A 56,926-nucleotide genomic window follows, 5' to 3' on the forward strand; every position below is an offset into this window, starting at 1 on the left:
CAGCGCCGCCGCTCAATCCGCGGCAACGCCGTCCGTCGATGGCCGCTGTATAGAAGAGCCCAACCGCCGGTGTCAACAGCCAAAACATCACTTTTTTGCAGAACCGTCATGCAAGCTTTGCGGCCCCGTAAAGCTTGACTCGAATCGTGTTTCCAAGCTCGCGCGGGCACGGATATTCACTCCCGGAACGACCGCGCTTTGCCGATATCAGGTTCATCCAATTTCCAGGGCATCGCGGTGTTCGGCATAGGTCGCCAAGCCATTGGCCCCGGCGCCTCGGCATCGCATCGCCTTGATGCTGCGGATGCGGTTATCGGCCCATCCCATCCGCCTCCAGCCTTGTTCCGGAGCCGGCATCGATGCGGCCAGCGTCCGATCGAGCACGATCACGACATTCGGCGTCTGAGGGAACCGGTGGTAGCGACAATCGCAAGCACCCCACGCCGACAGGTCCGGCAGTTTGCTTCACGCGCGGCTCCGCGCGGTGGCCATGTGTTTTTCGCTGCAACGGATCAGCAGGGCTGGTGCAAGCCGGCGCGAGCCAAGAGGCCGCGTCCTAACGTTACCGTGCGCGCTGCTGAAGCGCCTGGCGCAGCATTACAGCGGCGGCCCCGAGCGTTTCTCCGGGGTGGGCCTTGCAATATTCGCTGATCCAGCGGCGAATCGAGGTGCCGTCCTCGTCGATCAGCCAGTCCTCCGCCCGCTCGGCCAGGTTCGCTCCGCTCAGGAAGCCGGCGACCCAGGCCGCATAGGCCGTGCCCTGAGTCGAATTGGCGCTCGCCGTCCACCTGTCGCAGGTCACGTCCATATAACCGACGGCCGAGCGCCTCACTTCCTGGGCCAGAGCCAGGCTGAAATGCGCGGTGCCGGCATGGACCGCGGCAGACAACAGGATCGCTCCGATGACACCCCGCATGCCGTCAGCCCGGGAGATTGGTGTTGGCGGACATGGTGCGATCCTTTTCCAGCCGGGCCTGGAGGAAGGCGGTCAAATGCTGGCGCCCGTCCGCCTGTCTTGCCACCGCGAACCGAGACTTTCGCAAAACGGCAAGTTTCATTCGCTGTTGTCGGCGAACAGCCCTCGCACTGTCAACCATCCGGAGCGGCCGCTCCCGTTCCTGATCTCGAGGGGGCTGGAAAGCACTCCCCTGCCGGCACATCCAACCGAAGGTCTGCCCGTCAAACCGAGACCGCACCTTGACGGACGGACTGTCCCCCTCCGCCGGGTTGCCATTCGCCTGCTCGCCTTGTGCACCGGGCGCCCATCCATCCTTCATCCACCACCTTACCCGCCCCACTTCACGAAGCGGCCCCTGTTCCTTCTGCAACGGATGCGTCGTCCCTCGGTCATGATCGGACCAACGCTTATCGACAATCGGATCTATGCGCTAAAGGGCCTTTTCGGCTTTCCGATGACCAAGCAAGTCTCGGGCCTGTACTGAGTTATGCTCTCGATCATCAGGAAATGCTCCGCAGGTTCCCGCCACGCTGCCGACCCATGATGTTAAGCCGGATTTAGGCAAAAACATGGGTTCGGCGGCCAGGCAGGCCGGGCAAGGCCGTCATCTTCGGTCTGTTCGGGGAGTGCCGAAGGCGCGAAATCGAACCGGCGGGACGTCGTTGGCACCGCCGAAATCCCTGCCCCGCGGCAGATCTCATCGCGTGAAGGAGCTCGCATGAGCCGGACCGGGTGGCGAGCCGGCCATGAGGCCGGCCGCTGTTCTTCGGATGGGAATGTCTATCCCGCTCGCAAGCTTTCTCAGTAATAGGCCGTGCAGACGCGGTTGCCGTAGGAATCGTAGCCGACCTGGGCGCATTGGCGCGGACCGCCACCATAGCCATCATAACCCGGCTCGGGTTCGCGGCTCGGCGTGGTGGCCGCACCGACGGCGGCACCGCCGGCCGCACCGATGGCACCGCCGATGAGGGCACCGCGTCCCTTGTTCTTCGAAACACCGGCACCAATGGCGGCGCCGGCCACGCCGCCGAGCACACCGCCACCGACCGCCCGGTCCCCGGGATTGTCCGACGCACACCCCGCTACCGACATAGCGACGGCGCCCGCTAAAACCGTGATCAGAATTTTTTTCATAGATCGGTCTCCGTTTGCCAGATTACCGCTAAGTAATGATTCGGTCACAATCGTGGCGAACGTATTTCATCGGTCTATTTTAACCATGCTCGGCGATTGTCATCGGCTTCTTTCAATCTGATTTGAGCCAATTCGGTTGAGACGAATTAGATGGACTATCCGATAACCCAGATCGACTTTTAAGGGCATCATCTATTTGATAGAAAGACATTATCCGAGCCGCTCCCCCATCTCGGGAAGGGCCAAGGTCGCCGCAAGATCGCGCGTGAATTGACGCGCCACTTCGGTCGGCTCGGGCTGCACGCGCAAGGCGATGTAAAATTGCGACCGCCACACCAGGCCGGGTCCGTCAAGGGTACGCATCTCGCCCCGCTCGACCCATTTGCTCGCGAAATGAACGGGCAGGAAACCAAGGAAACAACCGCTGCGGATCAGCACCGCCTGCGCTTCCATGTTCGAGACCGAGGCCGTGATCAGGGGATCCTGCAATGCGGCGAGTTCGGCGCGATGCAGATAGGGACGAACGGTCATGGGGTGGCGGGCGATCAGCGCCGGCGTGATCAGCGCCGGGTCGGCGTCAAAGAGCGGATGACTCCGCCCGCAATAGAGAGCATGTTCCTCCACATAGACAGGCGCATAGTCGATATTGGCTTGCCGGTTCGGAAACGGACCGATGGCGACGTGGATGTCTCCATTCTGCAACCCCTTGCCCAGCGCCTCGGGCGTGCCGACTTCCAGGCTGAGGCGAACCTGCTGTTCGCGCGCAAAGAAGCGCCGCACCGCCCGATGCACCGGCAAATCGGGATTGTCGGCCTCGCTGTCGACGATGCCCACCCGCAGATGACCGGTTAGGATTTTGCGCAGGACGCCGAGATTGGCCTCGCAGGTCTCGAGCGAGCCCAGCATGCGCTTGGCTTCATGATAGACCGCCTCGCCCTTGGGCGTCAGCGAGAAGCCCCCGCGTCCGCGCTGGCAAAGCGTGAAACCGAGGGCGAGTTCGAGATCCTTGAGATGGGTCGAGATCACGGACTGGCCCGCGCCCAGAACGGCCTGCGCTCCGCCAAAGCCGCCATGCTCCACTACCGCGCAGAAGGTGCGCAGGTTCCGCACCATGTAGTCGCTGATCCGCATGGCGGTCCCCGGGACAGAGAAGTTTCAACAGGCTCCCGTTACATCAAATTCCCCGATGCAAGAATTAAAAAGTTCCGAATTATGAATGCATCCATTTGCGGCATCGTTCCCAGCCAATCGCCCGGCTGCCCTTTGCCCATAGAAGGCACCATCACCATCCCGGCCGGACGACGCCTTGATGATCGCGCTTCATCCAAGAGGGGACGTTTCCATGAGTCATCCACACCCTGCGACCACGCCATCCCAACTTCGCGCCGGTGGCGATGCCGCGGCCACGAGCCCCGTCCTGCGCCGGGCTGCCTTCGCAAGCTTCATCGGCACCTTCGTCGAATGGTTCGACTATGCCGTCTACGGCTTTCTGGCGACGGTGATCGCCGTGGTGTTCTTTCCGGCCACTGACACACGCAGCGCCCTGATGGCCACCTATGGCGTCTTCGCCCTGTCCTTCATCGTCCGCCCGATCGGCGGCGTGATCTGGGGCCATTTCGGTGACAGGTTCGGCCGCAAATCGACCCTGACGCTGTCGATCTTCATCATGTCGTCAGCCACCTTCGTCATCGCCTTCCTGCCGTCCTACCAGACGGCGGGGCTGGCAGCGCCGGTGCTGCTCCTGCTGACCCGCCTCGTGCAGGGCTTTGCCGCCTCGGGCGAATATGCCGGGGCTGCCTCCTTCCTGTCCGAGCACGCGCCCGACCGCAAGCGTGGCATCTATACCTGCCTGGTGCCGGCCGGCGAAGCCGCGGGCCTGCTGGCCGCCTCGCTGTTCGTGGCCCTGCTGCATGCGCTGCTGACCACCGAACAGCTCCAGGCATGGGGGTGGCGCCTGCCTTTCCTGTTCGCGCTGCCCTTTGGCTATGTCGGCGTCTTCATTCGCCGCCGGCTCGAGGAGACCCGCCACTTCAAGTCCCTGGAGGCAGCGCATCACGTGCCGCCCGCACCGGTGCTCGAACTTCTCGGCAAGCACCGCCGCCAGGTGCTGATCGCCTTCGGCGGCACGCTGCTCAACGCGGTCGGCTTCTATCTCGTGCTCAGCTACATGCCCACCTATCTTGCCACCGAGCTTGGCATCAGTGAAACCGCCGCCTTTCTCGGCTCGACCATCACGCTCATGGTCTATCTCGCTTCGATCTTCGTGATGGGGGCGCTGTCGGATCGGCTTGGCCGCAAGGCGGTGCTGATCGCCTGTTCGCTGCTGTTCGCGATCCTCACCGTTCCGCTGTTCATCATGCTTTCGTCCGTCAGTTTCACCGGCCTCGGTTCCGGCGGCTTCCTGGCGATCCTGGGCATCTGGGCCTTGTTCGGCGCCCTCCTCGCCATGAATGGCGGCACGCTGCCGACGCTGCTGTGCGAATTGTTTCCCACGCGCGTGCGCTATTCGGGCTTTGCCCTCAGCTTCAACGCAGCGAACGCCCTGTTCGGCGGTACCGCGCCGCTGATCGCCACCTGGCTGATCGGCGCGAGCGGCAGCAAGCTCGCCCCGGCCTGGTTCCTGGTCGCCGCCGCCTTGGTCACCCTCGCCGCCATCGCCATGACGACGGCCGGCCGCGCCGGCTCCACCCTCGACGACGACTAGAGCAAAGTGCGTTCGAGTGTGAACGCCCATTTGCTCCAGCTCCTTGTTCCGATGCGTCTTTGCGATGCGCGGTGACCCCATCAAATCGCAAAACGCCATAGGGGCAAGACGGGGCAGCCACTCCACTTCCTGAAACTGCAAGGACCTATCGATGAACGAACACTCCTATGAAACCGGGCGGCTGAACCTGCCATTCGTCGGCATCTCCACCTTCGCAAAGCGCCCCTATGTCGCGGATTGGAAGCGCATCGATGCCGATGTCGCCATTCTCGGCGCCCCGTTCGATTTCGGTACCCAGTTCCGCGCCGGCGCGCGCTTCGGTCCCCGTGCGGTACGCGAGGCCTCCACCCTGTTCAGCTTTGGCCACGCCGGCGCCTATGACCATGAGGATGACCGTACCTATCTGCCGGCCTCGGTGAGGATGATCGACATCGGCGACGCCGACATCGTCCACACCGACACGCAAAAAAGCCACGCCAACATCAAGGCCGCCGTTTCAGCCATCCTCGACGCCGGCGCGCTGCCGGTGGTGATCGGCGGCGACCACTCCGTCAATATTCCCTGTATCGACGCCTTTGCGGGGCGAGGCGACATCCACATCCTCCAGATCGACGCCCATCTCGACTTCGTCGACGAGCGCCACGGCGTACGCTACGGCCATGGCAATCCGATGCGACGGGCCGCCGAGAAATCCTATGTCAGCGGTCTCACCCAGATCGGCATCCGCAACGTCTCCTCCACCGCCAAGGAGGGCTATGACGATGCCCGCCGGATGGGCTCGGACATCCTGTCGGTGCGGCAGATGCGTTCGCTCGGGGCCAAGAACGTGATCGAACGGATCCCGGCCGGCGCCCGTGTCTATGTCACCCTCGACATCGACGGATTCTGCCCCTCCATCGCCCCGGGAACCGGCACGCCCTCGCATGGCGGCTTCCTCTATTACGAGGTGCTGGAAATGCTGCAGGCGCTGGCGCGCCGCAACGAGGTGGTCGGGATGGACCTGGTCGAGGTGGCGCCCGATTACGACCAGACCGGAAGCACGGCGATCCTGGCGGCGCAGGTGCTGCTGAACTTCCTCGGTTTCGTGTTCGACGCCCGCTCGGCAAGGACAGCGGCCTGATCCGAAGGAATGGTCCCCAGCCGGTCCCGACGTAGAGCAGCTACAGCACGAAGCTCACCGGTCCCCCGCTCTGGGGATGGGGCATCACGCCCATCTCGATACCGTAGATCGATTTGAGGCAGGCGGGCGTCATGATCTCGGCGGGCGTGCCGCGGGCGATCAGGCGGCCGCCATGCAGGGCGACCAGTTCGTCGCAATAGCGGGCGGCCATGTTGACGTCGTGCAGCACCACGATGACGCCGATGCCGCGCTCGCGCGACAGGCGCTGGACCAGGGCCAGCACGTCGACCTGATGGGCGATGTCCAGCGCCGAGATCGGCTCGTCGAGCAGGAGGCAGCGCGTATCCTGCGCCATCAGCATGGAGAGCCAGACGCGCTGGCGTTCGCCACCCGACAGCGTATCGACTAAACGGTCGGCGAAGGGGCCGACATCGGCCAACGCCATGGCCTCGGCAACCTTCTCGGAATCGGTCTTGCTGAACCGGCCGAACGGGCCGTGCCAGGGATAGCGCCCGAGGGCGACGAGCTCCTTGGAAAGCAGGCTGGTCGCCGGCGGGATATGCTGGGGTAGATAGGCGACCTGGCGGGCAAAGGCCCGTTCGCCCCAGTCCCCGAGCAAGGTGCCGCCGAAGCGCACGGAGCCGGAGGTCGGCGCCTGCTGGCGCGCCAGGATCTTGACCAAAGTCGACTTGCCCGAGCCGTTATGGCCGACCAGCCCGATCACCCGCCCTGGCGCCAGCGACAGCGTTAGGGGCTGCAGCAGCACGCGCCCGGGGATGGCGAAGCTGACGTCCTCGAGCGCGAACAGCGGCGCGTCGGCAGGGGCCGATGCCAGTAAGGGTGCGTTCTCATGCAAAGCGGTCATATGCATCGGCATGCGTCACTCGAATGTGATGGGTAAGGTTGGAGTTTTCGCACCGCCCGGCGGCGGCGGCAGCGAGCCAAGTCGGCGAATAGCGCTGAGGCCGCCAGCATCGACACTTGGATTGCCGCTCGAGCTGACAACACGGGGAGAAGAAACCTGCCCGCTTGCGCTGACCGAGAAGGCTACGCGGACTTTACCTTTTCCGTTCACGGAGATGGAGTTGGCTGCCCGCTTCACTCGCGCATTCACAGCGCTCACCCAAGCCGCGAGCTCGTCGCCCGTCGCCGAACCTGACTGGCGCGGCGCTGCGGCCTGGGCCGCTTGCCGGCGGGGCGCGACGACGGTGGGCTTGGGCTGCACGACCTCGCGCTGCCGCTCCGGTTGTTTACGGGGCGCCGGCTTCTTCTCTTTCTTCGGCTTGGGCTGCGGCTTGGGCGCGGCCGGCAGGATCACCTCGGCCTTGTCCTTCGTCGGCAAGTCAGGCACCACCTCCGGAGGAGGCTCCGGCGGCGTGTCGGGCTCCACCGTTTCCGGCTGCACCGGTTCAGGCGGCGTCTGCTCCGGCACCTGCTGAGGCTCCACCGGCGTGGGCTCGACCTCCTGCGTCTGCGGCTGGACCGGCTCGGGTTCGACCGGCTGGACCGTATCGGTCGTGGTCTCCTGCGCCTGCTCGGGCTGGGCCTCGGCGACGGCCTCCTGGGGCGGGGCTTCAGGCAGGGTGGTGGGCGGGGCCAGATCGAACTCGATGGCCGGTTCGGGATTGCCGGCAGGCGGCGGGCCGATCGGGTGCCAGTCGCGGGCAGCCCAGATGCCGGCGCCATGCACGAGCAGCATCACGGCCGCCGCTGCGGTCCACAGGACGACGTTGGGCAAGGTCGAGGACTTGCCGGGCAGCCTGGACAAAGGCACCTGCTCACTCATTGCTGCGGCGCGGCGCCCGTGCTGGAGGCCTGTCCGGTATCTTCCAGGCCGACCAGGGCGATCTTGAGATAGCCCGCATTGCGCAGGAGATTCATCACGCCCATGATGTCGCGATAGGCCACGCCCCCATCGGCGCGCAGGAAGACGCGCTGTTCGCGGTCCGACCCCGTGAGCCTGTCGATGGCCGGCTGAAGCTGTTCGCGCGGGATGCCGTCGTCTCCGAGCGCCAGGGTCAGATCCTTCTTCACCGTCAGGAAGACCGGCTTGTCCGGGCGCGGCTGCACCTTGGCATTGGAGACGGGCAGGTCGACGGCGACGTCGACGGTGGAGAGCGGCGCCGCCACCATGAAGATGATCAGCAGCACCAGGATGACGTCGATGAAGGGCGTGACATTGATGTCGGAGACTTCCGACAGGTCGCCGTCCTGCGGATCCTTGAGGGAAACGCCCATGCCGTCAGCCCGCCGTCTGCGTACGCGCCGGTGCCAGCGTGCGGACGGGGGCGGCATTGCCGTTCCGCTCCAGATCACCGCGTTCCTGGCGCTCGAGATCGCGCGAGACATGCTGCAGCACCTCGCCCGAAGCATCCGACAGGAGAGCCCGGTAGCCGGCAATGGCGCGGGCGAAGACGTTGTAGATGATCACGGCCGGAATGGCCGCGACGAGGCCGATCGCGGTGGCGAGCAGGGCCTCGGCGATGCCGGGGGCCACCACCGCCAGATTGGTGGTGCGCGATTGCGAGATGCCGATGAAGGAATTCATGATGCCCCAGACCGTGCCGAACAGGCCGACGAAGGGGGCGGTGGCGCCGATGGTGGCGAGCAGGCCGGTGCCGCGCGTCATGGAGCGGCCGGCACGCGCCTCGATACGTGCAAGCGCGATCGCCAGGCGCTCCTTGATGCCCTCGGCCGGCAGGTCGTCCGAACGCCGCAATTCGCGGTTGGCCGCCGTCACGAGATCGGCGACGGCCCCCTTGCCGGACAGGCGCGCCGTGATGGACCGGGACGCAGCCTCCAGGCTCTCGGCACCTTCGAGCAGGCGCGCGGCCGCCTGCGCCCGCCGCTTGGCCGCGAGCAGTTCGACACCCTTGGCCAGCCAGATCGTCCAGGTCACCAGCGAGGCGAAGGCGAGCCCGATCATCACGCCTTTCACCACGATATCGGCCTGCATGAACATGCCCCAGGGGGACAGGTCATGCGGCAGGATGCTGGCGGCGGTGGCGACTGGATCGCCGGCGGGCGGAGGCGCCGGCTGTGCGTCCTGGGCGAAAGCCTGAACCGGCGCCATCAAGGCAAGCGAAATCACGGCCATCAATGGCCCGTTGCGGCGAAAATCTACCATGTGTAGCTGGCCTTCAGAGTTGCGACGCGGCCCGCGCCGTAGTTGCAGCCATAGATGCCTGAACAGCCCGCGACGTAACGCTTGTCGAAGACGTTGTTCACGTTCAGGGCAAGGTCCCATGCCTTGTATTTGTAGTGCATGCCGAGATCGACGAGGGTGACGGCCGGCACCTTGTAGAGGTTCTGGTTGTCGGCATAGGACGAGCCGATATAGCGAATGCCGCCCTGCAAGCCGAGATTCTGCAGTATCCCCTCCTGGAAGGTATAGTCGGCCCACAGCGAGGCGGTGGTTTCCGGCACCACGTTCGGCCGCTTCTCGACCACGGTGGGATCGGTGTCCTTCTCGATGCGAATCTGCGAGGCGGTGAAGGCAGCCGTCATCTTGAGGGCGTCGGTGACGTTGGCCTGCACTTCGAATTCGAAGCCGCGCGAGCGCACCTCGCCAAGCTGGTTGCTGAAGAAGGGGTGCGCAGTATCCGGCGTCACCACATTCTGCTTGGTGAGGTCGTAATAGGCGGCGGTGATCAGGCCGTCGAAGAAGGTCGGGCGATATTTCACGCCGGCTTCGTACTGCACGCCGGTCTCCGCCTTGAAGGGCTGGCCGGCAAAATTCGATCCGATCACCGGGTTGAAGCCGCGGGAAACCGAGACATAGGGCGTGATGCCGTTGGCGAAGGCGTAGGACAGGCCGGCACGGCCGCTGAAGGCGCCTTCGACGCCGTTGAAATTGGCATTGCCGACCGAGGCGGTGCTATCCGTCCAGACCCGGTCATAGCGCCCATTCAGGGTCAGCAGCCAATTGTCGGCGAAGCTGATCTGGTCCTGCAGATAGGCGCCGAGCTGGTGCATGGTGTATTTCTGGCGCAGATAGGGCGTGACCACCCCGCCCTGCGGCGCGCCATAGACCGGATCGGTGGGGCTGATGGGCGTGGCGTTGAATAACCCCTGCATCTGGTTGATGGCATAATATTTGTAGTCGAGGCCGAACAGCAGGTCATGCGCCAGCGGCCCGGTGTCGAACCGGCCTTCGAGCTGGTTGTCGGCCGAGAAGGTGTTGGCGGTGGTGTGGTGGGCAAAGCCAGTGCGGTAAAGCTCGTTGCCGGGGGTCAGCGGAAGCGGGTTTCCCCCACCATAGGCGGCATCCGGATTGTAATAGCCATAAGGGTAGGCGTAGCGCTCGCGCGTATCGAGATAGGCGTAGCGCACGTTCTGGCGGAAGGTCCAGGCATCGTTGAAATCGTGCTTGAACTGGTAGCCGATCATCGCCTGCGAGCGGCGATACATGTCGTCGGACGGCTCGGCGGAGTAGAAATCACGAGGGATGCGGCCGAACCGCGTCGGCCTCACCGTGCCGTAATAGGGCAGGAAGCCGCCGGTATGGTCGAGATCCATATTGGTGTAGTTGGCCAGCAGCGTCAGGCTGGTCGCATCATTGGGCTTGTAGGTCAAAGCGGGGGCGATGAAGCCCTGGAATCCCTTGGCCTTGTCGGTTTCGTAGCGCCCGCCCGCGATCCGGCCGGTCAGGCGATAGGTCCACACACCGGCTTCGTCGATTTTGCCGCCGAGGTCGAACCCCGTGCTGGCCTGGCCCCAGCTGTTGACGCCCGCCTCGATCCGGCGCAGCGGCTCGTCGCTCGGCCGCTTGGAGACGAGGTTGAGGATGCCGCCGAGATTGCCGCCGCCATAGAGCACCGAGGAGGGGCCGCGCAGCACCTCCACGCGCTCGAGGGCGTAGGGATCGACGTAGAAGCTGCCGAAGGCATATTGGTAGAGCGGCAGACCATCGAGGAAGATGCCGGTCTGGCTGGCGTCGAAGCCGCGGATGAACACCCAGTTGGTGCGCGGGTCGTGACCATAGGGCGCACCGGTCACGCCGGGCGTGTAGTAGAAGACCTCGTCGAGCTTCTGGGGCTGGCGCGCCTCCAGCTGGTCGCGGCCGATCACGGTCACCGATTGCGGAACCTTCTCGATCGGCGTGTCGGTCTTGGAGCCCGCCGTGGTCTTCTTGGCGACATAGCCCGTCACCGGGCTCGTGCCGGTCCCGCCGCTGACGACAACCGGGTCAAGCGCAATCGTTCCGCCATTGCCACCCTCCTGTGCCGCCGCGGCCGTCGCCGCAGCCAGCATCAACAGGCCCGATGCCGTTCCCGTGCACAGCTTGACGCAAACTCCAACCCGCCGGTCCATTACCTCTGCCATCCCAATGAGAGAAACAATATCGCGCAGCGTCACGAGCCTGCAGCGTCATTTGGCAGACGTTTAGACCAACAAGCTTTGCCATGTAAACAAACTTATAATAGAATTACTCGCAGACAAATACGATTATACTTGTTTTGGTTTGCACAATTTATAGGAATTCAAAACTGCACAAGAGCTGAGATATTCTCTGTTGCATATTATATATTTCAAGTGTCATAAGCCGACGCTCGGCTCTCCTGGCAGCGCGGCCAAGGATGCCTGCAATCCCAGCAAGACAAGCCCTCGATGGGTCGGTGACTTTGAGGCTCGGTATGAGATCTTTTCGGTGAAATGGCCCGCCCTGTGCCATGGGGTCATCGTCGTCGCCTGCCTGGCACTCGTCCCGGGCGCCGCACATGCCCAAGCGGCGACCGTGCCTGAGCGCATCGTCGTGCTCGACTGGACGGCGACGGCCATGGTGAGGTCGCTTGGTATCGATCCCGTCGGTGTTGGTGATGCCGACCTCTATCGCATCTGGGTGGGCGAGCCGGCCCTGTCGCAGGGTACGCCGGATGTCGGCCTCCGCGACACGCCCAGCCTGGAGGCCATAGCCCCGCTCAAACCGGACCTCATCATCGTCAGCCCGCTCGGTGCCGCGGCGCGCCCCGCGCTGCAGCGCATCGCGCCCACCCGGGAGGTGGCGGTCTATTCCGGCGCGGGCGATCCCCTGCGCCATGCCGAAACCGAGCTCCAGGCGCTGGCCAAGGCCACGGGACGCGAGGCGCGGGCGCAGGCCGTCGTGACACGGGCCGATGCCGAGTTTGCGAACTTGCGCCGGCACCTCGCAGGCACGGCCATGCCCCGCCTGCTGGTCATCCAGTTTCTCGACAAGCGCTTCGTGCGGGTCTACGGCCCTTCCAGCCTGTTCGGCGGTGCCCTGCAGCGGCTCGGCCTCGCCAATGCCTGGAACGCGCCGACCAATGGCTGGGGCTTTGCCCTGGTGGGCGTGGAGAAGCTTGCCCCCTTTGCCGACGCCGAGATCGTGGTGGTCGATCCGCTGCCCTCCGAGGTGACGCTTGCACCCGATACGAACAGCCTGTGGGGCAATCTGCCGGCGGTGAGGCAGGGCCGCGTGAAGCGGCTTGCCGCAACCTGGCCCTTCGGCGACCTCACGGCCGCCCAGCGCTTCGCCCGTCTCCTGGTCGAGGCCTTCAGTGGGACCCGCGCGGCGGATGGCGGCAATGCCCGGCTCTGACGCATACCGCCCCGTGCTTGCCTATGCGGTCCTCGGCCTGCTGGCCCTTATACTGACCGGCTGGTGCTGGACGACGCAATTGCCGGCCCCGCAATGGTGGGGCGCCCTGCTCCATCCCCGGCTCGATGACCCGCAGCAGCTCGTCTTCCACTTCGCGGCCCTGCCCCGCGCGCTCACCGCGCTTCTGGCCGGCGCGGGGCTCGGCCTGGCCGGCCTCCTGCTGCAGCAGACCCTGCGCAATCCGCTGGCTTCGCCCACCACGCTCGGCCTGGAGGCGGGCTCCCAGCTCGCCTTGACCGTGGTGCTCGTCGCGGCACCCGGCCTGCTCATGCTCGGACGTCCCGTGATCGCTCTGGCCGGCACGCTGCTGGCGCTGGGCTTCGTGATGGCCTGCGCGGCGCGCAATCGCTTCTCATCCGTCGCCCTGGTGCTGGCCGGCCTGGTGGCGGGATTGTTCTGCGGCGCCCTCACCATCGCGCTGCGCCTTCTCAACCAGGAATTCGTCGCCATCCTTTTCCTGTGGGGCGGCGGCTCGCTGGCGCAGCAGGACTGGTCGGCCCCGGCGGCGCTGGCGCCGTCCATCGGCGCGCTCTACCTCCTTGCCGCCCTGTTGGCCCGCCCCTTTGAGTTGCTCGCCCTGGATGAGGAAAATGCCCGCGCTTTGGGCGTGCCGCTCGGCCTGGTGCGCAGCGCCGGCCTCCTCCTTGCCGCCTTGCTCACGGCGGTGGTCACGGCCCATGTCGGGGTGATCGGCTTCGTCGGATTGGCAGCACCGCAAATCGCCCGCCTCGCCGGAGCCCGCCGTTTTGGCACCCGGCTGCTGCTGGCGCCTCTGACCGGCGCCCTGCTGGTGCTGGCGGTCGATGCCATCGTCGGGCTGCTGGAAGCCGCCGGCATCATCGACCTGCCCACGGGCGCGGCCACGGCCCTGCTGGGCGCCCCGCTCCTGCTCTGGCTTCTGCCGCGCTTGCGCCGCAGCGAGCCCCCCTCCCCGCAGCGCTCCCTGGCCACCGGTGCTCGTGACCGGACCCGGCTCCTGCCTGTACTCGCGGCGCTACTCGTCCTGGCTGTGGCCGGCGCCCTGCTGATCGGCCATGGCAGTTTGGGCTGGCGGCTGATCCCGCCGGCAGACTTCGCCCTGGTCGAGCCCTGGCGAGCCCCACGCGCCTCGATCGCCGCCCTTGCCGGTGCCATGCTCGCCACGGCAGGCCTGCTGCTGCAGCGGATATCCGGCAATCCGCTGGCCGCACCCGAGGTTCTCGGCATCGGCACCGGCGTTGCCTTCGGCATGGCCCTGGCGATGATCCTGGGCCAGACGACCGGCTTGGCTGCCCACACCGCCGCCGGTGCGGCCGGGGGTTTTCTTGCGCTCTTCCTGGTGATGATGGTCGGCCGCCGCAGCGGCTTTGCCCCAGACCAGGTCCTACTCACCGGCCTTGCCCTCTCGGCGCTGCTCGACGTCGTCATCGTCGCCTTCCTCGCATTGGGCGATCCGCGCGCGCCGCAGGTGCTCGCCTGGATGGCGGGATCGACCTATTACGCCGATTGGCCCAGAGTCCTGACGACGGCAGCGTTTGCGGCCCTGCTGCTGCCGGCCGCCCTTGCGCTGAGGCGATGGCTCGACATCGTGCCGATGGGCCCGGTCACGGCCAGGGCGCTCGGACTGCCGGTCCAGACCAGCCGGCTGGCGATCCTGGCCATGGCTTCGCTGCTGACGTCGGTCGCTGTGATGGCCACCGGCCCGCTCACCTTCGTCGGCCTTGCCGGCCCGCACATGGCGCGCCTCATCGGCTTGCGCCGGGCCTGGTCGCAAATCCTCGGCTCGGTTCTGATCGGCGCGCTGGTCATGGTTGTCGCCGATGTCCTGGCGCGTACGCTGATTGCCCCCCGCGAACTGCCGACCGGTATCGTGGCAGCCCTGATCGGATTGCCCTATCTGATCTGGCAGCTCGGGCGCAGGCCGCAGTGAGGGGGATGAAGACGATGAGGCCCCGAAGGGAGGCAATGGCCCCGCTCCGGCGCGCCGTGTATAGCTTGCGCCCGATACGTCCTACATTCCTGATTGCTCGACCACCATGGCCTTACTGAAACGCTTCGCCGCCTATTACCTGCCCCATCGCGGCCTGTTCCTGCTGGATTTTTCCTGCGCGATCGCCTCCGGCCTGCTCGAGCTCGGCTTTCCGGTCGCGATCAAGATCTTCATCGATACGCTGCTGCCGTCAGGCCAGTGGCATCTGATCACCCTGGCCTGTGTCGGCCTTCTCGCCGTCTACGTCATCAACACGGGATTGATGGCGATCGTGACCTATTGGGGCCACATGCTCGGCATCAACATCGAGACCGAGCTGCGGCGCAAGGCGTTCGACCATCTGCAGAAACTGTCCTTCGGCTTCTTCGACAACAACAAGACCGGGCATCTCGTCGCCCGGCTCACCAAGGACCTGGAGGAGATCGGCGAGATCGCCCATCACGGCCCCGAGGACCTCTTCATCGCGGTGATGACGCTGGCCGGCGCCTTCCTCCTGATGTTCTCGCTGCATGTCGAGCTCACCCTCATCACGGCCATTGTCGTGCCTGTGACGGCCTGGGTGACCCTGCGCTATGGCGGCCGCATGACCAAGAACTGGGGTGCGCTCTATGACAGCGTCGGCAGCTTCAACACCCGCATCGAAGAAAATGTCGGCGGCATCCGCGTGGTGCAGGCTTTCGCCAACGAGGACCATGAGCGGGCCCTGTTCTCGCGCGACAATTCCAATTATCGCCGCACCAAGCTGCAGGCCTACTGGCTGATGGCCGCCTCCAACTCGCTGAGCTATCTGAGCATGCGGCTCACCCAGCTCGCCGTCATGGTCGCCGGCAGCTATTTCGTCCTCACGGGCCAGCTCAGCCATGGCGGCTTCGTCGGCTTCCTGCTGATGATCGGGGTGTTCTTCCGTCCCATCGAGAAGATCAACGCCGTGATCGAGACCTATCCCAAGGGCATTGCCGGCTTCCGCCGCTATCTCGACTTTCTCGACACCCGGCCCGACATCACCGACCGCCCCGATGCCCGGCCTGCTCCGCCGCTCACCGGCGCCATCCGTTACGAGAAGGTCGGCTTCGGCTATACGCCCGACCGGCAGATCCTGGCCAATCTCGATCTGTCGATCGCGGCCGGCGAGACGGTGGCCTTTGTCGGCCCGTCGGGCGCCGGCAAGACCACGATCTGCTCGCTCCTTCCCCGCTTCTATGACGTCACCGAGGGTGCCATCACCATCGACGGCATCGACATCCGCGACCTGACGTTGCGCTCCCTGCGCAGCCAGATCGGCATCGTGCAGCAGGACGTCTTCCTGTTCGGCGGCACCATCCGCGAGAACATCGCCTATGGCCGCCTCGAAGCGAGCGAGGGCGAGATCCTCGAGGCGGCCCGCCGCGCCCGGCTCGATGGCGTGATCGCCTCGCTGCCCAACGGCCTCGACACCCTCATCGGCGAACGCGGCGTCAAATTGTCGGGCGGCCAGAAGCAGCGCCTGGCCATTGCCCGCATGTTCCTGAAGAACCCGCCGATCCTGATCCTCGACGAGGCGACCTCGGCGCTCGACACCGAAACCGAGCTCGCGATCCAGCAGGCCCTTGCCGAACTGTCCAAGGGGCGCACCACCCTGGTGATCGCGCATCGCCTGGCAACGATCAAGAATGCCGATCGCATTCTCGTCGTCGACGGCGGCGGCATCGTCGAACAGGGTCGCCACAGCGATCTCCTCGACAAGTCCGGAATCTATGGCCGGCTGCACCGGGCGCAGTTTGCCTGAGAACAGCCAGGGCGTCTTTGCCCTGTCCCCGACAAGGGTGGAATGACAGGGACGCGCCAGACAAGGGCGCTCGACAAATGAGTATTTCCGGCTGGATGGGTTTGGCGGCAGAACGGCGTGGCTGCACCATCCTTTAATGTAGAATTACAGCGTAACTTAATTTTTTCTTGATTAATACTAAAGATCATCGCAATAATATGCTAATAATCTGCACAATTTAGAATAAATATAAATCATTTTCGTTGAGCGGTGCTGCTTTTCTGGATAATGCTTGGTCACCTGCCCAGCATCGCCGCCCCGCTCACAGATTTCGCTCCATGAACAGCCGCAGCCACGACATCGAAACTCTCTATGCCGCGGAGCGGCCTCGCCTGGAGCGGACGCTGCGGCGCAAAGTCAGGAGTCGGGATGCAGCGCTCGACCTCATCCAGGACATGTTCCTGCGGATCTGGGAGCGCACCAGCGACACCACCGGCAACGCATCTGCGTTCCTGACCCGTTGCGCACGCAATGCCGCGATCGATCACCTGAGGTCGGAGGCGAGGCGCGAGCGCCTGCAGGAGGATACGCTGCCGAGCCAATATGCGGCCTCCCCGGCGACGCCGTTCGAAATCCTCTCGGCCCGCCAGAACCTGCAATTCCTTCAGGACACGATCGCGGCGCTGCCCCGGCAGACGCGGCATATCTTCCTGCTAAACCGCATTCACGGGCATAGTTTCATCGAGATCGCCGCGACGCTGGGCATATCGGAGCGCGCGGTGGCCAAGCACATGGCGCGGGCACTGGCTGCCTGCACCGCAACCGATGGTGCATCCGCGGACGGGGCCTGAAAGCCGCCGGCCGCCATCCTCCACCGACGCTCGTCCCTGACGATCGCGTCGGCAGGCATCACGCGACGGGCAAGCCGGGCGCAGTCGGGCTATAGTGCCGCAATTCTCTGGAGCAAAGCGTTTGGACGGAAACGCCGTTTTGCTCTAGCTCTTTGGTTCAGCGCGTCTTTGCGATTCGAGATGATTCCGTCTAATCGCAAAACGCTCTATCGCCCGGCGCCATAGACGAAAAAGCGGTTTCGAGGCCACAGATCATGGCATCCCCCCAATCCTCCAGAGCGGATGTCGAACAGGAGGCCAGAGACTGGTTCGTTCGCCGCCTCGGCGGGTTGTCGCGGACCGAGCAGGCCGCGTTCGAGCACTGGCTCGGATCCGATCCCGCCCATGCCGACGCCCTTCGCAGGACGGAGGAGGTCTGGAACGCTGCCGAGCAGCCTGCCCGCCGCCTTGCCACCCGTGAAAATGAAGCGCTCGCACCCTATCTCTATGCTGTCGACAGGGGCCGGCGCCAGCATCGCACCTTCCGGCGGCTGTCGACCGCCGCGCTGGCGCTGACCATTGGCCTCGGCGGTGTGCTCTGGCTGCAGAATCCCCATTTGCTGCAGAAATTGATGGCCGATCACAGCACCGGCCGCGGCGAACGGCGCACCGTTACGCTGTCCGATGGGTCCAAGGTGCTTCTCGATGCCGACAGCGCCCTCGACGAGACCTTCGACAAGAACGAAAGGCAGGTGAAGCTCCTGCGCGGCACCGCCTCCTTCGACGTCGCACCCGGCAAGGCTCCCTTCGTCGTGCGGGTGCCGGATGGCGCCATCAGGGACATCGGCACCCAGTTCGACGTCAATCTCGGCGAGGACGGCACTGTCGTCACGCTGGAGAGCGGCAAGGTCGCCGTCAAGGCCGAGCATATCGGCGAAGCGCTGCTGGACGAGCCGGGCCAGCGCCTTCGTTTCGACAGGCAGGGCCTCGGCGAGATCGAACAGGTCGATCTCAAGGATGCCCTGGCCTGGCGCCAGGGTCGCTATGTCTTCTACCGGGCCAGGCTCTCCGACGTCATCGAGGAGATCGCTCGCTATCGCCGGGGCAGGATCATCGTCACCGATGTGGGCCTCGGCGACCAGCTCGTCACCGGGAGCTTCAGCCTGGCCGATACGGATGCGGCATTGCAGTCTCTGCAGGCCAGCGTCGGCTTCCGCATGACCGCTTTGCCCGGCGGCCTCGTCGTGTTCATCCGGCCGTAAGGTGTCCGATTCCGCGATACGAAGAAAAATCTTCGCCAAGGGGTTCAGTGAAACGCCCCCTCGAACGTGAAGAGCATGGAGGCCGGTAACCACGGGTACCAAGACCGCGGTTTTGCCGGCGATCGATGATCGAGGGGATGGGTTCAATGAGTAGGCATGGCGTGAGGCGTGTGGCCGGCAGGATGGCGGCCGCCATGCTGATGGCTGGCACGACGGCAGGCGTGGGTGTATCGGCGGCCCGGGCCGAGCAGCCGGCGGAACAGCGTTTCGCCTTCAACATTCCGGCAAGGCCGATCCCCCAGGCGCTGAACGAGATCGGACGCGTCGCCGGTCTTTCCGTGGTTTTCCGCGAGAACAGCCCCATCAAGACGCTCGGCCGCCCGGTCCGCGGTTCGCTGACGGTGCAGCAGGCGCTTGCCAGGCTGCTGGCGGGCTCCGGCCTGAACTATCGCTTCAGCAATGCCACCACCGTCACGGTGCTTTCGTCCGACATCACCGCCAGCATTGGCGGCACCGGCAATCCGCAGGCCATCGAACTTGATCCCGTGACGGTCTACGGCCAATCGGCATGGGGACCTGTGCAGGGCTATGTCGCCCGCCAGAGCGCCTCTGGCACCAAGACCGATACGCCGATCATCGAGACCCCCCAGTCCATCACCGTTGTCACGAAGGACCAGATGGTGGACCAGAAGGTCGCCTCCCTGGCCGACGTCCTCACCTACACGCCAGGGGTCGGCATGCAGTCGCAGGGCTTCAGCCGCATGACCGACGACGTCATGCTGCGCGGCTTCGACGTCGCCACCGGCAATGGCGGCATGCTGCGCGACGGCATGAAGCTGCAATCCAACGTCTATGACAGCACCCAGGAGCCCTATGGGCTGGAGCGCGTCGAGGTGCTGCGCGGGGCTTCCTCCGTGCTCTACGGCCAGCTGGCGCCGGGGGGCGTGATCAACGCCATCTCCAAGCGTCCGACGCCGACGCCCCTGCACGAGATCAATCTCGAATATGGCAGCTATGACCGCAAGCAGGCCTCCTTCGACCTCTCCGATGCGCTGACGGCCGACGGCACCCTGCGCTACCGCCTGACCGGCCTGGTGCGGGACGCCGACAACTGGGTCAGGCACGTACCGGACGACAAGGTCTATATCGCGCCCGCCATCACCTGGCAGCCGAACGAGGCGACGTCGCTGACCCTCCTGGCGAGCTACCAGCACGTCAACACGCGCTTCATCACGCCGCTCTACTGGAACGATGTCGCGACCGGCCGCATCCCCCGCAAGCTGTTCCTGGGCGAGGAATCCTTCGATCGCTTCGTGGGCGACGCCTACACGATCGGCTATGCCTTCGAGCATCGGTTCGACGAGACGCTGAAGCTGCGCCAGAACGCCCGCTATTATTACTCCGACGTGAGCTGGGACTACATGCAGGCGGGCCTGCTGCCCGTCACCAACGGCCAGCTCGCGCGGCGGCCCAGCGTCCGCACCGAGCGCTCCTACGGCATCACCGCCGACACCTCGATCGAGAAGACCTTCGAAACCGGGCCGCTCAGCCACACGCTCCTGGCCGGCTTCGACTATTACCGCCGCAGCTACGACTCGCACCGCTATCGCGGCAACATCGTCCCGCTCGACATCGACAATCCGGTCTATTCCGGCTACCCGGTCATCAACTACGCCGTCGACCGCGGCAGCGACAATCTCAGCGACCAGTTCGGCATCTATCTCCAGGACCAGATTCGCCTGGGCAACCTGACCGTGCTGCTGGGCGGGCGCCATGACTGGAGCCGCGCAACGACCGTGAACTACCTGACCGGCGCCAGGTCGCGCCAGAACGACAGCGCCTTCACCGGCCGCGCCGGACTGGTATACCGCTTCGAAAACGGCATCGCCCCCTATGTCAGCGTCAGCCAGTCCTTCGCGCCGCAGCTCGGCCTGGACTCGGTCTCCGGCACGGCGCTCAAGCCCAATAAGGGCCTGCAATACGAAGCGGGCGTGCGCTACCAGCCCGAGGACACCAACCTGCTGCTCAGCGCCGCCGTCTACGAGCTCACCCAGCAGAATGTCAGCAGCATCGACGCTCTCGGCGATATCTATCAGATCGGCAAGGTCCGCTCGCGCGGCGTCGAGCTGGAGGCCCACTCCTCCTTCGGCAATCTCGACCTCGTCGCCAGCTACGCCTTCACCGACAGCAAGACCCTGCAGAGCGCCGTGGCTTCCACCATCGGCCGGCCGGTGGATCTGGTGCCCCGGCATTCCGCCGCGCTGTGGGCAAGCTACAAGTTCGACGATCTCGGCGTGCGGGGGCTGAAGATCGGCGGCGGGCTGCGCTATGTCGGGGAAACCTATATCGCCGACAGCATCGAAATACTGGGCAAGCCGACCCATGTGCCGGACTATCTGCTGGTCGATGCCATGGCGAGTTACGACCTCGGCGTGATCGACAAGAAGCTCGACGGCGCCAGCCTCACGGTCAATGCGCGCAATCTGTTCAACAAGAAATTCTACACTTGCGCCGGCTCGACGGGGTGCCGCTATGGCGAGCCGCTGACGGCAACAGCGACGCTGTCCTATAAATGGTAGCGCCGATTCCGGCTCCGAGGGCGACGCGGCGGGACTTGCTCCGCCTCATGCTCGCGGCTCCCCTGCTTGCCGGGATGAGTATCGAGGCCCGCGCGGCGACCCCGCTGCGCCTGGTCGCATTGGACCTGCTGGCGACAGAACTCCTCGTCTCGCTCGGCGTCAGCCCCGTCGCCGTGGCCAATGTCGCGCTCTATCGCAGGCTCGTCGCGCAGCCGGCGCTTGCCGATGACGTGATGGATCTCGGGCCGCTGCTGGAGCCCAATGCCGAGCTCCTGCAGGCAATCCAGCCCGACGCCATCGTCATGGCGGCCTGGCAGGCCGGCCCCCTGCGCCGCCTGCGCGAGATCGCGCCGCTGGTTCCCCTCGATGCGGCCTCGGCCGGCAAGTCCGGCGTCGCCCAGGCGACCGGGCTGCTCGTCCAGCTCGCGGAGCTGACCGGCAGGAAGGAGGCGGCGCAGGTCCTGGCTTCGCAGCTGGAGGCGACCTTCGCCGAGGCGCGCACCGCCCTCGCAGGGCGCACCAGCCGATCCCTCTATGTCGGCCGCTTCGCCCAGGATGGTCGCACCGTTGCCCTGTTTGGCGGAACGGGATTGATCGGCGACAGCCTGTCCCGGCTCGGCCTCGTCAATGCCTGGCGCGGGCGGGTGAACGGGTCCGGCGTGATCTCGGTCGGCATCGACCAGCTCGCCGGCGATCCCGAGGCCAGGATCGTGCATTTCGACCGGGGCGTGGAGACCCGCAATGCCCTGGCCCGGCTCGCCGACAATCCGCTCTGGCGGGCGCTTCCCGCCGTCAAGGCCGCCAGGCTGACGATGATGCCGGTGATCTACCCCAATGGCGGCGTCGCCTCGGCGATGCGTTTTGCCCGCCAGCTCGCTGAAAGCCTGCCGCACGATGCCTGAAGCCCGACTTGCAGCCAGCGGCCGTGACCGGATCATCGGCAGGATTTCCGGCTGGATCATCGTCAGCGCCGTCCTCCTCGGCCTGGCCGCGGCCCTGTTCCTGCTCAACCTTTCCCGCCAGGTCCCGCCTGCCGGCTGGCTGGCCCTGCTGGCCGGTGCCGACGACCTGCGCGCCATCATGGCCCGGGACGGACTGGCACCCCGCTTCTGCGCTGGCCTCCTCGGCGGCGGCGCGCTGGGGCTGGCCAGCGTGGTCCTGCAGCAGGTGCTGCGCAACCCGCTCGCCGAGCCGGGAACGCTGGGCATCTTTGCCGGCGCGAAATGCGCCATCGCCGCCTCGATCATCTGGGCTCCCGGCCTGCTGGCGTTGGGCTGGGATCTGCCGGCGCTCGCCGGCGGCATCGGCGTGGCCGCCATCGTCCTCCTGCTTTCGGCCCAGTCCGATTTTGCGCCAACCACCGTCACCCTGATAGGGCTGGTCGCTTCGCTCGCCTTCGGCGCGTTGGGCACCATGCTGGTGCTCACCCATTTCGACGCCCTCAGCGATCTCTATATCTGGGAGGCCGGTTCCCTCATCCAGAACGGATGGGACACCGTGCTGGCCCTGGCGCTGAAGCTCGGACTGGTGTCGCTCGCGATCCTCCTTCTCATGCGCCCGCTCTCGGCCATGCAGATCGAAGGCGCCGAGCAATTGGGCGTGCGGACGTCGCTGGTCAGGGGCGCGACCATCCTGGCCGCCGTCGGGCTGAGCGCCCTGGTCGCGAGCACCGTCGGCCTGATCAGCTTTCTCGGCCTAGCCGGTGCGGCCATCGCTCGCGGCGCGGGCGCGAGGCGGCTGCCGGCGCGCCTCGTCGCGGGCCCCCTGATCGCCGCCGGCCTGCTGGCGCTGACCGACCAGGCCCTGCTGGCACTGGCCGGCGGCATCGAGATTCCCGCCGGCATCACCGTGATGCTCCTCAGCGTTCCCCTGCTGCTCTGGATGCTCCAACACGCCCCGGCCGGAACGAGTGCTCTCGCCATGGCGGCCGAGCCGATGCGATTGCAGCTCGGCACAGCCTCGGCCTTTATCGGCCTTGGTGCGGCCCTCGTCGTGAGTTTCGCCCTCGCCGCCACATTTGGCCCCGGACCCGATGGCTGGCAATTCGCCCAAGGCGAGTTGTTTGCCGAATTGTCGATCTGGCGACTGCCCCGCATCACGGCCGCCTGTTGCGCCGGCGCCATGCTCGCCATGGCGGGATCGCTGCTGCAGCGCCTGACCCGCAACGAAATGGCCAGCCCAGAACTCCTCGGCATCTCCTCGGGAACCGCCCTGATGCTGCTGGTGGCGACCCTGTTCCTGCCGGGCCTCGACCGCTATGGCACGGCGGCGCTGTCCTGCCTGGCCTGCCTCGCCATCCTGGCCTGTGTGCTCTGGCTCGGCCGGCGCTCGGCCTTTGCGCCCGACCACCTCCTGCTGATCGGGGCAGGCCTCGGCGCGCTGCTGGCCTCGCTGCTGTCGATCCTGCTCGTCATCGGCGATCCCAGGATCCTGCGGGTGATCGGCTGGCTGTCGGGTTCGACCTATTCGGTCGATGCCGCCGAGGCACGCGCCATCGCCCTGGCGACGGCGTCAGCCTTGCTGCTGCCTTTGCCCCTGCTGCGCTGGATCGGGCTGATGCAGCTTGGCGAACCGGTCGGCCGTTCGCTGGGCGTGCCGATTGCCGGTGCGCGCCTCGCCGTCGTGCTGGTCGTCGCCGTGCTGACCGGCGTTGCAACCCTCTTCGTGGGGCCGTTGAGCTTTGTCGGCCTGATGGCGCCGCATCTGGCGCGGCTCCTTGGTATGAGGACGGCGCTGGCCGAGATCTATGGCTCGGCCCTGGTCGGCGCCGTGCTGATGATCCTGGCCGACTGGGTCGGCCGGACCATCGCCTTTCCCTGGCAGATCCCGGCCGGGCTGATCGCCACGGGCCTGGGCGGCGCCTATTTCATCGTGGCATCCTGGAAGCGATGACGGCCATGTTCGCCACCCTCTTCCAGGGTCCGCTCGCCTTTCTCGCCGACAATCTGGTGCTCGGGGCCGATGCCCGCCCCTTCATTCCCGCGACCGCCCTGGTCGAGGGCGAGGAACTCGCGCCGCTGCTGGCCCGCTTCGCCAGGAACTACCGGCGGCCGGAGGCGATCGCCGTGGCGACGCTCTGGTCGAAATGGCATTTTTCGATCCTGATTCCGCCCGTTTTGGCCGCGAACATCATCGCCGACTGGGGCCTGCCGGTCGGCATCGGGGAGATCGGCGTGATCCCCTCCGAAGACGGCCGCACCGCCGCCCTGCGCCTGCCGCATGCGGGGAGCCGTCTTGCCCCAGCCAATGTCCGCGAGCGTTTCGCAGCCCTGGTCGACGGCCATCTCGCCCCGGTGATCGCCGCGATCTCGCGCGCCAGCCCCCTACCCCCGAAGGTACTGTGGAGCAATGCCGGAACCATCGTCGAGCACAGCCTGGGCGAGTTGGAGGCATTCCTGGGAACGGGTCATCCAGGACTCTCCCAGGCCCGCGCCGTGCTGGCGACCCGGCGCTGGGACGACGGCACGAGCAACCCGCTGTTCGAGCCCGTCCGCTACAGCACCGAAAGAGGACGCAGGCGCAGGATCTGCTGCCTGCGCTATCGCATGGACAATCTCAAGCTTTGCAAGACCTGCCCACTCGACTGAGGGCAGGCCATAACCTGCCCAGGCGGCCGACCGGGCGCTCCCGCGGACCTCGATCGAGCGAGCCTACTCCCCATCATCCGGGATGTTCAGGACATGGCCGCAAGCTTTGCAGTGCACCGCGTCTGCCTCATGCCGGGAAAGCCCGCATTGGGGACAGCTGAAATTCACCTTGTGCGGCCGCACGATCGCCTGGGCCAGACGCACGAACAGGGACACGCCGATGATCATGGCGACGATGGAGGTGAGCTTGCCGAGATTGCCCGGCAGGGTGATGTCGCCGAAGCCCGTCGTGGTCACCGTGGCGACGGTGAAATAGAGGGCCTGGATATAGCCCTCGAAGCCATTCCCGTAGAACACGGTGTAGACGAAGCTGGAGACCAGGAACAGGAACACCGTGAGGTCGATCACGGCCCGTAGCGTGTCTTCCATCTGCCGATAGCCCGACTTGCGCAGCGCCAGCGTGAACAGATTGCTCTTGCTCAACGACCAGATGCGCAGCACGCGCAGGAACAGGTTGGAGAAGGCAGGCACCACGAAAGTGGCGAGAATGGCCAGGTCGATCCAGGTCATCGGCAGCAGCGCCCACTTTTTCAGACTGGGCGCGACGAGGGCGCTGGCCGCGAGTTCAAGCACGATGACCGCAGCGACGATGACATTGATGGCGGCATGCCAGGCCTCGTTCTTCATGCTCGGCCCGGCGATGAAGAAGGCGAGAATGCCGACATCGATGATGAAGCGCAGGATCTGGAAGCTGACGGCCTTCCGGCTCGAGCCAAGATAGAGCCCCCGGAGCGTATGGCGAATATCAGCGAGCGCGATCATGCCGCATTTCCTCTCAACCATGGGCTTTCCTGGCCGACCGATGCGTGTACGGTGCTCGGATCGGACCAAGCGCGTTTGGGCGAAAACGCCGCCCTACCCTAACGTCGCGCTTCGTCAAGTCCGTACGATTCTTGTGCCTTCGCACTGTTTACTCACAAGGTTGCGCAGCCTCGACATGTGCCGGGAGCGTCGCCCCTCACACAGCGGCAAATCCAGGGTGCGTTCAACAACAAGGTGCAGCTTCCCGGCCAGCCCTGTGGAGGCCGGGCGAGACGAACCAGCTTGACCGGATCCGGCATTGAGGGCATAACGATACACAAATAAGTTATAGATTACATAATAATGTAACATGGGGATACGATATGGGACGCCTGGCGCGATTGACTGCCGTGCTTGCACTGACACTGCTTCCGGCTACCGGACCGGCATGGGCTGATGCCGCCAAGGGCGGCGTCATCGATGTCGCCACCGTCGGCGAACCGCCCACGCTCGACCCGATGGCCTCGACCGCCGATCTCGTGGGCATCGTCTCGCAGCACATCTTCGAAACGCTTTTCACCTTCGACAAGGATTGGGGCGTCACTCCTCTGCTCGCCGCCGAGATGCCGAAGATCTCGGCCGACGGCCTGACCTACACCATCCCCCTGCGCACCGGCATCAAGTTCCATGACGGTTCGGTGATGAACTCCGCCGACGTCATCGCCTCACTGCAGCGCTGGACGAAGATCGCCACGCGCGGCAAGCAGACGGCGGAAATGATCGCCGCCATCGAGGCGACCGACGATCACACCGTCACCATCAAGCTCAAGAAGCCCTATGCGCCGCTGCTGGCCCTGCTCGCCTTCAACAATGCCGCGGCGATCATCATTCCGGCCAAGAATGCCGGGCAGGATCCCCTGACGAGCTTCATCGGCACCGGGCCCTACAAGCTCAAGGAGCGCAAGCCCGACCAGTTCATCCAGCTGGCGCGCTTTGACGACTACGCTTCCCGCCCGGGTGAGCCCAATGGCTATGGCGGCGCGCGCAAGCAATATCTCGACGAGATCCGCTTCGTGCCGGTGCCCGATCCCAATACCCGCGTCGAGGGCGCCGCCGCCGGCCAGTTCGCCTATGTCGACTCCCTGCCCGTCGAGGCTTTCGACAAGATTTCCAAGGGCAAGACCGCCCCGGTCCTGCTGAAGCCCTTCGGCTGGCCGGTCCTGTTCATGAACAACAAGGAGGGCCTCGCCTCCGACATCCGCATCCGCAAGGCGATCCAGGCGGCACTGGCGCCGCAGGACATGATGCTGGCCGCCTTCGGATCGGAGGAATTCTTCTCGGTCGACGGCGCCCTCTATCCCAAGGATTACAAGTGGCATACCGAGGAAGGAACGCAGCCCTACAAGCCGGAGGGCGACGTCGAGGCCGCCGCCGCCTTGCTGAAGGAGGCCGGCTATGACGGCTCCAAGCCGCTGCGCATCCTGACCAGCCGCCAATATGAGTTCCACTACAAGCTGGCGCAGGTCGCCGCCGAATATCTCAAGGCGGCCGGCTTCAAGGTTCAGCTCGACGTGGTGGAATGGGCGACGCTGACCAAGAACCGCACCGACCCCAAATTGTGGGACATCTACATCACCCACAGCCCCTTCCTGCCGGAGCCGTCCCTGACCGGCTTCATGTCGGACACCTCGCCCGGCTGGTGGGTCTCGGACAAGAAGCACGAGGCGCTCGGCGCCTTCAATGCCGAGTCCGATCCCGCCAAGCGGCTGGCCCTCTGGCCGGCCGTCCAGAAGGCTTTCTATGACGAGGCGCCCGCCTTCAAGGTCGGTAATTTCAATGCCCTCGCTGCCCAGGCCCCAAACTTGAAAGGCGTCACGCCGGCCCCCTGGCCCTATTTCTGGAATGCCTATCTGGAAGGAAAGTGAGATCTCCAGCGTGCCGAACTAGATCTGTCATTCCCGGCGAGGCCAACGGCCGAGGAAAAGAGATGACGGCTCAAACGTCATAGCTCCCTTCTCTCCCCAAGGGAGCTCGAGAGCAGGTACCGGCCGACATCCGACGCCGGTGCCCGCGATCTTCCGGCCTCGAACAACGCAAGGCTCCATCGATGCTGCGCACGATTCTCCACCGCCTCCTCGGCATGATCATCGTGATGGCCCTCGTCGTGACGATCGTGTTCATCATCGTCCGGGTCACGCCGGGCGACCCGGCCGCCATGATGCTCGGGCCCGACGCGTCCGAAGCCGATATCGCCGCCTTGCGCACCAAGCTCGGCCTGGACGGCCCGATCATCACCCAGTTCGCCTATTACGTCCTCGGCCTCGTGCAGGGTGATTTCGGCCAGTCGATCTTCCTCAACCAGCCGGTGACGCAGGCCCTCGCCGCCCGCGCCGAGCCGACCTTCTTCCTCACGCTGTTCTCGCTGCTGATCGCCAGCATCATCGCCCTGCCGGTTGGCATCCTCTCGGCCTATTGGCGCGGCTCGCTGTTCGACCAGGTGGCGACCACGCTTGCCATGTTCGCCGCCAGCGTGCCGAGTTTCTGGCTCGGCCTCGTCCTGATGCAGATCTTCGCGGTGAAGCTCGGCTGGTTCGACACCTCCGGCTATGGCGGCCCCGGCGCGTCCTTTGGCGAGCGCCTCAATCACCTGGTCCTACCGGCAGTGGCCCTGGGCGTGGTCTCCTCGGCCCTGATCACCCGTTTCACCCGCGCCTCGATGCTCGACGTGCTCTCGGACGACTATGTGCGTACCGCCCGCTCCAAGGGCATGAGCGAATGGCGGGTGGTGATCAGGCATGCCTTCAAAAATGCGCTGATCCCGATCCTCACCGTCATCGGCCTCACCGCCGCGCTGCTGATCTCCGGCGCCGTGGTGACCGAGACCGTGTTCGGCGTGCCGGGCATCGGCAACCTCGTGGTGTCCGCCGTGCTCCGGCGCGACTACCCCGTGATCCAGGGAGCCCTGCTGGTGATCGCCGGGCTCTATGTCCTCGTCAATTTCGGCATCGACATGCTCTACCTCCTCATCGATCCGAGGGTGCGCTACTGATGGCCGCCATCTCCTCCTCCTACCAGGCGGCGCCCGGCCTGCTGTCCCGCCTGATCAGACGGCCGACCTCCTTCATCGGTCTTGCCGTTCTCGCCGTCATCGCCCTGGCCGCGATCCTCGCGCCGCTGATCGCCCCCTATTCGCCGACCAAGCTCTCGGTCGCCAATCGCCTGAAAGGTCCGAGCCTCGCCCATCTGTTCGGCACCGACGATCTCGGGCGCGACATCTTCACCCGCATGCTCTATGCGGCCCAGACCTCCCTGTCCGTCGGCCTCGCCGTGGTGGTGCTGGCCTCGCTGATCGGCATCGCGCTCGGCCTCACCGCGGGCTTCTTCCGTGAGGCCGACACGCCCCTCTCGCGTCTGATCGATGCGATGATGGCCTTCCCCGACATCCTCCTGGCGATCGCGCTGGTGGCCGCTCTCGGCGCCTCGGCCATCAACGTCGTCATCGCGCTCGGCATCGTCTACGCCCCGCGCCTTGCCCGCGTGGTGCGCGCCTCCACCCTGGTCATCCGGGAACTGCCCTATGTCGAGGCCGCCCGCGCCCTCGGCGTGCCGACCTGGAAGATCCTGCTGCGCCATGTCCTGCGCAACGTCACCTCGCCCCTGCTGGTGCAGGGCACCTTCATCTTCGCCAATGCCATCCTCGCCGAAGCGGGCCTGTCCTTCCTCGGCGTCGGCATTTCGCCCGACACGCCGACCTGGGGCACCTTGATCAGCGTCGGGCGCCAATTCATGGACAAAGCGGGCTGGCTCATGTGGTTTCCCGGGGCCGCCATCGTCGTCACCGTGCTGTCGCTGCAACTGGTCGGCGACGGCCTGCGCGATCTCCTCGATCCGCGCTTGGCAAAGGATATCTGAGCCATGATCGGCAACCATTTCCCCCGCGCCGACCGGCCGCTGCTCATCAAGGGTGCGAGGACCATCGGCTTCGCGGCCCCGGCCGGCACGCCCCTCGACATCCTCGTCGACCGGGAGGGCCGCATCGCCGAGGTCGCGGCCTCGATCGCCACCGGTGACGATATCCGCGTCCTCGATGCCGGCGGGGGCTTACTGTCGCCGGGCTGGACCGATCTTCACGTCCATGTCTGGTATGGCGGCACCGACATCTCGCTCCGCCCCGAGCAATGCGGCGCCGCGCGCGGCGTAACCACCATGGTCGACGCCGGCTCGGCCGGGGAGGCCAATTTCCACGGCCTGCGCGAGTTCATCATCGAGCCGGCGCGCGAGAACGTCTACGCCTTCCTCAATCTCGGCTCGATCGGCCTGGTCGCCTGCAATCGCGTCAGCGAGCTGATGGACATCCGCTCCATCGATTTCGAGCGCATCATCTCGACTGTCGAGAAGAACCGCGACGTCATCGTCGGCCTGAAGGTGCGGGCCAGCCACGTGATCACCGGCGGCTGGGACCTGACGCCGGTGAAGCTCGCCAAGAAGCTCGGCCGCGTCCTTAAGCTGCCGCTGATGGTGCATGTCGGCGAGCCGCCGCCGCTCTATGACGACGTCCTCGGCCTGTTGACGGAGGGCGACATCGTCACCCACTGCTTCAACGGCAAGGCCGGCAGTTCGATCCTGGAGGACGAGGATCTCTATCGCCTCGCCGAGGACGCGGCGGCGCGCGGCATCGTGCTGGATGTCGGCCATGGCGGCGCCTCCTTTTCCTTCGACGTCGCCAAGGCGGCCCTGGCGCGCGGCTTGCCACCCCGGACCATCTCGACCGACCTGCACAACCGCTCGCTCGACGGGGCGGTGTGGGACATGGCGACGACCATGTCGAAGCTGCTCTCGCTCGGCATGAAGCTGGAAGAGGTGGTCGCCGCCGTGACCACGGCGCCGCGCCGGGCCATCGGCCTTCAGGCGGATGGGCTGCTGGACAAGGGCCGGCCCGCCGAGTTCACCCTGTTCGATGTCGTCGACGCCGACATCGCCGTCAAGGACTCGCAGGGTGCGCTCAGCCGGCTCACCCGGGTGTTCGAGCCGCGCCAAGCCATTCTGGGCGCCGAGGCGATCGCCGCGCAGCGCTATGTCCCGGCACAGGCGCCGACGGCCGGCAAGCACGCCTGCCCTCATTGCGGGTGGCAGTCATGACGGGTTCGATCGCACCCGACACCATCCTCTCCGTCCAGGACCTGCGCACCTGGTTCGTCACCAAGCGCTTCGCCGCCAAGGCGGTGGATGGCGTGACCTTCGACCTCAAGCGCGGGCAGACGCTTGCCGTGGTGGGCGAATCCGGGTCGGGCAAGTCCGTCACCAGCCTGTCGATCATGGGGCTGCTCTCCAGGCCCGGCACCATCGCCGGCGGCAAGATCCTGTTCCGCGACAGGGCCGGCGGCGTGCACGACCTCGCCGCCTTCACGCCCCGCCAGTTCCGCCGCATGCGCGGCAAGGAGATCGCCATGATCTTCCAGGAACCGATGACCAGCCTCAATCCGCTCTACACGGTGGGCGACCAGATCGGCGAGATGATCGCCCTGCACGAGCCGGTCAACCGCCAGGAGGCCAGGCGGCGAGCGCTCGCCATGCTCAAGCATGTCGAGATCCCCGACGCCGCCTCCCGCCTCGACGACTATCCCCACCAGATGTCCGGCGGCATGCGCCAGCGCGTGATGATCGCCATGGCGCTCGCCTGCAACCCGTCTTTGCTGATCGCCGATGAGCCGACCACCGCCCTCGACGTGACCATCCAGGCCCAGATCCTCGACCTGCTGCGCCGTCTCCAGGCCGAGTTCGGCATGTCCATCCTGTTCATCACCCATAATCTCGGCGTGGTCGCCGAGATCGCCCATGATGTGGTGGTGATGTATGGCGGCCGGGTGGTCGAGCAGGCTCCGGTCAACGACCTCTTCGCCCGTCAGCGCCACCCCTATACCAGAGGCCTGCTCGCCTGCACGCCGGACGCGGCGCGTGACATCGATGCCAATGGCGAGCGGCAGGCCCTGCATTCCATTCCGGGCACTGTGCCGCCGATCACCGCTTTGCCGCCCGGCTGTGCCTTCGGACCGCGCTGCTCCATGGCGCTCAACGCCTGCAGCGCCGCCATTCCCGAGCTGGTGCCGACGGGTACGGCCAGCTTCTCGCGTTGCATCCGGAGCGCCGAGCTATGACGACTGCCCCCTCGCCCCAGGCCATGGCGGACACGCCTCTGCTCAGCGTGCAGAATCTCACCAAGCATTTTCCCGCCCGCAACGGGCGCATCGTCCACGCCGTCGAGGATGTCAGCTTCGATGTCCGCCGCGGCGCCACGGTCGGGCTGGTCGGCGAATCCGGTTCGGGCAAGACCACCGCCGGCCGTTCCGTGCTGCGCCTGGTCGAGCCGACCTCCGGCAAGGCCATCTTCGACGGAGTGGACCTGTTCGGCCTCGGCGCTAGAGAGATGCTGGCTTATCGCCGCCGGCTGCAGATCGTGTTCCAGGACCCCTTCTCCAGCCTCAATCCGCGCATGCGCATCTCGGCCATCATCGGCGAGGCGCTCGATACCTGTGGCTATCCCCGCGGCAGAGCCCGGGCCGAACGCGTTGCCGAATTGCTCAGCCTGGTCGGCCTGTCGCCCGACTATGCCACGCGCTTTCCGCATGAATTCTCCGGCGGCCAGCGCCAGCGCGTCGGCATTGCCCGCGCCATCGCGGTCGAGCCCGAATTCATCGTCGCCGATGAGCCCGTCTCGGCCCTCGACGTCTCGGTGCAGGCCCAGGTTCTCAATCTGCTCGGCGATCTCAAGAAGAAGCTGGGCCTGACCATGCTGTTCATCGCCCACGACCTCTCCGTCGTCGAATATCTGTGCGACGAGGTGGTGGTGATGTATCTCGGCCGTGTCATGGAGCGGGGACCGAGCCGGCAGGTCTATGCCGCTCCCCGCCATCCCTATACCAAGGCCCTGCTCGCGACCGCGCCGGTGCCCGACCCCACCCGCCGGCGCACGCGCGTGCCGCTGCAGGGCGATATTCCGAGCCCCATCGCCCCACCGTCGGGCTGCGTGTTCCGCACCCGCTGCCCCTCCGCCGCGCCGGCCTGCTCGACCACCATCCCGCCGGTCGAGCCTGTCGGCGGCGGGCACTACGTCGCCTGCATCCGCCAAGCCGAGCTCTTCGCATGACGACTGCGCTGTTTGCATTATTGGAGTGTTTTCAATGACCATTTCCGGGACGGTTCCGCGCCCGCACGCCTCGCCCTATGAGCGGCTGGCAGCCCTCGGAATCAAACTTCCCGTCGCGCCCGCGCCCATTGCCAATTTCGTCACCCATGTGCAGGAGGGCAATTTGCTGTTCCTGTCCGGCCAGGGGCCGAACCATGCCGACGGCCGCTCGCATACCGGCAAGGTCGGCGCCGAAGTCTCGATCGAGGAAGCCTATCAGCATGCCCGCCTGACCGGCATCAACCTGATCGCCGTGATGCAGGACGCGCTCGGCGATCTCTCCAGGGTGCGGCGGGTGGTCAAGCTGTTCGGCATGGTGAATGCGGCGCCCGATTTCGCGCAGCATCCGGCCGTGATCAACGGCTGCTCGGACCTGCTCATCGAAGTCTTCGGCGACAGCGGCGTCCATGCCCGTTCGGCGGTCGGCCAGGGCTCGCTGCCCGGCCAGATTACCGTCGAGATCGAAGCCATCGTAGCGATCGACTGAACCACTTCCACTTTCGCCTTTCGGAGCGCAATTCCATGCCCGCCAACGATATCCGCAGCCGCCTCGGCCTGAGGCCCGTCATCAACGTATCCGGGACCATGACCTCGCTCGGCGCCTCCATCGTGGTGCCGCCGGCCGTGGAGGCGGTCTCGGCGATCCTGAGCGAGTTCGTCGAACTCGGCGACCTCCATCGCAAGGCGAGCGCGGTGATCGCCAACCTGACCGGCGCGGAGGCCGGCTTCATCACCGCCTCCTGCTCGGCCGCGATCAGTCTCGCCGTCGCCGCTGCTATGACCGGCGCCGATCTGGCCGCCATCGAACGCCTGCCCGACACCACCGGCCTCAAGAACGAGGTGATCATCCAGTCCGGCCACATGGTCAGCTATGGGGCGCCCGTCGAGCAGGCGATCCGCCTTGCAGGCGCGAAGGTTGTCGCTATCGGACAGGCCACCAGCGCCTCGGCCTACCATCTGGCCGGCGCCATCACCGATCGTACGGCCGCCGCCGTCTATGTAGTCTCCCACCACGTCGTCGACTATGCGCAGATCCCGCTCAGAATCTTCGCGAAGGTCGCCCATGAACGCGGCATTCCTGTTATCGTCGATGCCGCCTCCGAATATGATCTCCAGGGCTTCCTGGCCGACGGCGCCGACCTCGTGCTTTATTCCGGCCACAAGTTCCTGGGCGGCCCGACCTCCGGCATCGTGGCCGGTCCCAAGGAGCTGGTGCGCAATGTCTATCTGCAGAACCGGGGCATCGGCCGCGGCATGAAGGTGGGCAAGGAAGGCATCGTCGGCACGCTGGCTGCCCTGCAGGCCTGGAAGACGCGCGATCACGATGGCATCCGCGCCCGCGAGCGCAAGGCCCTCGACTGCTGGGTGACGGCCCTCGACGGCAAGGCGGGCGTGAAGGCGGTGATCGTGCCCGACCCGACCAATAATCCGCTCGACCGGCTCCAGGTCTTCGTCGATCCCCAGGAAGCCCGCATCACCGCCTGGGACCTTGCCGACCGCCTTGCCGCCGGCGACCGCCCGGTGATCGTGCGCGATCACGAGGTCGAGCACGGTTATTTCTTTCTCGATCCCTGCAACCTGCACCCGGATGAAGAAGACATCGTGGCGGCCCGCCTCACCGAAGAACTCGAACAGGCCCGCAAGTCCAACCTGCCGATTGCCACCCCCTTCGAGGATCGCCTGCTGGCCAAAGAGGCCGCCATTCTGCAATGGCCGGATTGAGCCCTGCTTGTTCAATGCCGGGAGCGCGGCATAGAATGATGTGTGATGGAAAGCCCTGAATCCCATGTCCACGACAGCCCTCGAGCGTGACGATGCCAACGAAGGCGGTGCCACCCGGCGCCGCTCGCGCACCAGCGGCATCGACCGCGCCTTGCAGATTCTCGACTATCTGCAGAAGGTCGAGCGCCCCGCTACCGCCTATGAGATCGCGCGCGATATCGGCGCTCCGCTGTCGACGATCTACGTCATCGTCGACGACCTGGTGGAAAAGGAGATGCTCGACCGCCAGGATGGCGGCCTGCTCTGGCTCGGGCCCCGCCTCTACCATTACGGCCTGACCTATGCGCGCACGCTCGACCTGCTGACCGTGGCGGAACAGGAGATGCATGAGCTCGCCCAGAGTTCGGGCGAGACCATCCAGATCTGCGGGCGGGACGGCGACCACATGGTCGTGCTGGCCATGGAAGAGGGCAAGGATCATTTCCAGGTGACCTCGCGCGTCGGTACGCGCAGCCCGCTGAACTGGACCGCATCCGGCCGCATATTGGTCGGCCATCTGCCGGAAGCCGAGCGCCGTGCGATCTTCGCGCGCTCGGCGGTCGCCTCGCCGACCGGCCGGGCAGAGACGGACCAGAATGTCCTGGCGAAGATATCGGCCGATGCCCTCGAGCAGGGCCTTTCGATCCAAGCCGGCGATTCCGACTTCGCGGTCGCCTGCATCGCTGCTCCGATCCGCGACAATCAGGGCGCCTGCCGCGCGACGATCTCGATCGTGGTACCTGACCGAAAACTGGAGCAGAAGGACCCGGACCTGATCGCCCTGGTCAAGGCAAGCGCCCGGCGCATCGAAAGCCGGCTGGGATGGCACGCCCGGCGCTGAGGCTCATCCCGAGCTCTCGATGACTCCAACAACGAGCGTATCGAGCGCGCCAAAGCGCATATCGAGGCACAGACCGCTGCCTTCCATGCTGCGCGCGCCGACGAAATGCCTGAGCATCCGGTGGCGAGAATACCGCCGCCGCCCTGCAGCACACGTTGGGAGCCGGTCAGCCGTCGATCATGATAGGCCCGAGTTGATCGGCTTACGTCAGCCAAGCGACGGGAACTCGTAGCCGGTAGAGCAAAGTGCGATTCAATGAATTGCACTTTCTCCCCAACTCTTTGTTGTGACGCGTTTTCCAGTCGAAATGCCTGCCGATTTTTCTTAAAAATGCTCCAGCCGCCTTCCCGCCGATACCCTCAACCGTCCAACGCAACCGACGAGACTTGAAAGAGAGCCTTATGCCGGAAAGCCTGCTGCACCATTTCGACTGGATCACCAGCCCCGTCGGCTGGGCCGCCCTTGCGACGCTGGTCGTGCTGGAAGTGGTTCTCGGCATCGACAATCTGATCTTCATTTCGATCCTCACCAATAAGCTTCCCAAGCACCAGCAGGCGCGGGCGCGGCGTCTGGGCATCTCGGCAGCCCTGATCATGCGGCTGCTGCTGCTGGCGACGATCTCCTTCATCGTCCAGCTCACGCAGCCCGTGTTCACGCTATTCGGCCATGCCTTTTCATGGCGCGACCTGATCCTGATCGCGGGCGGCCTGTTCCTCGTCTGGAAGGCAACGAAGGAGATCCATCATACCGTCGACGTGGACGACGATAAGAGCAACATGGTCGGGGAGACGTTGCAGCTGTCCATGGCCGCCGCCATCTTTCAGATCCTGCTGCTGGACATTGTCTTCTCGATCGATTCGATCATCACCGCCGTCGGCATGACCGATGAAATCGCGATCATGTATATCGCCGTCATCGCGGCGGTTTCGGTAATGATGGTGGCAGCCGCGCCTCTCGCCTCCTTCATCGAGAAGAACCCCACCATCGTCATGCTCGCGCTGGGATTCCTGCTGATGATTGGCATGACGCTCATAGCCGATGGCATGGGCTATCATGTGCCCAAGGGCTACATCTATGCCGCGATGGGCTTTTCGGCGCTTGTCGAGGGGCTGAACATGCTGACACGCAGGAAAAAGGCCAAACGCCAAAAACAAGGCAACGAGACCCGGTGACCAAGCCGCGAGGCTCCAGCGGCTGGTCTTCGTCTAACCGCAATGTCGGCGTCCGGGATCGCCGGGCAATTGCGGTTTCGGGCCGCATACATTGTGCGGTGCCGGTGACCGGCTTGACGTGGTGGCACGTAACACGCGCTCAAGCCAGAGAGTAACCAGGGATTTCCATGGTCGTGCCGGATCCTTGCGACGGCAACCATACGAGCTTTGACGGCCCGAGGAAGAAGCCGTTCATCGGGGGACTAAAGTCTGGGTCTTTCAGACCCCGGGCCTCTTTCCTCTGAGTCACAAGCAGCGCTTGCGACGCGCGCGCCTTTGTTTCTGGCACGAATTGTTGATCTGCCGTTACGGTTCCACACGCAGTGCACAGTGTGGAAACAGAAAACAATCAGGTTCATAAATATGCATCAAAAAATGAGGCCTACGGAGCATAAGGAGAGCCTATTTTCTTTATTGCCCCCATAAAGATTGCTATCGCTAACAAGCACTAACAACTCGACATCGGATCTCGGCTTTTTATCGGCAGCAACTGAATAAACAAATATATAGTATATATTAATTAAATTTATTGATAATATCAATTATTTTTGCTTCATGGTCAGCGAAGTTCCTTATTATACCAATTTTATATTTAAAAATACATAAAACCCTTCCGAGAAAAGAGGAGAGTTTCAGATCGAGATGCCTTAGACGATCGGAGGGATCGATGATTATGGGGCCTGTTCCGAATGTGAGGATGACGACCCTTGGAAGAGAGGGAATGATCCGCTCCGGGGGCGTGCGCGTATCACGGCGTTGGGGGTTTATTCCTTCACGTTGCCTTGTCGGACAGTCGGACACACAAGAGACATGAAAATAAGATTCGCCTCCAATAACAAGCTCATAAGAGATTGTATAATTTCGTCCCTGAGGGCAACGGATATATGTATTTCGGAAACCGCCGAAGACGATGAAGCAACTTCAGAGGATCTGGTCGACAACGACATATTATTTATTTTTGTTGCGATTGGATTAAAGGATTTATTGGAGCTAATTTCGTCTCGCGAGCAGGAAGTGATGAAAATCGCGAGCACGAACAAAGTCATCATCATAACCGATGTCGAAGAGGGAGAGTATATCCGAAAATCGATGTTGCTCGGCGTGAACGGCTATATAACGATGAACCTGGGGTTCGAGATCGTGATGCCTGTGATACGAATGATTTGCGCAGGAGGAAGCTTTATTCCTGCCCACTGCTTCCTGTCTGCAAAGCAGACTATATACAACAGCAAGCAAGTAATTACTCAAGATAAAAATCTTACGGACAGACAGATCGAAATCCTGTCATTTCTCAAACAAGGAAAAAAATCCAAGGATATCGCTTCCATGCTGTCTATTTCAGAAAGCACGGTTGGCGTTCATGTCATGAATATAATGCGAAAGCTCGGAATCAAGAAAAGGAATGAAATGATGTCAATGCATGGGATCACGAATAACATCCCTAAATTCAACGCACTCCATTTATAAGAGAGTGATAAATTAAGTATCGAAAAATCCAATAATATTACTTAGGCTCAAACCTCCCGCAATCTGCGGATTGCGACAATATCGCCCGGGCTCGGCGACGTTCCTCAGACGACGACAACAACCGAGCCTGCCGCATATGGCGGTTTTCGATCCGACCGGGACCGGAGGGACGCGTCCATCTTGTTGAAATCATGAACGATATCCGAACAGCCTGGCTATCGTTCTAGGCCGCCCGGTTTTTCGACGCCATCAGGAGTTCAGCCTCGAGCAGCGCGAATTCGACCATGAGATCACCAACCGAGAGTTCGGGGTGCTTGTCCATGAACTGCCGGGCGCGCACCAGCATGGCCTCTTTGCCGAGGATCATCGCGGCTTCTAGGGGTGAAATCGAAGCACCGTCATCCTTGGCTCCGGCAAGCTCCTCGACATCGCCATTGGCGATGTGCTCTTGCCACTGAGCCTCCGTCATCTGCCCCGAGAGATAGCAGGCCCGCAGCAATTCGGGGTCCAGCTTTGGCGGATTCCGCATCTTAAATGCCCAATATCCAATAATATTCTGGTTGTTCGCATCCTCGGCAGGGCGACGGCAGCACATGTTGGATAAGTCGCGCCTGTTCAACACTAAGACAACCCACCTTGTAGGGAATTTTCCTCCCGTAGCAAAGAAATTGCAGAAAGTCAGATTAACTCGCTTGCCGGGCAATGGCTGCGATCGGGGGCCGGATGAAGCCATGCGATCGGGCGCCGAGGGTGTCCGGGGCTCTCTGCGATCCGGCCGACAGCGCAGCGCGTGAAGGGGCGCCGACATAAGGGTTTAGGGACAGAACGTCTCAGGCCAGATAGCGCCTGAACCAGGCGACCGTGCGATCCCAGGCGAGCTTGGCCGCCGCCTCGTCGTAGCGAGGGGTGGAATCGTTGTGAAAGCCGTGGTTCACGCCGGGGTAGATATGGGCCTCATAGGTCTTGCCGCCGGCCTTGAGCGCAGCCTCATAGGCCGGCCAGCCTTCATTGATGCGGGTATCGAGTTCCGCATAGTGGATCAGCAACGGCGCCTTGATGCGCGGCACGTCCTCGGCCTTGGGCTGGCGCCCATAGAAGGGCACGGCGGCAGCAAGCTCGGGATAGGCCACGGCCGTGGCATTGGCGACGCCGCCGCCATAGCAAAAGCCGGTCATGCCGACCTTGCCGGTGCCGGACTTGTGCTTCATCAGGAACTCGGTCGCCGCGAAGAAATCGTTCATCAGCTTTTCGGGATCGACCTTGGCCTGCAGGTCCCGCCCCTTGTCGTCATTGCCCGGATAGCCGCCGACCGAACTCAGGCCATCGGGAGCCAGGGCAACGAACCCCGCCTTGGCGACGCGACGCGCCACATCCTCGATATAGGGGTTGAGGCCCCTGTTCTCGTGGACGACGACCACGCCGGGGACGGGACCGGCCGCCTTGGCTGGACGCACGAAATAGCCTCTGACATCGCCATGCCCCTTGGGCGAGGGATAGGTGATGTATTCGGCCACGATGTCGGGGTCGGTGAACTGCACCTGCTGCGCATAGGCGTAGTTCGGACTCAGCGAGGCCAGAATGGCCGTTGCCGTCAGGCCGCCCACGGCGAATTTACCGGCCCGATCGAGGAACTCGCGCTTGGAGATCTTGCCATGCGCATAATAGTCGTAGAGCTCCAGAAGCTCCTGAGGGAAATCCTTGGCCGTCATGCGGGTCATCGATCGTCCCTCCCCTTTCCAATCCGGCAGCAGCCTACATGATCTTCGGGCGGCGGGTCTTCACAATGGCGAGAAGTGAGGTCGCCGGGGTGCGAGATCGCGAAGCCCGTACATATGGGCCGCCTATCGCCGGTCGTGCCGGAATTTTGCTGGCCCACGCAGGAGCACCAGATTATCCAGTCGGCTTTCAAAACACCGCCTGGCCGGAGAGCCTCCGCCAAGATTGCAGGGATCAACGCCAGCGCCGGCCGCCTTCGAGCAACTTCACCGGGCACCTTACGCTCCTAGAGCAAAGCGCGTTCAAGTATGAACGCTTATTTGCTCTAACTCGTTGTTCTGACGCGTCTTTGCGATTCTAGGTGACTCCGTCAAATCGCAAAACGCTATAGAGCGTTTTCTAGAAAAGTTGATAGACTTTTCGATTAAGAAAACGCGTCAAAACAAGGAATTGGAGAGCCGCGGGACTTTCAGGGAACCTTTCTTATAAAGGCTTAGGATGACGCCGCGCGAAGCGCTCCGGATCTGCAGCGCCAAACCGCTCGAAATTGCATCGTGCCTGGCTCAGAGACAGGAGACCATTGGGGCCTCCACGGACCTGACTGGCATCATGATCGTTCTGGCCGTCGTCCTCCCAGTGGCAGACTGGACAAACCTCGTAGCCACCGCGCTCACTTAGTGTCCAGTAACGGCAACAGGGGCACCGGAAGGAATTCGGGCCAGAGAGTCCGACGATGTGCTGCGAAGTCATTTGAAAGTCCCACCCGAAGACCTATTTGCTCGCCAAACCACTTCGATCGTGAGTCATTGACGCATCCCACAGGTTCTAATCGATAATATTACACATTTACTTCGCCTATAGGCGGTCAGGGATTTGCCAATCGAGGGTTCAGCGGGCCGATGGAGAGCTTTGCCCCGTGTACCGACGTCAGGAAAAAGGGCGCTTTCTGGCTAATACGGTTCACTTAAGCAGGAACCGCTCCGAATTTGTCATAGCCGGCTTGACCCGGCTACCCAGAAGCCGCACGGATGAACCGTCGGAGAGCTGGATTGCCGGGTCAAGCCCGGCAATGACAAAGGTCGAGCACCCCGAAACGCTTAAGTGAACTGCATTAGCCTTTCTGGCGCCCTTTCTCATCACGGCGTCACATATTCCGCTGCGTTGCTGAGATGGATCATGCATCCATCAGGATCGTTGTCCCGCATCAGGGCCACCGCCATGCCCAATTCCTCGGCTGCCGCTTCGTGTCTCAGCGGATCCCGGATCCCGTCCACGCTGAGCTGCATCTGCTGGAGCCGTGAGATGCTGCATTGGTTTTCCCGCGTGACCACCCCATTTGGAGCGGCAAGAGCGCTGGTTGCGAGGCCCAATGCGAGGGCCGCCGCGGCACAGACTGACTTGATCACTGGCCTTCTCCCTTGAAGCATAGCGTTTTGCGAGGAGACGGCGTCACCAGGAATCGCAAAACACTCAAGCCAATCCTTCGATTGGCTTGGAAACAAAGAATTAGAGCAAACAAGCGTTCACGCGCGCCTTGCTCTGGTGAAGAGCACCCCAAAGCCGAGGGTGCCCTTCCAAACCTCTGGCGAAAGGCCGTGTTCCACTTCATCCCGTCGGCCACGATGGGCCCGCGCGGTTCAGAGCGTCGACCGGGATCCCTGTCACAGACGCTGCTGGATGCGGCGAGCGATGTCGAACAGCCGGCGTTCGAGCAGGACCGGCGTCTCGCAGACATAGGTCAGGGAACGGCCGCGCTCTTCGAAAATGCGCTTGTCCCATTTGAGCTGCGTTTCGAGATCCTCGGTTTCCTTGCTGCCCGTCGCGCCGGGGGAATCCTTGGCGGCGCTGATCTTGTCGCTCTCGTCCCGGATGCGGTCGGCAAGCTTGTTCTGGCCGCGGGCATAGCGGCCGATGCCGCCCAGGATCTTATCGCGCTCCTCATTGACCAGTTCGAGCACGCCTGCGAACAGGCGCGTCAGGCGGATGTCCTTGTCCGCGCCGGCCTGCTGCACGAAACCGTCGAGCAGGCCGTCGACCTCCTCGATCGGCGTGCGGCGCGAAGCGAGCTTCTGGGCCATCGCCGCCGTATCGAAATCCTTGGTCCAGTCGCCGGCCGTTGCGATGTCCGGCCCGCTCCACACCACGCCGGCGCTGAGCGTGCCGACCTTGCGCTGGACGCAGGGCCAGTCGGGATCGGGCTGGGGTTGCTGGGCTTGCACTGCATGGCCCCAATCCACGCCGGCCGCCAGGATTACCATGAGCACGGCCGGCCGAAGGGTCCGAACCATGGACCTGCCAGATAGTGCGGGTCTGCCAAATCTCATGACGCTTCTCCTTTGGGGCCGCCGCGGCGCACCATCAGGCCGCGGGACGGGTCATAGGCGATGAGCGCGGCGGCGAAGAACAGCACCGTGGTGCCCACCACCACCGCAAGCGCGACCGGCTCGAGCCGGCCATAGAGAGCAAAGCGCACCAGCTCGACCCCATGGGTGAACGGATTGGCCAGGCAGGCCAGATAAAGCCCCTCGCTTGCCTCCCGGATGCGCCACAGCGGATAGAGCGCCGAGGAGGCGAAGAACATCGGGAAGATCACGAAGTTCATCACGCTGGCGAAATTCTCCAGCTGGCGGATCAGCGAGGACAGGAAGAGGCCGATCGAACCGAGCATCAGGCCGGTCAGCACCAGCGCCGGCAAGGCCAGGACATAGCCCTGCACCGGCGCGTCGACATCCCACCAGGCCGCGATCGCCAGGAAGACATAGACCTGCAGCACCGAGACCAGCACGCTCGCCGTGAGCTTGGCGGCCAGCAGCGACCAGCGCGGGAACGGGCTGGTGAGCAGAACCCGCATCGAGCCGACCTCGCGGTCATAAACCATCGAAAGCGAGGACTGCATGCCGTAGAAGAGCTGGATCATCACGGCCAGCCCCGGCACGACATAGGTCTCGTAGAGTACATAGGTCTCGTAGGGCGGCTGGATCGAGACCCCCAGCACGTTGCGAAAGCCGGCGGCGAAGATGAACAGCCAGATCAGCGGGCGCACCAGTGCCGAGAGGAAACGCTCCTTCTGGTTGACGAAGCGCAGCATCTCCCGATGCGCGATGCCGCCGAGGCAGACGAGATAGCCCGAAAAGCTCAGCCGCGAGGAAAGCGCCGCATCCGACATCAGGCGGCCTCCCTGTCGGTCAGGCGCCGGAAGGTTTCCGCCAGGCTGGCGCCACTGCGGGCGGCGAGCATGGCCGCCTTACCCTCGGCGACGATCCGGCCCCGATGCAGCACATAGACGTCGTCATCATTGGCGATCTCCTCGAAGATATGGGTCGCCCACAAAACCGCGATGCCCTCCTCGGCCACCAGTCGCCGCACGGTAGCTACGATATCGGCCCGGGCCGCAAGGTCGAGACCAACTGTCGGCTCGTCCAGGAGCAGGAGGCGGGGGCGATGCACCAGAGCGCGCGCAATCTCCACGCGCCGGGCCTGACCTCCGGAAAGTGTGCGAACCTTCTCGTCGGCCCTCTCGCTGAGGCCCACGCGCTTGAGAAGTGCGAGAATATGCTCGCGTACCGCCCGTCCGCCGAGACCGTGCAGGGCGGCGTGATAGGCAAGATTCTGACGCACCGTCAGATCGGCATCGAGCGTGCGAGCCTGGAAGACGACGCCGAGCTCCGCAAGCGCCCGCGACGGAGTGAGGTTGAGGTCATGCCCGTAGACCTCGACACGGCCGGAGCGGTTCTGATAGAGCCGCGTCACGATCGAGAACAAGGTCGTCTTGCCGGCGCCGTTCGGTCCAAGCAGGGCGACGAAGCGCCCGGCCTGCACCTCAAGGGAGACATCGGCCAGCGCTTCGCGCTTGCCGAAGCGGTGGCCGACGGCCGAAACCGAGAGCGCCGGCTTGTCCGTGCGAACCGTCATGGTCGATCCTCGCGCCGAGAAGGCGGCAGGATACACCAGGAACGGGCAGTCCGAACAACCATCACTTGCCCTTGAGCTTGGCCTTGAGCTGAAGCAGACCGGCCAGATAGATATCCGCCACGGCCTTGCGCGCGGCGTCCCCAGACACGCCCTTGGGATCGAAGGTCGAGGACCAGGTGATGGCGATCTTGCCCGGCTCGTCGTCTTCTTCCACCTTCAGCGTGGAGACGTAATTCTCGATCGGCAGGGGACTTTCGAGGATGGCATAGGTGTAGGACGTGTCCTTGTCGTCCCATTTGACCAGCTTTTCGACGAATTTGGCACCGTCCTTGGTGGTGAGGGTGCGGATCTTGGCGCCATCCTTCTCCGAAAGCTCGCAGGAGGCGATGGCCGGGTGCCAGGTCTTGATGCCGCAGAAATCGCCGATCAGGGCCCAGGCCTTGGCCGGCGTCCCCTTGCCCTCGACGCGATTGGAGTTCTTTTCCGCGAGGGCCGGGCCGCAGGCAAGGCCCAGTACCGTCAGGGCGCCGACAAGAGTTGCGATACGCATGGTCTTCCTCCCCAAGTCTTTCGAATCATCTTGCTGTTGAAGCGTCTGGTCAGTTCGGCGAGACCACCACGCCCCAGGGTGCCTCGCCGACCGGAATGGTCTTGATCACCTTCTGGCTTGCGACATCGATCACCGATACGTCGTTGGAATTGCCGTTGGTGGCGTAGAGATATTTTTCGTCCGGCGTGAAGGCGAGCTGCCAGACGCGCTGGCCCACCAGCAGATATTTCTCGACTTCGAGCGTCTCGCCATTGATCACCGCCACGCGATTGGCCGGCCCGAGCGCCACGAAGGCGGTCTTGCCGTCCTTGGTGACGCGCACGCCGACGGGCTGGATCGTCTCGGCCGTGACGCCGGGGATCTGGAACTCGATCTTCTTGAGGATCTTGCGGGTACCCGGCTCGATCACGCTGACGGTGCCGCCGACCTCGGAACTCACCCAGACCTTGGAATTGTCCTTGTTGAATTCGGCAAAGCGCGGGCGCGAATCGACCAGCACGCTATCGATCACCTGGAAGCTGGTGGTGTCGATGAAATGGGCCATGTTGGTGGTTTCTGAGGTATTCACCAGCACCTTGCCGTCAGGGCTGATGCCCATGCCCTCCGGCTCGACGCCGACGGGCACGGTGGCGAGCACCTTGTTCTCACGCACGTCGAGCACCGTCACCTGGGCATCGTCCTCATTGGCGATATAGAGGGGATTGCCGGAAGGGTGCAGGATGAAGAGCTCGGGATCGGGGCCGGACTGCAAGGTGCGCGCCACCTTCATCGTCGCCGTGTCGATCACCTCGACGCCGTCATCGTCGCTGGCGCACAGATAGAGGGACTTGCCGTCGTTGGAGATGGTGATGCCCCGCGGGCGCCGGCCGGTCGGCACGGTCTGCTTGACGGTCTGGGTCTCGGAATCGATCACGGTGATCGAATTGCCCTTCTCGTTGGAGACATAGACCGTATAAGCGTGCGCGGTTCCGGCCAGGCAAGCGGCCGCCAGCCCCAAAAAAGCAGCCTTGGCGAAATGCGGCATGATCGGTTCCTCTCCAGGCGGGCATTCCCGCAGCGCGTTCACGGCAAATGGCATTGGCTTTCCGGCTGATCGGCGCCGAGCGTATCGAGCACGCTGCGCTGATGCAGGTAGCCCGGCTGCGGCGACACCGAGACGATCGCCATCGGCTGGGCGATCAGCACCGGCTGGCGCAGCTGGTGGTCCCAGCCGCGGAAGCTCACCGGCACCCCCTTGAAGGCAGCCAGCTGAAATTTCGGATCGACAAGGAAGGCGGAAATCGCTGCCGGATCTGCCGACTTGGTTCGCGTGACCGCCTCTCCGACGGCGCGCACCGCGACCCAGGCCTGATAGTCGATCGGCCGCATGGTCCGCTTGGCGCGCTTGAAGAAGCGGCTCTGCAGCTGCGCCGAGCCCCAGGCATCCTGGGCGCGGTGCCAGGAGGTGGCGATCAGGCCCTGCGTGCCGGCGATGACCTTGGGATCCCAGGTGCGATAGCCGAGATAATCGCCGAAATCGGCCTCCTCGTCGGCCACCACCATGATGTCGTAGTCGACGCCGCGGCTGAACACCAAGGCATCCGATTGGGTGATGCTGTCGCCGCGGGCACGGGCGAGCGGGCCGAATTCCCAGGCCTTCTCGGCGACGAGAGTGAGGCCGAATTTCTTGGCCGACTGCTTGAGCGCATCGGCATAAAGCTTGTCCGCCCCGGTCGGCCCAAAGGTGAGAAAGAGCTTCATCCAGCGCTTGGTCGCCAGATATTGCACCAGCGCATCGGTCAGCATGGCCCGGCTCGGCGGGATGTGAAACAGATTGGCGCGGCAATCGGCGCCGCGCAGCCTGTCATCCTGCGCAGCGGCATTGAACACCAGGACCGGACGCCCCTTGAGGGCGTCGGCGACAGCCAGGAGTTCGTCCGCCGTCAGAGCGACCACCAGGAATTTCGCTCCTGCATCGGCCAGCCTGACGGCCGCCTCCACCGGCGACTGGCCCTTGTCCAGCACGGTCTGGTCCAGGACATAGCGCTGGCCGGAAAAGCGCCCCGTGGTGTTGTTGTCGTCGATGGCAAGCCCCGCGCCGGCAACGGCCTCGTCTTCCGGGGTAGGATCGAGTTCGTAAAGCGCAGGGGGCGGAGCCTTGTGGGTCATGACCCCGATGCGGATTTCGAGCGGTTCGGCCGCCCTTGCCGCGCCGCAGGACAGCACAGCCACAAAGACGAACAGCAAGGCTGCCATCAGGCTGGACAGGCTTTTTGAACTCGCAGCCGGCAACACATTTCGCTCCCGAACGCGCAGGCCTCTGCGTGCCTGCACGTCGGCAAGCTTACGCATTGCAATTGAAGGACGTCAACTTAATATACCTAAGAAAATTATAAGCTGAATACAGTCTGTACTAGCTTTCGTGTTCATGGCAATTTTTACAGAACGTGAACTGATATGCTCTCATAGAATATTCTTATTTACAAAGGGACTACTGTGCTTGATTGGATGTCCCTGATTGTAGGAACGCGTCGGCGCAGCTTGCAGTATTGGAGCGGAAGACCTCGCGGCCAACTGCGGCAGACAGGCATGACGGCGCTTGTTCTGCTGGCAATGGCTGCCGCTCTGCCCTCGCACGGCCGGGCCGGTGAGGCCGGTAAGGCCCTGCTCGCCCTGCCCTTCGGCTATCTCGACACCTCCGGCGAAGCATCCGACCAGAAGGAGGCCCATGCCGACCGGTTGAAGGCGATGTCGACCCGCCTGACCGACCGGCTGCAGGCCGGCGGCTCCTATCGCATCGTTCCGGCCACGCCGGGAATCATCGCCTGCGCCAGCAACGACCAGGATTGCCTGCTGGGAGAAGCGCGCAAGGCCGGCGCGGATCTCATCCTGACCGGCGCCGTGCACAAGACCAGCACCCTGATCTCGGCGATCTGGGTCGGTGTTTTCGATGCCAAGGACGGCAAGCGCACGTTTTTCCGGCAGATCAGCTTCCGGGGCGACACCAACGAGGCCTGGCAGCACGCCACGGATTTCGTCGCCGGCCAGTTGCAGGAAGAAGCACGGCAGGCGCGTTGAAAATCGCATGGTTGCCGCCGGCCGCCCATGCGGGCATTGTTAGGAAACAAGAAGGGGAAGTTGCGCATCGTGACCCGTTTGCTCGTCAGTGTCGTCGACAGCGCCGAGGCGCGGCTCGCCCTTGCGCATGGGGCCGATCTCATCGACGCCAAGGATCCGGACGCCGGCGCCCTGGGCGCGCTGCCCCTTGCTTCCATCCGCAGCATTCATGCCAGCCTGCCCGAGGGCATCGTCACCAGCGCCGTTGCCGGGGACGACGATGATGTCGAGCGCCTGGCCCGCAGCGCCCTGTCGGTCGCCACCACCGGCGTCACCTTCGTCAAGCTCGGCCTCGGCCGTGCCATGGCCCGACCCGCCGGTGTCGCCGCGCTTGGCCGGCGGCTCGCCGGGCAGGGGCGCTTCATCGCGGTGCTGTTCGCCGACGAAAACCCGCCGCTGACTCTGGTGGCAGCGCTGCATGAAGCCGGTTTTGTCGGCGCCATGCTGGATACGAGCCAAAAAAGAGGCATCCGCCTGCCCGATCTGCTGACGATGGACCAGCTGGGTTCCTTCGTGGCGGACTGTCGCCAGCTCGGACTGATGTCGGGGCTTGCCGGTTCCCTGCGCATCGAGGACATCGACCGGCTCGCCGCCCTCAATCCCGATTACCTCGGTTTTCGGGGCGGGCTTTGCCTGGCCGGCGACCGGCGCGGCCAGCTCGATCCCCTGGCCATCGGCAGTGCGGCCTACCGTCTTCAGGCCATCCGGCAAAGCCGGCAGGTTGATGGCGAGCAGGCCGCATGAGCCTGACCGTGGTCAAGATCGGCGGCAGCCTGTGCGGCTCGGCCCGCCTAGAGCGGCTGCTCGCTCAGCTCGCCTGTGAAACCGGGGCGTCGCTGGTGCTGGTGGCCGGCGGCGGTCCCTTTGCCGATGCGGTGCGCCAGGTGCAGGCGGCCATGCCCTTCGACGACGGGCTCGCCCACCGCCTTGCCCTCGACGCCATGACGCATCTGGCCGAGATATTGGCCACCCGCCACCCGCGGCTGACGACGGCCGGAGACAGAGAGGCGGTCAAGGCGGCGCTCCGCCAAGGCAGGCTCCCGATCTGGCACCCCGCCGAGCTGCGCGCCGGGCATCCCGATATCACCGAAAGCTGGGCGGTGACCTCGGACAGCCTGGCGGCCTGGCTGGCCGCCGAACTCGGCGCCGACAGGCTGATCCTAGTCAAGTCCGTCGACGCTCCAGCCGCTTCGACACCCGCCGCCCTGGCGGCAGCCGATATCGTCGATGCCCATTTTCCCCGCTACGCGGCCCGGTTCGCGGGCTCCATCCTGGTGGCGGGGCCTTCTGCCGATGCCGGCTTTCCCGCCCTGCTCTCCGTCCCCTGCGAGGCTTCATGAGCCGGCGTTATCAACAGCCACGCCTTGCCTGGGCCCTCACCGGTTCCGGCCATTACTTCACAGAATGCCTGGAGCTGATCCGCGAGGTGGGCGAGTGCGATCTCTTCGTCACCCGCGCCGCGGCCGAGGTGATCCGCATGTATCGCAAGCAGTTCGACGCGCTCCCCGAGGGCACGCGGCTGATCAAGGACACCACGGCCAGCGCCGCCCCGGTCGGCGCCTTCTACCATGGCGACTACCATACGCTGGTGGTGGCGCCGGCGACCTCGAACACCGTGGCCAAATGCGTGTTCGGCATTTCCGACACGCTCGCCACCAATGTCTATGCGCAGGCCGGCAAATGCCGTATCCCCTCGATCGTGTTCGCCTGCGACACGGCACCGGAAATGGAGACGCAGGCCCCCTCCGGCATGGTCAAGGTCTATCCGAGGCGCATTGACCTCGATAATGTCGAGCGGCTCAAGGACTTCGAGGCGACGACGGTGGTCGAAACCTATGAGAGCCTGCGCCAGGCGCTGCTGGAAAGGCTGAAATGCGTGAACGCCTCGCCCTGATCACCGGCCATCTCAGCCGCGCCAGGCTCGAGCGCACGATGACGGCCCTGGGCCCGGTTTCCTTCGACTGGCTGATCCTTGACGCCGGCGTCAAGGTCGCCGCCCTGATGACGGAGGAGATCATCCGGCGGCGCATCGCCTTGCCCGAGGGCGTCACCCGCATATTGCTGCCCGGCCGCTGCCGGGCCGACCTCGAGGCCCTCTCCGGCCATTTCGGCATTCCGGTAGAGCGCGGCCCCGATGAGATCGCCGACCTGCCGGCCTTTCTCGGCCGGGGCGGCCGTCCTCCCGATCTCTCGCGCCACGACGTCACCATCTTTTCCGAGATCGTCGAAGCCTCCCAGCTTTCGCCCGAGCAATTGCTGGAGCGCGCCCGCGCCATGGCCGCCAAGGGTGCCGATGTCATCGATCTCGGCGCGCTGCCCGATACGCCCTTCCCGCATCTGGAAGACAGCATCCGCCTGCTCAAGCAGCATGGTTTCAGGGTCAGCGTCGACAGCGCCGCTCCCGCCGAACTCAGGCGAGGCGCCGAGGCCGGCGCCGATTTCCTGCTGAGCCTCAACGAACACACGCTCGATCTCGCCTTGGGGACGCAGGCCATCCCCGTGCTGGTGCCCGTCGAACCCAGCGATCTCGCCTCGCTGCTGCGGGCCGTCGAGCGCATGGAAGAGGCGGGCCGGCCCTTCATCGCCGACCCTGTGCTCGATCCCATCCATTTCGGCTTTGCCGCCTCGCTTGCACGCTATGTCGAGTTCCGGCGCCTGAAACCGCAGGCCGAAATATTGATGGGAACCGGCAACCTCACGGAGCTGACCGAAGCCGACAGTCTGGGCCTCACCGCCCTCCTGATGGGAATCTGCTCGGAACTCGCCATCCGTCATGTGCTGGTGGTGCAGGTCAGCGCCCATACCCGCCGCACGCTGCAGGAGCACGACGCGGCACGCCGGCTGATGTTCGCGGCCAAGGCGGACGGCTCCCTGCCCAAGGGCTATGGCTCGGCCCTGCTTGCCCTGCACGACAAACGGCCGGTGGTAAGTTCGCCCGAGCAGGTGGAGCAGAATGCCGCGGCCGTTCGCGACACCAATTTCCGCATCGAGGTCAGCGATGACGGCATCCACGCCTATAACCGCGCCATCCATGCCCGCGGCACGGATGCCCTGGCCTTCTATCCGCAGCTCGACGTCGCCAAGGACGCGGCTCATGCCTTCTATCTCGGCACGGAACTGGCCAAGGCCGAAACCGCCTGGAGGCTCGGCAAGCGCTATGCCCAGGACGAGCCGCTCGATTTCGGCTGCGCCGCGGACAAGCCGGACGAAGACGCCACCGGTTTCAAGGCGCCGGGCCACACGCTGGCCGGCCGCAAGGAACAATAAAGATGCCGCGCATTCTCGAAACCATCGTGACCACCCTCAATGCCGATGGCAGCGCGCATCTGGTGCCCTTCGGCCTGATCGAGGAAGGCGAGCATTATGTTGTCGCCCCCTTCCGCCCCTCGCCGACCATCGCCAATCTGGAGCGCCATCCCTTTCTTGCCGCCGCGGCGCCGCTCGATATCAGGGTGATCGCCGGCTGCGTCACCGGGCGGCGCGATTGGGCGACCTGCCCCTGCGAGCGGATCGAGGGGGTCAGGCTGGCCGAGGCCTTGGCCCATATGGAGCTCGCGGTCGAGGCTATCGTGCCCGACGAGGTCAGGCCCCGCTTTCGCTGCCGCGTCGTCCACCAGGGCCTACACCATCCGTTCCTCGGCTATAATCGCGCCCAGGCCGCGGTGCTGGAAGCGGCCATCCTGTCGACGAGGCTGCATATGCTCAGCCCCGACAAGATCCGCACCGAAATGGATTACCTCCGCATCGCCATCAGCAAGACGGCCGGCGAGGCCGAGCTGGAAGCCTGGCAGTGGATCGAGGAAAAGATCCTGGCCGGGCCGACACCAGCTGGTTCGTAGGGTCGAGACGCGATCCCCGAGCCGGGAACGGCTCTGTCATCCCCGGCGAGCCACATCGTGGCGAGGGAAGGGGATGACGGTCTGATCGGCCGCGAGCAGCGCGAGCGACGCTGCCGGTGCGCAGGAGGAGACCCAGTAACTCTTCGCCCCCTCGGCGCTCGGCACCAGGTCGGCGAGATCGTGATAAGCGAGGCCCATGCGGGCCGCGAGCGCCTGCACCACGAAGCGGCCGACGCCGCAGCCCACCAGGGGCGGGCGTACCGCACCTTTGCGGCGCGACAGGATGCGGGCCGCGGCATCGTGGAGGCGGCGCAGCTGCAGCTCGGCGAAATGAGCCGCCAGCTCATTCCAGACATGATTGGCGGCCTCGCCCGCATCCTGGCCGACGACGCGCGCCAGCCGGGTCCGCGTGGAGGCGAGGCTCTTGTCGCGGCCATCGGCCGTATCGTGCTGGTCGGCCTCCTCGGGCAAGGTACCGAGCAGGCGATGGACATCGGCGATGGTGGCGAAATGCTCGGCGACCAGCGTGACGTCCTGCCCCTGGAAGGGCAGTCTTTCGGCGAGCGACATCAAGGGCGTGCGCACGACGCCGGCATAGACCAGTTCGCCCGACGCCAGTCTCTCGGCATCGGTATAGCCGATACCCGTGATTTTCCCGTCCTCGATCGGGATGAGATCGGAGGTGGTGGATCCGATGTCGATCAGCAGGGCATTCGGCAGACGGGACGCGACGAAGGCTGCGGTCGCATGCCAATTGGCCGAGGCGACATCCACCGCATGGGCAGCCGCGCGATGGGGCGGCAGGAAGCCCGCCCGTCCGCCATAGATGACGATTTCGCCCTGGCAATGCCGGGTGGCCCAATCGGTCAGGGCCGTCACGCCGGCGGCACGATTGTCGAACAGGGCGCTGAGCTCGCCGGTCATGGTCACCGCATGACGGCGCGCCTGCCGCGCCCAGGCCGGCAAGGCGGCAAAGGCTTCGTCGAGCACTTTGAGCCCCTGCCTGATCTGGTAGGGTTCCTGCGTCACTGCCTGGAGCCGGCCCTGTGCCACGCCGGCGACCTTGACGTGCACGCCCCCGAGATCCCAGCCCAGCACCAGGTCGTTCGTGGCGATCCCCGGATCATCATGCGCAGTGGAATCCATACCTGTCACTTTCACGGCCTGTTGCTTTCCCCATTCAAGGCGCCGTGCCACAAAGGGGTAGCGCCGCTTTCGAGTCGTCATCATGCCCGCACCGGATCGACAGGACAAAAGCCGTGCCTCGGCGGACGGGAGCGCCGGCGTCGAGATCGTGCCGGTGATCGATCTCCGGCACGGATCGGTGGTGCGGGCCAAAGCGGGCGATCGTGCCCTGTATCGGCCGATCGTCACGCCGCTCAGCCCGACGGCCGATCCGGTCGATGTCGCCAACGGCCTGCTCAACGCCGCGCCGTCGCGCCAGCTCTATGTCGCCGACCTCGACGGCATAGAGGGACGCGGGCGCGATACCGCCAGCCTGCGGCGCCTCGCCGCCGCCTTTCCGACGGTGCGCTTGTGGATCGACGCCGGCATTGCCACGCGCTCGCAAGCGGAAGCCTTTCTCGATGAAGGCCTCGGCCTGCCGGTGCTCGGCTCCGAGAGCCAGAGCGACGACAGACTGGTGCGGGACCTGGCCGATCATGCCGTGCTGTCGCTGGATTTTCGCGGCGACGATTATGTCGGCCCGGACGCGATCCTCGCCACGCCGTCGATCTGGCCGGAGCGGGTGATCGTCATGACGCTGGGGCGCGTCGGCATGGGCAGCGGACCCGACCTTGAGCGTCTCTCCGCGCTTCGCGAGCAGGCACCGGCCCGCTGCAGGCTCTATGCCGCCGGTGGCCTCCGGGACCGGCGCGACCTTGCCGCTCTCGCCAGCATCGGCATATCCGGCATTCTCGTCGCCTCGGCTTTGCATGACGGGCGCCTGTAACATTAGCCAGTATAGAAGGCGCGCCCTCATTGCGAGCGCAGCGAAGCAATCCAGCCCTGACACTTGCCGGCTTCTGGATTGCTTCGTTGCGCTCGCAATGACGATCCAAGTCTTGCAACAATGATCCAAGTCTTCGCCGGAGGAAACAGCGTCCCTCCGGCGAAATTTCAGCGTCCGAGAAAGACGGCGGCCAGCCGCCGAAGCAGGCCTGCAGGCATGGGCGCAGCAGGCGGCTCCTGCCCAGGGCTGTCCCCTATCTATGCAGCGAAGGGGTGCTTGACCTGCTCGCGCTTGCTGGTGGCCTCGGCCGCACTCGGCCAGCCATTGACGGCGCGTTCGATCGCCTGCTTGGTCGCTTCGTAGTTGTATTTCTGGATCTTGGCGTCGTCGTCCGCCAGCCAGTGGATGAAGACACCCACGCTGATGAAGATGTCGTCGGCCTCATCGGCGGGAATGGTGCCGTCGGCGACGCTGTCCTGCACCGCACGCGCCACGGCGTGCTGGGCCGGCCCGAACATCTGCACGGCCTGCTTGGCGCCCTTGATGGTCACCTTGTTGAACAGCAAGGTGTTGGGCTTGCATTGCAGGTTCGGAGCGATCACCGCCAGAAGCGAGGTGAAGCCATCCTTGTTGTTGGTGAGGGCATTGCAGAACGCCGTCTCCGCGGCCGAGCCGCGAGGACCCATGATCAGGTCGATATGAGCGACTTCATTGCCGTCGCCGACAAGGGATTCGCCGATCAAAACCTTCGTGATCTTTGCCATATTCGATAGTCCTCCCTGCGAGAACAAAGGCCCCGATCCCTTGGAACGGCGGCCGAGCCATCTATCCTTGTTTTCAGCGTTCGGCACGGCGCCGAACCGGTTGGCCAGATAGCTTTATGAGCGTAACCGCGCATCCCGTCACCAGCAAGCATCCGTTCAGGTGCCGGCGGCCGGAAGGCGCATGATTGCGGCGGCAAACAATGTCGCCACGGTGAAATCGGCGGAAGTTCCGGGGTTGAGGTCTCCTTTCTTCAGTTCGGCATCGAATGCCAGCAAGGTTGCGAGCGAGGCAGGGCCTGGCGGACCCGCCTCGATGATTTCGGCAGCGCGCGCCCGCACCGCTTCGGCCTGCTCGCGGCCGCGGCGGCGCTCGATATGCGTATCGGCAAAACGCGACAGGAAGGCCATGTGCACTGAAGTGGCGCACCAGGGCTCGTCGAGCCCCGCCGCCCGTGCCTGCCGGAGCGCCGGCAGGCCCGTCTCGAAGACGTCCTCGAAATCGGTGAGATAAGCGCGGGCAATGCGGTCGCGCCCGGCAGCCTCGCCCATCGCTTCGCGCAGGGTCGCGGTCGGCGGCTCGCGAACGTCGTGCCGGTCGGCGCTTCCCAGCCCGCCGGGCGACGCCAGGCGGATCGCCTCGAAGGCGTCGGCCGCATCGTTCCTGTCGAGCCCGCGCAGGACCTCGGCAAGCGCCGCCCGCAAGGCTCCCTCTGCCTCCGCGGCCACGGCAAGCGGCGCGCAGAGCAGCACGATGCCGAGATTGGTGTTCCAGCCGATCGTTTCGTGTGTCGCCCGGATCGCGCCGAGAATACGCGCCCCGACGCTGGCACCCGGTTGCCCGATCGCGGATGCGGAGGCCCGGGCGCTCGCTTTGAAATCGGCGACCCTAGTTTCGCCGATATCGGCGAAGACATGCACATTGCCGGGCTTCAGGGCCTGGAGCTCGGCCAGGCAGGCGTCCCTGTAGGCGCCGGCAAGATCGAGGCTGGGGCGATGATAGTTCATGACACCGCCACCATGGCGGGACGGTGGGCGGCATAGACGGCCTTCAGGAAGGCGCGGACGACGGCCTCGCTGATATCGACGTCGACGATGCTCTGCAGGCCGGACCAGGACGGCATGCTGTTGACTTCAAGCACCAGGAAGCGGCCGCTGTCATCCTCGATGAGATCGACCCCGCAATAGGCGACATCCACGGCCTGGGCCGCCCGCAGGGCGAGGCTCTCCGCCTCCTCCGGCATCTGCCAGCGCGACGGGCGCCCTCCCTGGTGCACATTGGTGATCCAGCCATCGCCCTCGCGCGCCATCGCTGCAACCACGCGGCCGTCGCAGACGAAGACGCGATAGTCCCGCCATCCTTCCACGTTCCGGCGCACGAAACGCTGCAGATAATAGACCCGCGCCACCTCTTCGGCCTCCGGGAGGTCGTCAGGCGCACCGATCAGGCGCAGGCCCTTGCCCTGCGAGCCGAACAGCGGCTTGAGCACTAGCGGCGCGTCCGCCCGGGCCTCACGCCGCACGACCGCCGCCGCCGCCTCCCGGCTCGAGACCACGAAGGTGTCCGGCGTCGGCAGGCCGGCCCTGGCGATCAGCAGGCTCGTCATCGATTTGTCGACGCAGCGCTCGATGGCACGCGGATCGTTCCACACCACCACGCCCGCGGCAACCAGGGCATGCAGCACGCCGAGCCGCATGGTGGTCGCCTCGAAGGTACCGCCGGATATGGTCCGCAGCAGCACCCCGTCCGGCAATTCTCCTTCGAAGCCGGGTATGCGTAGCGGCTCGCTCCCGCCGGTGACCATGGCCACGTCAGCCAGGGAAAACAGCACCGGCTCGATGCCGCAGGCGCGCAGGGCGCCGAGCAGGCGGCCGCGATGCCATTCGCCATTGTCGGCCGCCAGACCGATGCGCAATCCGCGTCCCACAGGGTGTTCGACCGGGTTCAATTCGAGATGTCCTACCAAGAGTTCCTGCGAGATTTGTTCCTGCGAGGCCAGCGTTCGCTACGAGAAGGAGGCATCCACCAGATCCGGCATCAGATGGCCGCCGCGGAAGGTCTCGCCGTTCTCGAGCGCGGTGACGATGACCTCCGCCGGGCTGAACAGATGCGGGTCGATGGCATAGAAGTCTCCCTTGAAACGGCTGAAAATCTCGGCGAAGGGCTTGCCATGGTCGCGGGAGGTGGGGCTCGGCAGGGCTTCGGCCAGCGATTTGGCGGCCTGGGCCGTGCCGGTCACGAACAGGTGGACGCGGCCGCCATAGATGATGGCATCGTTGGTTCGGCCCATGGCGCGCACGAAATCCGGCGTGGGCGGCGCCAAAGGTGCCGTGCCCAGGCCGTCGACGATGTCGGCAAGCGGAAAGCCGAGGCTGTGCGCCTTGTGCAGCGCGACCTCGAGCACGCGGCTGACGACCTGGGTCGCCCCGGCCAGGCTCTGGGTCGGCGCATAGATGAAGGTGAGGGCTTCGGGCGCCAGCCGCGTCGCTTCGGCGACATTGCGCACCACAGCCTCCGGCGGCGGCGAGGCGGTTTCCAGGATCAGGACGGCACTGTCGGCATCGTCGCTGTAGCCCAGCTCCACGAAAAGAGGTTCCACCCGCGCGGCAGCGCGTCCCGGCCCCGAGCCGAGCGCGAAATAGGCCTCCTTGCCGCTGCCGGCGCGCAGGCTCCAGCCGGCATATTGGCAGCCGAGGCAAGCCAGGACGGGATTGGTGGTCTGCACATTGACGGAAAAGGGCCAGCGCTCCACCGGCCCCGTGGGCGCGATCGACACGCGCCCCAGTCCCGCCAGGCAAATCTCGGCAACCCGGCGCCCCGCCTCGATGGAGCCGGGAACACCGGCGCCGGCATCGATGAAGCGGCACCCGCCCGGTCCCGCGCTAACGGTCAGCCGCAGGCCCGCGGCATCGGCGACGAGGCTGTCGACCAACGGTCTGGCCAGGGCATTGACGCTTGGGGGCTGCAGGAAAATCGTCACGCGGGAACTCTCTCCTGTTGAACGAGACGGGTGATGTCGGCACCGCGCCGGTGGAGCAGGCGTCGAACCTCTCTGATGTCCGTGCCGGTGGCGGCGACGGTGCAGACCGGCGCGCCGGCCTCGATCGCGCCGCCGCGCTCCGGCCGGTCCGCCACGTAAGCGGGCCATGCAATCTCCGGCACCTTGGCGATACGGCGCGGGGCGTAGACGATCATGGTGCCGGCTGCCTCCCGGGGCGCAGCCTCGACCTCGCCCAGTTCGCCCCGGCTCGCACGGCAGTGGCGCTCGAACAGTGGCGTCTCGCGCCGATCGAGGCAATCGAGCGTGGCGCCTGGGCGTGGATTGATCTC

At 64.8% G+C, this 56,926-nt stretch carries 54 protein-coding genes (1 of these 54 cut by a window edge); 29 read left to right on the forward strand and 25 right to left on the reverse strand.

The window, feature by feature from the left end; genetic code table 11:
* Positions 1–213 precede the first annotated feature (213 nt).
* The 4 genes from J8I29_RS14510 to J8I29_RS14525 all read right to left on the reverse strand — a co-directional run bounded on the left by J8I29_RS14510 (position 214) and on the right by J8I29_RS14525 (position 3,223).
* Positions 214–390 (reverse strand): hypothetical protein, encoded by a 177-nt coding sequence (locus J8I29_RS14510; RefSeq protein WP_181161245.1) that lies wholly within the window; start codon positions 388–390, stop codon positions 214–216.
* 172 nt (positions 391–562) lie between these two features.
* Positions 563–916 carry a hypothetical protein gene (locus J8I29_RS14515; protein ID WP_209432207.1) on the reverse strand — a complete coding sequence of 118 codons (354 nt, stop codon included), beginning with the start codon at positions 914–916 and terminating at the stop codon, positions 563–565.
* An 843-nt stretch (positions 917–1,759) separates the two neighbouring features.
* The gene (locus tag J8I29_RS14520) at positions 1,760–2,092 is read right to left on the reverse strand and encodes a YMGG-like glycine zipper-containing protein (RefSeq protein WP_068294316.1); all 333 of its coding nucleotides are present in this window, start codon (positions 2,090–2,092) and stop codon (positions 1,760–1,762) included.
* Between the two features lie 210 nt (positions 2,093–2,302).
* The gene (locus tag J8I29_RS14525; protein WP_181161246.1) at positions 2,303–3,223 is read right to left on the reverse strand and encodes a LysR family transcriptional regulator; all 921 of its coding nucleotides are present in this window, start codon (positions 3,221–3,223) and stop codon (positions 2,303–2,305) included.
* Positions 3,224–3,434: 211 nt separating this feature from the next.
* On the opposite strand from J8I29_RS14525, the gene J8I29_RS14530 reads away from it, so the two are divergent.
* Complete coding sequence (locus J8I29_RS14530) at positions 3,435–4,796, forward strand: MFS transporter (protein WP_209432208.1); 1,362 nt, start codon at positions 3,435–3,437, stop codon at positions 4,794–4,796.
* A gap of 151 nt (positions 4,797–4,947) precedes the next feature.
* A complete protein-coding gene (gene speB, locus J8I29_RS14535; protein ID WP_209432209.1) occupies positions 4,948–5,916 on the forward strand; it encodes an agmatinase in 969 nt (322 codons plus the stop codon).
* A gap of 40 nt (positions 5,917–5,956) precedes the next feature.
* Here the strand turns inward: speB and J8I29_RS14540 are convergent, their stop codons facing one another.
* From J8I29_RS14540 to J8I29_RS14560, 5 genes are read right to left on the reverse strand one after another with little or no spacing between them, the layout of a single operon-like run.
* The gene (locus J8I29_RS14540) at positions 5,957–6,787 is read right to left on the reverse strand and encodes an ATP-binding cassette domain-containing protein (protein WP_245197040.1); all 831 of its coding nucleotides are present in this window, start codon (positions 6,785–6,787) and stop codon (positions 5,957–5,959) included.
* Between the two features lie 9 nt (positions 6,788–6,796).
* Entirely contained in the window at positions 6,797–7,690 is an 894-nt protein-coding gene (locus J8I29_RS14545; RefSeq protein ID WP_209432210.1) for an energy transducer TonB, read from the reverse strand.
* An 8-nt stretch (positions 7,691–7,698) separates the two neighbouring features.
* The gene (gene exbD, locus J8I29_RS14550) at positions 7,699–8,154 is read right to left on the reverse strand and encodes a TonB system transport protein ExbD (protein WP_105863683.1); all 456 of its coding nucleotides are present in this window, start codon (positions 8,152–8,154) and stop codon (positions 7,699–7,701) included.
* Positions 8,155–8,158: 4 nt separating this feature from the next.
* Positions 8,159–9,043, reverse strand: coding sequence for a tonB-system energizer ExbB (gene exbB, locus J8I29_RS14555; RefSeq protein ID WP_209432211.1), 885 nt, complete (start codon positions 9,041–9,043; stop codon positions 8,159–8,161).
* Positions 9,037–11,229: a TonB-dependent siderophore receptor gene (locus J8I29_RS14560; RefSeq protein ID WP_209432212.1), complete on the reverse strand. Its 2,193-nt coding sequence runs from the start codon at positions 11,227–11,229 to the stop codon at positions 9,037–9,039. The genes exbB and J8I29_RS14560 overlap by 7 nt, the downstream gene beginning before the upstream one ends.
* A gap of 337 nt (positions 11,230–11,566) precedes the next feature.
* On the opposite strand from J8I29_RS14560, the gene J8I29_RS14565 reads away from it, so the two are divergent.
* The 9 genes from J8I29_RS14565 to fhuF all read left to right on the forward strand — a co-directional run bounded on the left by J8I29_RS14565 (position 11,567) and on the right by fhuF (position 24,506).
* Positions 11,567–12,475 (forward strand): ABC transporter substrate-binding protein, encoded by a 909-nt coding sequence (locus J8I29_RS14565; RefSeq protein WP_209432213.1) that lies wholly within the window; start codon positions 11,567–11,569, stop codon positions 12,473–12,475.
* Entirely contained in the window at positions 12,462–14,444 is a 1,983-nt protein-coding gene (gene fhuB / locus J8I29_RS14570; RefSeq protein ID WP_209432214.1) for a Fe(3+)-hydroxamate ABC transporter permease FhuB, read from the forward strand. The genes J8I29_RS14565 and fhuB (J8I29_RS14570) overlap by 14 nt, the downstream gene beginning before the upstream one ends.
* 106 nt (positions 14,445–14,550) lie before the next feature.
* Complete coding sequence (locus J8I29_RS14575; protein ID WP_209432215.1) at positions 14,551–16,269, forward strand: ABC transporter ATP-binding protein; 1,719 nt, start codon at positions 14,551–14,553, stop codon at positions 16,267–16,269.
* A gap of 317 nt (positions 16,270–16,586) precedes the next feature.
* A complete protein-coding gene (locus tag J8I29_RS14580; protein WP_105863689.1) occupies positions 16,587–17,099 on the forward strand; it encodes a sigma-70 family RNA polymerase sigma factor in 513 nt (170 codons plus the stop codon).
* Positions 17,100–17,353: 254 nt separating this feature from the next.
* Positions 17,354–18,340: a FecR family protein gene (locus J8I29_RS14585; RefSeq protein WP_209432216.1), complete on the forward strand. Its 987-nt coding sequence runs from the start codon at positions 17,354–17,356 to the stop codon at positions 18,338–18,340.
* Positions 18,341–18,486: 146 nt separating this feature from the next.
* Positions 18,487–20,919: a TonB-dependent siderophore receptor gene (locus J8I29_RS14590; RefSeq protein WP_209432217.1), complete on the forward strand. Its 2,433-nt coding sequence runs from the start codon at positions 18,487–18,489 to the stop codon at positions 20,917–20,919.
* Positions 20,920–20,966: 47 nt separating this feature from the next.
* Positions 20,967–21,821: an ABC transporter substrate-binding protein gene (locus tag J8I29_RS14595; protein ID WP_209432218.1), complete on the forward strand. Its 855-nt coding sequence runs from the start codon at positions 20,967–20,969 to the stop codon at positions 21,819–21,821.
* On the forward strand, positions 21,814–23,811 hold the full coding sequence (gene fhuB / locus J8I29_RS14600) for a Fe(3+)-hydroxamate ABC transporter permease FhuB (protein WP_209432219.1): 1,998 nt from the start codon (positions 21,814–21,816) through the stop codon (positions 23,809–23,811). The genes J8I29_RS14595 and fhuB (J8I29_RS14600) overlap by 8 nt, the downstream gene beginning before the upstream one ends.
* A 5-nt stretch (positions 23,812–23,816) precedes the next feature.
* Positions 23,817–24,506, forward strand: coding sequence for a siderophore-iron reductase FhuF (gene fhuF, locus J8I29_RS14605; protein WP_209432220.1), 690 nt, complete (start codon positions 23,817–23,819; stop codon positions 24,504–24,506).
* Positions 24,507–24,569: 63 nt separating this feature from the next.
* On the opposite strand, the gene J8I29_RS14610 is transcribed toward fhuF, so the two are convergent.
* Positions 24,570–25,328 carry a potassium channel family protein gene (locus tag J8I29_RS14610; protein ID WP_245197014.1) on the reverse strand — a complete coding sequence of 253 codons (759 nt, stop codon included), beginning with the start codon at positions 25,326–25,328 and terminating at the stop codon, positions 24,570–24,572.
* 362 nt (positions 25,329–25,690) lie between these two features.
* On the opposite strand from J8I29_RS14610, the gene J8I29_RS14615 reads away from it, so the two are divergent.
* The 11 genes from J8I29_RS14615 (at position 25,691) to J8I29_RS14665 (ending at position 37,770) form a co-directional block, all read left to right on the forward strand.
* Positions 25,691–27,232 (forward strand): ABC transporter substrate-binding protein, encoded by a 1,542-nt coding sequence (locus J8I29_RS14615; protein ID WP_209432222.1) that lies wholly within the window; start codon positions 25,691–25,693, stop codon positions 27,230–27,232.
* A gap of 182 nt (positions 27,233–27,414) precedes the next feature.
* On the forward strand, positions 27,415–28,356 hold the full coding sequence (locus J8I29_RS14620; protein ID WP_209432223.1) for an ABC transporter permease: 942 nt from the start codon (positions 27,415–27,417) through the stop codon (positions 28,354–28,356).
* A complete protein-coding gene (locus J8I29_RS14625) occupies positions 28,356–29,219 on the forward strand; it encodes an ABC transporter permease (protein ID WP_209432224.1) in 864 nt (287 codons plus the stop codon). Before J8I29_RS14620 ends, J8I29_RS14625 begins: the two co-directional genes overlap by 1 nt.
* Positions 29,220–29,222: 3 nt before the next feature.
* Complete coding sequence (locus J8I29_RS14630) at positions 29,223–30,446, forward strand: amidohydrolase/deacetylase family metallohydrolase (protein WP_209432225.1); 1,224 nt, start codon at positions 29,223–29,225, stop codon at positions 30,444–30,446.
* Between the two features lie 8 nt (positions 30,447–30,454).
* Positions 30,455–31,462: an ABC transporter ATP-binding protein gene (locus J8I29_RS14635; RefSeq protein WP_209432399.1), complete on the forward strand. Its 1,008-nt coding sequence runs from the start codon at positions 30,455–30,457 to the stop codon at positions 31,460–31,462.
* The gene (locus tag J8I29_RS14640) at positions 31,459–32,451 is read left to right on the forward strand and encodes an ABC transporter ATP-binding protein (RefSeq protein ID WP_245197016.1); all 993 of its coding nucleotides are present in this window, start codon (positions 31,459–31,461) and stop codon (positions 32,449–32,451) included. Before J8I29_RS14635 ends, J8I29_RS14640 begins: the two co-directional genes overlap by 4 nt.
* A 34-nt stretch (positions 32,452–32,485) precedes the next feature.
* On the forward strand, positions 32,486–32,977 hold the full coding sequence (locus J8I29_RS14645) for a RidA family protein (RefSeq protein ID WP_209432226.1): 492 nt from the start codon (positions 32,486–32,488) through the stop codon (positions 32,975–32,977).
* A gap of 35 nt (positions 32,978–33,012) precedes the next feature.
* The gene (locus tag J8I29_RS14650; protein ID WP_209432227.1) at positions 33,013–34,212 is read left to right on the forward strand and encodes an aminotransferase class V-fold PLP-dependent enzyme; all 1,200 of its coding nucleotides are present in this window, start codon (positions 33,013–33,015) and stop codon (positions 34,210–34,212) included.
* A gap of 64 nt (positions 34,213–34,276) precedes the next feature.
* Positions 34,277–35,092: an IclR family transcriptional regulator gene (locus J8I29_RS14655; protein ID WP_105863703.1), complete on the forward strand. Its 816-nt coding sequence runs from the start codon at positions 34,277–34,279 to the stop codon at positions 35,090–35,092.
* Between the two features lie 401 nt (positions 35,093–35,493).
* Positions 35,494–36,264 (forward strand): TerC family protein, encoded by a 771-nt coding sequence (locus J8I29_RS14660; protein ID WP_209432228.1) that lies wholly within the window; start codon positions 35,494–35,496, stop codon positions 36,262–36,264.
* Positions 36,265–37,113: 849 nt separating this feature from the next.
* On the forward strand, positions 37,114–37,770 hold the full coding sequence (locus J8I29_RS14665) for a response regulator transcription factor (protein ID WP_209432229.1): 657 nt from the start codon (positions 37,114–37,116) through the stop codon (positions 37,768–37,770).
* A gap of 223 nt (positions 37,771–37,993) precedes the next feature.
* Here the strand turns inward: J8I29_RS14665 and J8I29_RS14670 are convergent, their stop codons facing one another.
* From J8I29_RS14670 to J8I29_RS14715, 9 genes are all read right to left on the reverse strand, one after another.
* Positions 37,994–38,389, reverse strand: coding sequence for a hypothetical protein (locus J8I29_RS14670; RefSeq protein ID WP_209432230.1), 396 nt, complete (start codon positions 38,387–38,389; stop codon positions 37,994–37,996).
* A gap of 211 nt (positions 38,390–38,600) precedes the next feature.
* A complete protein-coding gene (gene yghX / locus J8I29_RS14675) occupies positions 38,601–39,488 on the reverse strand; it encodes a YghX family hydrolase (RefSeq protein ID WP_209432231.1) in 888 nt (295 codons plus the stop codon).
* Between the two features lie 1,134 nt (positions 39,489–40,622).
* Positions 40,623–40,892 carry a hypothetical protein gene (locus J8I29_RS14685; protein WP_146126964.1) on the reverse strand — a complete coding sequence of 90 codons (270 nt, stop codon included), beginning with the start codon at positions 40,890–40,892 and terminating at the stop codon, positions 40,623–40,625.
* Positions 40,893–41,147: 255 nt separating this feature from the next.
* A complete protein-coding gene (locus J8I29_RS14690) occupies positions 41,148–41,774 on the reverse strand; it encodes a hypothetical protein (RefSeq protein ID WP_245197018.1) in 627 nt (208 codons plus the stop codon).
* A 32-nt stretch (positions 41,775–41,806) separates the two neighbouring features.
* Positions 41,807–42,652 (reverse strand): ABC transporter permease, encoded by an 846-nt coding sequence (locus tag J8I29_RS14695; protein WP_209432233.1) that lies wholly within the window; start codon positions 42,650–42,652, stop codon positions 41,807–41,809.
* The gene (locus J8I29_RS14700) at positions 42,652–43,398 is read right to left on the reverse strand and encodes an ABC transporter ATP-binding protein (protein ID WP_209432234.1); all 747 of its coding nucleotides are present in this window, start codon (positions 43,396–43,398) and stop codon (positions 42,652–42,654) included. The genes J8I29_RS14695 and J8I29_RS14700 overlap by 1 nt, the downstream gene beginning before the upstream one ends.
* A gap of 61 nt (positions 43,399–43,459) precedes the next feature.
* Complete coding sequence (locus tag J8I29_RS14705; protein ID WP_105863712.1) at positions 43,460–43,948, reverse strand: SRPBCC family protein; 489 nt, start codon at positions 43,946–43,948, stop codon at positions 43,460–43,462.
* A 49-nt stretch (positions 43,949–43,997) separates the two neighbouring features.
* A complete protein-coding gene (locus J8I29_RS14710; protein WP_209432235.1) occupies positions 43,998–44,972 on the reverse strand; it encodes a YVTN family beta-propeller repeat protein in 975 nt (324 codons plus the stop codon).
* A gap of 38 nt (positions 44,973–45,010) precedes the next feature.
* Positions 45,011–46,219: an ABC transporter substrate-binding protein gene (locus J8I29_RS14715; protein ID WP_245197020.1), complete on the reverse strand. Its 1,209-nt coding sequence runs from the start codon at positions 46,217–46,219 to the stop codon at positions 45,011–45,013.
* A gap of 297 nt (positions 46,220–46,516) precedes the next feature.
* On the opposite strand from J8I29_RS14715, the gene J8I29_RS14720 reads away from it, so the two are divergent.
* The 6 genes from J8I29_RS14720 (at position 46,517) to J8I29_RS14745 (ending at position 50,883) form a co-directional block, all read left to right on the forward strand.
* The gene (locus J8I29_RS14720; RefSeq protein ID WP_181161252.1) at positions 46,517–47,005 is read left to right on the forward strand and encodes a DUF2380 domain-containing protein; all 489 of its coding nucleotides are present in this window, start codon (positions 46,517–46,519) and stop codon (positions 47,003–47,005) included.
* A 69-nt stretch (positions 47,006–47,074) separates the two neighbouring features.
* Entirely contained in the window at positions 47,075–47,788 is a 714-nt protein-coding gene (locus J8I29_RS14725) for a (5-formylfuran-3-yl)methyl phosphate synthase (RefSeq protein WP_348536020.1), read from the forward strand.
* Complete coding sequence (locus tag J8I29_RS14730; RefSeq protein WP_209432238.1) at positions 47,785–48,384, forward strand: uridylate kinase; 600 nt, start codon at positions 47,785–47,787, stop codon at positions 48,382–48,384. The genes J8I29_RS14725 and J8I29_RS14730 overlap by 4 nt, the downstream gene beginning before the upstream one ends.
* Positions 48,381–48,938 (forward strand): flavoprotein, encoded by a 558-nt coding sequence (locus J8I29_RS14735; protein WP_209432239.1) that lies wholly within the window; start codon positions 48,381–48,383, stop codon positions 48,936–48,938. The genes J8I29_RS14730 and J8I29_RS14735 overlap by 4 nt, the downstream gene beginning before the upstream one ends.
* A complete protein-coding gene (locus tag J8I29_RS14740; RefSeq protein ID WP_209432240.1) occupies positions 48,917–50,311 on the forward strand; it encodes a DUF6513 domain-containing protein in 1,395 nt (464 codons plus the stop codon). Before J8I29_RS14735 ends, J8I29_RS14740 begins: the two co-directional genes overlap by 22 nt.
* 2 nt (positions 50,312–50,313) lie before the next feature.
* Positions 50,314–50,883, forward strand: a complete 570-nt coding sequence (locus J8I29_RS14745) for a DUF447 domain-containing protein (protein ID WP_209432241.1) — start codon at positions 50,314–50,316, stop codon at positions 50,881–50,883.
* A gap of 36 nt (positions 50,884–50,919) precedes the next feature.
* Here the strand turns inward: J8I29_RS14745 and J8I29_RS14750 are convergent, their stop codons facing one another.
* Positions 50,920–52,044: a hydantoinase/oxoprolinase family protein gene (locus J8I29_RS14750; protein WP_348536021.1), complete on the reverse strand. Its 1,125-nt coding sequence runs from the start codon at positions 52,042–52,044 to the stop codon at positions 50,920–50,922.
* Between the two features lie 67 nt (positions 52,045–52,111).
* Here J8I29_RS14750 and J8I29_RS14755 point away from each other — a divergent pair, with 67 nt between their 5' ends.
* Positions 52,112–52,834 (forward strand): HisA/HisF-related TIM barrel protein, encoded by a 723-nt coding sequence (locus J8I29_RS14755; protein ID WP_209432242.1) that lies wholly within the window; start codon positions 52,112–52,114, stop codon positions 52,832–52,834.
* A 257-nt stretch (positions 52,835–53,091) separates the two neighbouring features.
* On the opposite strand, the gene fae is transcribed toward J8I29_RS14755, so the two are convergent.
* The 5 genes from fae to J8I29_RS30045 form a co-directional block, all read right to left on the reverse strand.
* A complete protein-coding gene (gene fae, locus J8I29_RS14760; protein WP_105863723.1) occupies positions 53,092–53,598 on the reverse strand; it encodes a formaldehyde-activating enzyme in 507 nt (168 codons plus the stop codon).
* 156 nt (positions 53,599–53,754) lie between these two features.
* On the reverse strand, positions 53,755–54,603 hold the full coding sequence (locus J8I29_RS14765) for a triphosphoribosyl-dephospho-CoA synthase (RefSeq protein ID WP_209432243.1): 849 nt from the start codon (positions 54,601–54,603) through the stop codon (positions 53,755–53,757).
* Positions 54,600–55,511 carry a RimK family alpha-L-glutamate ligase gene (locus J8I29_RS14770; RefSeq protein ID WP_209432403.1) on the reverse strand — a complete coding sequence of 304 codons (912 nt, stop codon included), beginning with the start codon at positions 55,509–55,511 and terminating at the stop codon, positions 54,600–54,602. Before J8I29_RS14770 ends, J8I29_RS14765 begins: the two co-directional genes overlap by 4 nt.
* A gap of 90 nt (positions 55,512–55,601) precedes the next feature.
* Positions 55,602–56,576, reverse strand: coding sequence for a methenyltetrahydromethanopterin cyclohydrolase (gene mch / locus J8I29_RS14775; RefSeq protein WP_245443437.1), 975 nt, complete (start codon positions 56,574–56,576; stop codon positions 55,602–55,604).
* On the reverse strand, positions 56,573–56,926 hold the 3' portion of the coding sequence (locus tag J8I29_RS30045) for an ATP-grasp domain-containing protein (protein ID WP_245197022.1). The gene runs 801 nt beyond the window's last position; only the last 354 of its 1,155 coding nucleotides appear in the window; the start codon falls outside the window, past its right edge; the stop codon is at positions 56,573–56,575. The genes mch and J8I29_RS30045 overlap by 4 nt, the downstream gene beginning before the upstream one ends.

Source organism: Labrys sp. LIt4 (assembly GCF_017813775.1).
In the GTDB taxonomy this organism is placed as follows: domain Bacteria; phylum Pseudomonadota; class Alphaproteobacteria; order Rhizobiales; family Labraceae; genus Labrys; species Labrys okinawensis_A.

Excerpts from the sequence above, each read along its gene's own strand:
- J8I29_RS14515 (WP_209432207.1), bottom strand. The coding sequence starts at position 916 with ATGCGGGGTGTCATCGGAGCGATCCTGTTGTCTGCCGCGGTCCATGCC.
- J8I29_RS14520 (WP_068294316.1), bottom strand. The coding sequence starts at position 2,092 with ATGAAAAAAATTCTGATCACGGTTTTAGCGGGCGCCGTCGCTATGTCG.
- J8I29_RS14525 (WP_181161246.1), bottom strand. The coding sequence starts at position 3,223 with ATGCGGATCAGCGACTACATGGTGCGGAACCTGCGCACCTTCTGCGCG.
- J8I29_RS14530 (WP_209432208.1), top strand. The coding sequence starts at position 3,435 with ATGAGTCATCCACACCCTGCGACCACGCCATCCCAACTTCGCGCCGGT.
- speB (WP_209432209.1), top strand. The coding sequence starts at position 4,948 with ATGAACGAACACTCCTATGAAACCGGGCGGCTGAACCTGCCATTCGTC.
- J8I29_RS14540 (WP_245197040.1), bottom strand. The coding sequence starts at position 6,787 with ATGCATATGACCGCTTTGCATGAGAACGCACCCTTACTGGCATCGGCC.
- exbD (WP_105863683.1), bottom strand. The coding sequence starts at position 8,154 with ATGGGCGTTTCCCTCAAGGATCCGCAGGACGGCGACCTGTCGGAAGTC.
- exbB (WP_209432211.1), bottom strand. The coding sequence starts at position 9,043 with ATGGTAGATTTTCGCCGCAACGGGCCATTGATGGCCGTGATTTCGCTT.
- J8I29_RS14560 (WP_209432212.1), bottom strand. The coding sequence starts at position 11,229 with ATGGACCGGCGGGTTGGAGTTTGCGTCAAGCTGTGCACGGGAACGGCA.
- fhuB (WP_209432214.1), top strand. The coding sequence starts at position 12,462 with ATGCCCGGCTCTGACGCATACCGCCCCGTGCTTGCCTATGCGGTCCTC.
- J8I29_RS14575 (WP_209432215.1), top strand. The coding sequence starts at position 14,551 with ATGGCCTTACTGAAACGCTTCGCCGCCTATTACCTGCCCCATCGCGGC.
- J8I29_RS14580 (WP_105863689.1), top strand. The coding sequence starts at position 16,587 with ATGAACAGCCGCAGCCACGACATCGAAACTCTCTATGCCGCGGAGCGG.
- J8I29_RS14585 (WP_209432216.1), top strand. The coding sequence starts at position 17,354 with ATGGCATCCCCCCAATCCTCCAGAGCGGATGTCGAACAGGAGGCCAGA.
- J8I29_RS14590 (WP_209432217.1), top strand. The coding sequence starts at position 18,487 with ATGAGTAGGCATGGCGTGAGGCGTGTGGCCGGCAGGATGGCGGCCGCC.
- J8I29_RS14595 (WP_209432218.1), top strand. The coding sequence starts at position 20,967 with ATGCTCGCGGCTCCCCTGCTTGCCGGGATGAGTATCGAGGCCCGCGCG.
- fhuB (WP_209432219.1), top strand. The coding sequence starts at position 21,814 with ATGCCTGAAGCCCGACTTGCAGCCAGCGGCCGTGACCGGATCATCGGC.
- fhuF (WP_209432220.1), top strand. The coding sequence starts at position 23,817 with ATGTTCGCCACCCTCTTCCAGGGTCCGCTCGCCTTTCTCGCCGACAAT.
- J8I29_RS14610 (WP_245197014.1), bottom strand. The coding sequence starts at position 25,328 with ATGATCGCGCTCGCTGATATTCGCCATACGCTCCGGGGGCTCTATCTT.
- J8I29_RS14615 (WP_209432222.1), top strand. The coding sequence starts at position 25,691 with ATGGGACGCCTGGCGCGATTGACTGCCGTGCTTGCACTGACACTGCTT.
- J8I29_RS14620 (WP_209432223.1), top strand. The coding sequence starts at position 27,415 with ATGCTGCGCACGATTCTCCACCGCCTCCTCGGCATGATCATCGTGATG.
- J8I29_RS14625 (WP_209432224.1), top strand. The coding sequence starts at position 28,356 with ATGGCCGCCATCTCCTCCTCCTACCAGGCGGCGCCCGGCCTGCTGTCC.
- J8I29_RS14630 (WP_209432225.1), top strand. The coding sequence starts at position 29,223 with ATGATCGGCAACCATTTCCCCCGCGCCGACCGGCCGCTGCTCATCAAG.
- J8I29_RS14640 (WP_245197016.1), top strand. The coding sequence starts at position 31,459 with ATGACGACTGCCCCCTCGCCCCAGGCCATGGCGGACACGCCTCTGCTC.
- J8I29_RS14645 (WP_209432226.1), top strand. The coding sequence starts at position 32,486 with ATGACCATTTCCGGGACGGTTCCGCGCCCGCACGCCTCGCCCTATGAG.
- J8I29_RS14650 (WP_209432227.1), top strand. The coding sequence starts at position 33,013 with ATGCCCGCCAACGATATCCGCAGCCGCCTCGGCCTGAGGCCCGTCATC.
- J8I29_RS14655 (WP_105863703.1), top strand. The coding sequence starts at position 34,277 with ATGTCCACGACAGCCCTCGAGCGTGACGATGCCAACGAAGGCGGTGCC.
- J8I29_RS14660 (WP_209432228.1), top strand. The coding sequence starts at position 35,494 with ATGCCGGAAAGCCTGCTGCACCATTTCGACTGGATCACCAGCCCCGTC.
- J8I29_RS14665 (WP_209432229.1), top strand. The coding sequence starts at position 37,114 with ATGAAAATAAGATTCGCCTCCAATAACAAGCTCATAAGAGATTGTATA.
- yghX (WP_209432231.1), bottom strand. The coding sequence starts at position 39,488 with ATGACCCGCATGACGGCCAAGGATTTCCCTCAGGAGCTTCTGGAGCTC.
- J8I29_RS14690 (WP_245197018.1), bottom strand. The coding sequence starts at position 41,774 with ATGGTTCGGACCCTTCGGCCGGCCGTGCTCATGGTAATCCTGGCGGCC.
- J8I29_RS14695 (WP_209432233.1), bottom strand. The coding sequence starts at position 42,652 with ATGTCGGATGCGGCGCTTTCCTCGCGGCTGAGCTTTTCGGGCTATCTC.
- J8I29_RS14700 (WP_209432234.1), bottom strand. The coding sequence starts at position 43,398 with ATGACGGTTCGCACGGACAAGCCGGCGCTCTCGGTTTCGGCCGTCGGC.
- J8I29_RS14705 (WP_105863712.1), bottom strand. The coding sequence starts at position 43,948 with ATGCGTATCGCAACTCTTGTCGGCGCCCTGACGGTACTGGGCCTTGCC.
- J8I29_RS14710 (WP_209432235.1), bottom strand. The coding sequence starts at position 44,972 with ATGCCGCATTTCGCCAAGGCTGCTTTTTTGGGGCTGGCGGCCGCTTGC.
- J8I29_RS14720 (WP_181161252.1), top strand. The coding sequence starts at position 46,517 with ATGACGGCGCTTGTTCTGCTGGCAATGGCTGCCGCTCTGCCCTCGCAC.
- J8I29_RS14730 (WP_209432238.1), top strand. The coding sequence starts at position 47,785 with ATGAGCCTGACCGTGGTCAAGATCGGCGGCAGCCTGTGCGGCTCGGCC.
- J8I29_RS14735 (WP_209432239.1), top strand. The coding sequence starts at position 48,381 with ATGAGCCGGCGTTATCAACAGCCACGCCTTGCCTGGGCCCTCACCGGT.
- J8I29_RS14740 (WP_209432240.1), top strand. The coding sequence starts at position 48,917 with ATGCGTGAACGCCTCGCCCTGATCACCGGCCATCTCAGCCGCGCCAGG.
- J8I29_RS14745 (WP_209432241.1), top strand. The coding sequence starts at position 50,314 with ATGCCGCGCATTCTCGAAACCATCGTGACCACCCTCAATGCCGATGGC.
- J8I29_RS14755 (WP_209432242.1), top strand. The coding sequence starts at position 52,112 with ATGCCCGCACCGGATCGACAGGACAAAAGCCGTGCCTCGGCGGACGGG.
- fae (WP_105863723.1), bottom strand. The coding sequence starts at position 53,598 with ATGGCAAAGATCACGAAGGTTTTGATCGGCGAATCCCTTGTCGGCGAC.
- J8I29_RS14765 (WP_209432243.1), bottom strand. The coding sequence starts at position 54,603 with ATGAACTATCATCGCCCCAGCCTCGATCTTGCCGGCGCCTACAGGGAC.